At 45.9% G+C, this 57671-nt stretch carries 63 protein-coding genes (2 of these 63 cut by a window edge); 46 read left to right on the plus strand and 17 right to left on the minus strand.

The window, feature by feature from the left end; translation table 11 throughout:
* From BM159_RS02535 to BM159_RS02550, 4 genes are all read left to right on the plus strand, one after another.
* Positions 1–574: the 3' portion of an SEL1-like repeat protein gene (locus BM159_RS02535; protein ID WP_177205865.1), read on the plus strand. It extends 440 nt beyond the left edge of the window; 574 of the gene's 1014 nt are visible here — the last part of the coding sequence; the start codon falls outside the window, past its left edge; the stop codon is at positions 572–574.
* A 69-nt stretch (positions 575–643) separates the two neighbouring features.
* A complete protein-coding gene (locus BM159_RS02540; RefSeq protein ID WP_093912697.1) occupies positions 644–1552 on the plus strand; it encodes a WG repeat-containing protein in 909 nt (302 codons plus the stop codon).
* A gap of 1417 nt (positions 1553–2969) precedes the next feature.
* A complete protein-coding gene (locus BM159_RS02545; protein ID WP_093912698.1) occupies positions 2970–3230 on the plus strand; it encodes a hypothetical protein in 261 nt (86 codons plus the stop codon).
* Between the two features lie 604 nt (positions 3231–3834).
* Positions 3835–5481, plus strand: a complete 1647-nt coding sequence (locus BM159_RS02550) for a sigma-70 family RNA polymerase sigma factor (RefSeq protein ID WP_093912699.1) — start codon at positions 3835–3837, stop codon at positions 5479–5481.
* 288 nt (positions 5482–5769) lie between these two features.
* Here the strand turns inward: BM159_RS02550 and BM159_RS02555 are convergent, their stop codons facing one another.
* The gene (locus BM159_RS02555; protein WP_093912700.1) at positions 5770–6132 is read right to left on the minus strand and encodes a helix-turn-helix domain-containing protein; all 363 of its coding nucleotides are present in this window, start codon (positions 6130–6132) and stop codon (positions 5770–5772) included.
* Positions 6133–6266: 134 nt separating this feature from the next.
* On the opposite strand from BM159_RS02555, the gene BM159_RS02560 reads away from it, so the two are divergent.
* The 6 genes from BM159_RS02560 (at position 6267) to BM159_RS02585 (ending at position 11488) form a co-directional block, all read left to right on the plus strand.
* Positions 6267–6608: a helix-turn-helix domain-containing protein gene (locus BM159_RS02560; RefSeq protein WP_093912701.1), complete on the plus strand. Its 342-nt coding sequence runs from the start codon at positions 6267–6269 to the stop codon at positions 6606–6608.
* 116 nt (positions 6609–6724) lie between these two features.
* On the plus strand, positions 6725–8614 hold the full coding sequence (locus BM159_RS02565; RefSeq protein ID WP_093912702.1) for a recombinase family protein: 1890 nt from the start codon (positions 6725–6727) through the stop codon (positions 8612–8614).
* Positions 8601–9326 carry a hypothetical protein gene (locus BM159_RS02570; RefSeq protein WP_218149482.1) on the plus strand — a complete coding sequence of 242 codons (726 nt, stop codon included), beginning with the start codon at positions 8601–8603 and terminating at the stop codon, positions 9324–9326. The genes BM159_RS02565 and BM159_RS02570 overlap by 14 nt, the downstream gene beginning before the upstream one ends.
* Positions 9319–9681, plus strand: coding sequence for a hypothetical protein (locus BM159_RS02575; RefSeq protein ID WP_093912703.1), 363 nt, complete (start codon positions 9319–9321; stop codon positions 9679–9681). The genes BM159_RS02570 and BM159_RS02575 overlap by 8 nt, the downstream gene beginning before the upstream one ends.
* A gap of 12 nt (positions 9682–9693) precedes the next feature.
* The gene (locus BM159_RS02580) at positions 9694–10623 is read left to right on the plus strand and encodes a hypothetical protein (protein WP_093912704.1); all 930 of its coding nucleotides are present in this window, start codon (positions 9694–9696) and stop codon (positions 10621–10623) included.
* Positions 10610–11488, plus strand: a complete 879-nt coding sequence (locus BM159_RS02585; RefSeq protein ID WP_177205866.1) for a DUF6551 family protein — start codon at positions 10610–10612, stop codon at positions 11486–11488. The genes BM159_RS02580 and BM159_RS02585 overlap by 14 nt, the downstream gene beginning before the upstream one ends.
* 40 nt (positions 11489–11528) lie before the next feature.
* Here the strand turns inward: BM159_RS02585 and greA are convergent, their stop codons facing one another.
* Positions 11529–12011: a transcription elongation factor GreA gene (gene greA / locus BM159_RS02590; protein ID WP_093912705.1), complete on the minus strand. Its 483-nt coding sequence runs from the start codon at positions 12009–12011 to the stop codon at positions 11529–11531.
* 141 nt (positions 12012–12152) lie between these two features.
* Here greA and BM159_RS02595 point away from each other — a divergent pair, with 141 nt between their 5' ends.
* From BM159_RS02595 to BM159_RS02730, 30 genes are all read left to right on the plus strand, one after another.
* The gene (locus BM159_RS02595; RefSeq protein WP_093912706.1) at positions 12153–12419 is read left to right on the plus strand and encodes a hypothetical protein; all 267 of its coding nucleotides are present in this window, start codon (positions 12153–12155) and stop codon (positions 12417–12419) included.
* 29 nt (positions 12420–12448) lie between these two features.
* Positions 12449–12901, plus strand: a complete 453-nt coding sequence (locus BM159_RS02600) for a PaaI family thioesterase (protein ID WP_093912707.1) — start codon at positions 12449–12451, stop codon at positions 12899–12901.
* A gap of 82 nt (positions 12902–12983) precedes the next feature.
* Positions 12984–13496, plus strand: coding sequence for a nitroreductase family protein (locus BM159_RS02605; protein ID WP_093912708.1), 513 nt, complete (start codon positions 12984–12986; stop codon positions 13494–13496).
* 11 nt (positions 13497–13507) lie between these two features.
* Positions 13508–14314, plus strand: a complete 807-nt coding sequence (locus tag BM159_RS02610) for a peptidoglycan-binding domain-containing protein (RefSeq protein WP_093912709.1) — start codon at positions 13508–13510, stop codon at positions 14312–14314.
* Between the two features lie 122 nt (positions 14315–14436).
* Positions 14437–15882, plus strand: a complete 1446-nt coding sequence (locus tag BM159_RS02615; protein WP_093912710.1) for an NADase-type glycan-binding domain-containing protein — start codon at positions 14437–14439, stop codon at positions 15880–15882.
* 559 nt (positions 15883–16441) lie between these two features.
* Positions 16442–16669: a hypothetical protein gene (locus tag BM159_RS11800; RefSeq protein WP_143089380.1), complete on the plus strand. Its 228-nt coding sequence runs from the start codon at positions 16442–16444 to the stop codon at positions 16667–16669.
* Between the two features lie 128 nt (positions 16670–16797).
* The gene (locus tag BM159_RS02625; protein ID WP_093912712.1) at positions 16798–17631 is read left to right on the plus strand and encodes a GIY-YIG nuclease family protein; all 834 of its coding nucleotides are present in this window, start codon (positions 16798–16800) and stop codon (positions 17629–17631) included.
* A 218-nt stretch (positions 17632–17849) separates the two neighbouring features.
* Positions 17850–18140 (plus strand): hypothetical protein, encoded by a 291-nt coding sequence (locus BM159_RS02630; RefSeq protein ID WP_093912713.1) that lies wholly within the window; start codon positions 17850–17852, stop codon positions 18138–18140.
* Positions 18141–18189: 49 nt separating this feature from the next.
* A complete protein-coding gene (locus BM159_RS02635; RefSeq protein ID WP_177205867.1) occupies positions 18190–18891 on the plus strand; it encodes a metallophosphoesterase family protein in 702 nt (233 codons plus the stop codon).
* 40 nt (positions 18892–18931) lie between these two features.
* Complete coding sequence (locus BM159_RS02640; protein ID WP_093912715.1) at positions 18932–20413, plus strand: DUF2779 domain-containing protein; 1482 nt, start codon at positions 18932–18934, stop codon at positions 20411–20413.
* Positions 20414–20464: 51 nt separating this feature from the next.
* A complete protein-coding gene (locus tag BM159_RS02645) occupies positions 20465–21193 on the plus strand; it encodes a hypothetical protein (RefSeq protein ID WP_093912716.1) in 729 nt (242 codons plus the stop codon).
* 146 nt (positions 21194–21339) lie between these two features.
* Complete coding sequence (locus BM159_RS02650; RefSeq protein WP_093912717.1) at positions 21340–21528, plus strand: hypothetical protein; 189 nt, start codon at positions 21340–21342, stop codon at positions 21526–21528.
* 1446 nt (positions 21529–22974) lie between these two features.
* Positions 22975–23253, plus strand: coding sequence for a hypothetical protein (locus BM159_RS02655; RefSeq protein ID WP_093912718.1), 279 nt, complete (start codon positions 22975–22977; stop codon positions 23251–23253).
* 4 nt (positions 23254–23257) lie between these two features.
* Positions 23258–23407, plus strand: a complete 150-nt coding sequence (locus BM159_RS11900) for a hypothetical protein (RefSeq protein ID WP_177205868.1) — start codon at positions 23258–23260, stop codon at positions 23405–23407.
* A gap of 43 nt (positions 23408–23450) precedes the next feature.
* Positions 23451–24719 carry an ATP-dependent Clp protease ATP-binding subunit ClpX gene (clpX, locus tag BM159_RS02660; protein ID WP_093912719.1) on the plus strand — a complete coding sequence of 423 codons (1269 nt, stop codon included), beginning with the start codon at positions 23451–23453 and terminating at the stop codon, positions 24717–24719.
* Positions 24720–24740: 21 nt separating this feature from the next.
* Positions 24741–24953 (plus strand): hypothetical protein, encoded by a 213-nt coding sequence (locus BM159_RS11905; protein ID WP_177205869.1) that lies wholly within the window; start codon positions 24741–24743, stop codon positions 24951–24953.
* A gap of 151 nt (positions 24954–25104) precedes the next feature.
* Complete coding sequence (locus BM159_RS02670; protein ID WP_093912721.1) at positions 25105–25938, plus strand: tetratricopeptide repeat protein; 834 nt, start codon at positions 25105–25107, stop codon at positions 25936–25938.
* 31 nt (positions 25939–25969) lie between these two features.
* Positions 25970–26233, plus strand: a complete 264-nt coding sequence (locus BM159_RS02675; protein ID WP_093912722.1) for a hypothetical protein — start codon at positions 25970–25972, stop codon at positions 26231–26233.
* A 64-nt stretch (positions 26234–26297) separates the two neighbouring features.
* The gene (gene clpX / locus BM159_RS02680; protein ID WP_093912723.1) at positions 26298–27578 is read left to right on the plus strand and encodes an ATP-dependent Clp protease ATP-binding subunit ClpX; all 1281 of its coding nucleotides are present in this window, start codon (positions 26298–26300) and stop codon (positions 27576–27578) included.
* Positions 27579–27613: 35 nt separating this feature from the next.
* Complete coding sequence (locus BM159_RS02685) at positions 27614–28450, plus strand: RNase H family protein (protein ID WP_093912724.1); 837 nt, start codon at positions 27614–27616, stop codon at positions 28448–28450.
* Positions 28443–28805 carry a DUF2442 domain-containing protein gene (locus tag BM159_RS02690; RefSeq protein WP_093912725.1) on the plus strand — a complete coding sequence of 121 codons (363 nt, stop codon included), beginning with the start codon at positions 28443–28445 and terminating at the stop codon, positions 28803–28805. The genes BM159_RS02685 and BM159_RS02690 overlap by 8 nt, the downstream gene beginning before the upstream one ends.
* Before the next feature lie 15 nt (positions 28806–28820).
* Positions 28821–28982: a hypothetical protein gene (locus BM159_RS11910; protein WP_177205870.1), complete on the plus strand. Its 162-nt coding sequence runs from the start codon at positions 28821–28823 to the stop codon at positions 28980–28982.
* Positions 28983–29028: 46 nt separating this feature from the next.
* Positions 29029–29406 carry a hypothetical protein gene (locus tag BM159_RS02695; RefSeq protein ID WP_093912726.1) on the plus strand — a complete coding sequence of 126 codons (378 nt, stop codon included), beginning with the start codon at positions 29029–29031 and terminating at the stop codon, positions 29404–29406.
* Positions 29407–29440: 34 nt separating this feature from the next.
* Positions 29441–29800: a hypothetical protein gene (locus BM159_RS02700; RefSeq protein ID WP_093912727.1), complete on the plus strand. Its 360-nt coding sequence runs from the start codon at positions 29441–29443 to the stop codon at positions 29798–29800.
* Positions 29801–29912: 112 nt separating this feature from the next.
* A complete protein-coding gene (locus BM159_RS02705) occupies positions 29913–30320 on the plus strand; it encodes a hypothetical protein (protein WP_177205871.1) in 408 nt (135 codons plus the stop codon).
* A gap of 84 nt (positions 30321–30404) precedes the next feature.
* On the plus strand, positions 30405–30986 hold the full coding sequence (gene clpP, locus BM159_RS02710; protein WP_177205872.1) for an ATP-dependent Clp endopeptidase proteolytic subunit ClpP: 582 nt from the start codon (positions 30405–30407) through the stop codon (positions 30984–30986).
* A gap of 164 nt (positions 30987–31150) precedes the next feature.
* Positions 31151–32578, plus strand: coding sequence for a hypothetical protein (locus BM159_RS02715; protein WP_093912730.1), 1428 nt, complete (start codon positions 31151–31153; stop codon positions 32576–32578).
* Positions 32579–32692: 114 nt separating this feature from the next.
* Entirely contained in the window at positions 32693–33520 is an 828-nt protein-coding gene (locus BM159_RS02720; RefSeq protein WP_177205873.1) for a tetratricopeptide repeat protein, read from the plus strand.
* A 109-nt stretch (positions 33521–33629) separates the two neighbouring features.
* Positions 33630–35240, plus strand: coding sequence for a tetratricopeptide repeat protein (locus tag BM159_RS02725; RefSeq protein WP_093912732.1), 1611 nt, complete (start codon positions 33630–33632; stop codon positions 35238–35240).
* A gap of 28 nt (positions 35241–35268) precedes the next feature.
* A complete protein-coding gene (locus BM159_RS02730; protein ID WP_093912733.1) occupies positions 35269–35976 on the plus strand; it encodes a hypothetical protein in 708 nt (235 codons plus the stop codon).
* A gap of 398 nt (positions 35977–36374) precedes the next feature.
* On the opposite strand, the gene BM159_RS02735 is transcribed toward BM159_RS02730, so the two are convergent.
* From BM159_RS02735 to BM159_RS02780, 10 genes are all read right to left on the minus strand, one after another.
* Positions 36375–36803: a hypothetical protein gene (locus BM159_RS02735; protein WP_093912734.1), complete on the minus strand. Its 429-nt coding sequence runs from the start codon at positions 36801–36803 to the stop codon at positions 36375–36377.
* Positions 36800–37132 carry a hypothetical protein gene (locus tag BM159_RS02740; protein ID WP_093912735.1) on the minus strand — a complete coding sequence of 111 codons (333 nt, stop codon included), beginning with the start codon at positions 37130–37132 and terminating at the stop codon, positions 36800–36802. The genes BM159_RS02735 and BM159_RS02740 overlap by 4 nt, the downstream gene beginning before the upstream one ends.
* Positions 37122–37433, minus strand: a complete 312-nt coding sequence (locus tag BM159_RS02745) for a hypothetical protein (RefSeq protein ID WP_143089381.1) — start codon at positions 37431–37433, stop codon at positions 37122–37124. The genes BM159_RS02740 and BM159_RS02745 overlap by 11 nt, the downstream gene beginning before the upstream one ends.
* Before the next feature lie 35 nt (positions 37434–37468).
* Positions 37469–38200 (minus strand): Bax inhibitor-1/YccA family protein, encoded by a 732-nt coding sequence (locus BM159_RS02750; RefSeq protein ID WP_093912737.1) that lies wholly within the window; start codon positions 38198–38200, stop codon positions 37469–37471.
* A gap of 103 nt (positions 38201–38303) precedes the next feature.
* Positions 38304–38558 (minus strand): hypothetical protein, encoded by a 255-nt coding sequence (locus tag BM159_RS02755; protein ID WP_093912738.1) that lies wholly within the window; start codon positions 38556–38558, stop codon positions 38304–38306.
* A 246-nt stretch (positions 38559–38804) separates the two neighbouring features.
* Positions 38805–39161 carry a tetratricopeptide repeat protein gene (locus BM159_RS02760; RefSeq protein ID WP_093912739.1) on the minus strand — a complete coding sequence of 119 codons (357 nt, stop codon included), beginning with the start codon at positions 39159–39161 and terminating at the stop codon, positions 38805–38807.
* Between the two features lie 23 nt (positions 39162–39184).
* Positions 39185–40093, minus strand: a complete 909-nt coding sequence (locus tag BM159_RS02765) for a tetratricopeptide repeat protein (protein ID WP_093912740.1) — start codon at positions 40091–40093, stop codon at positions 39185–39187.
* Positions 40094–40314: 221 nt separating this feature from the next.
* Positions 40315–40908 carry a tetratricopeptide repeat protein gene (locus BM159_RS02770; RefSeq protein ID WP_093912741.1) on the minus strand — a complete coding sequence of 198 codons (594 nt, stop codon included), beginning with the start codon at positions 40906–40908 and terminating at the stop codon, positions 40315–40317.
* 117 nt (positions 40909–41025) lie between these two features.
* Positions 41026–41586 (minus strand): tetratricopeptide repeat protein, encoded by a 561-nt coding sequence (locus tag BM159_RS02775; protein WP_093912742.1) that lies wholly within the window; start codon positions 41584–41586, stop codon positions 41026–41028.
* Positions 41587–42127: 541 nt separating this feature from the next.
* On the minus strand, positions 42128–42628 hold the full coding sequence (locus tag BM159_RS02780; protein ID WP_177205874.1) for a lecithin retinol acyltransferase family protein: 501 nt from the start codon (positions 42626–42628) through the stop codon (positions 42128–42130).
* 293 nt (positions 42629–42921) lie between these two features.
* Between BM159_RS02780 and BM159_RS11915 the strand changes: the two genes are divergently transcribed.
* Positions 42922–43119, plus strand: a complete 198-nt coding sequence (locus BM159_RS11915; RefSeq protein ID WP_177205875.1) for a helix-turn-helix domain-containing protein — start codon at positions 42922–42924, stop codon at positions 43117–43119.
* 117 nt (positions 43120–43236) lie between these two features.
* Positions 43237–43419 (plus strand): helix-turn-helix domain-containing protein, encoded by a 183-nt coding sequence (locus BM159_RS02790; RefSeq protein ID WP_093912745.1) that lies wholly within the window; start codon positions 43237–43239, stop codon positions 43417–43419.
* 333 nt (positions 43420–43752) lie between these two features.
* Here the strand turns inward: BM159_RS02790 and BM159_RS02795 are convergent, their stop codons facing one another.
* The 5 genes from BM159_RS02795 to BM159_RS11920 all read right to left on the minus strand — a co-directional run bounded on the left by BM159_RS02795 (position 43753) and on the right by BM159_RS11920 (position 46322).
* Positions 43753–44190: a hypothetical protein gene (locus BM159_RS02795; RefSeq protein WP_093912746.1), complete on the minus strand. Its 438-nt coding sequence runs from the start codon at positions 44188–44190 to the stop codon at positions 43753–43755.
* 220 nt (positions 44191–44410) lie between these two features.
* The gene (locus BM159_RS02800; protein ID WP_093912747.1) at positions 44411–44815 is read right to left on the minus strand and encodes a hypothetical protein; all 405 of its coding nucleotides are present in this window, start codon (positions 44813–44815) and stop codon (positions 44411–44413) included.
* A 227-nt stretch (positions 44816–45042) separates the two neighbouring features.
* On the minus strand, positions 45043–45456 hold the full coding sequence (locus BM159_RS02805; protein ID WP_093912748.1) for a hypothetical protein: 414 nt from the start codon (positions 45454–45456) through the stop codon (positions 45043–45045).
* A gap of 208 nt (positions 45457–45664) precedes the next feature.
* Complete coding sequence (locus BM159_RS02810) at positions 45665–46057, minus strand: hypothetical protein (protein WP_093912749.1); 393 nt, start codon at positions 46055–46057, stop codon at positions 45665–45667.
* Positions 46058–46073: 16 nt separating this feature from the next.
* Positions 46074–46322 (minus strand): hypothetical protein, encoded by a 249-nt coding sequence (locus BM159_RS11920; protein WP_177205876.1) that lies wholly within the window; start codon positions 46320–46322, stop codon positions 46074–46076.
* A 523-nt stretch (positions 46323–46845) separates the two neighbouring features.
* On the opposite strand from BM159_RS11920, the gene BM159_RS11805 reads away from it, so the two are divergent.
* The 4 genes from BM159_RS11805 to BM159_RS02825 all read left to right on the plus strand — a co-directional run.
* Positions 46846–47109 (plus strand): hypothetical protein, encoded by a 264-nt coding sequence (locus tag BM159_RS11805; RefSeq protein ID WP_143089382.1) that lies wholly within the window; start codon positions 46846–46848, stop codon positions 47107–47109.
* Positions 47106–55325 carry an ESPR-type extended signal peptide-containing protein gene (locus BM159_RS02815; RefSeq protein ID WP_093912750.1) on the plus strand — a complete coding sequence of 2740 codons (8220 nt, stop codon included), beginning with the start codon at positions 47106–47108 and terminating at the stop codon, positions 55323–55325. The genes BM159_RS11805 and BM159_RS02815 overlap by 4 nt, the downstream gene beginning before the upstream one ends.
* Before the next feature lie 660 nt (positions 55326–55985).
* On the plus strand, positions 55986–56687 hold the full coding sequence (locus BM159_RS02820) for a hypothetical protein (protein WP_093912751.1): 702 nt from the start codon (positions 55986–55988) through the stop codon (positions 56685–56687).
* 114 nt (positions 56688–56801) lie between these two features.
* On the plus strand, positions 56802–57671 hold the 5' portion of the coding sequence (locus BM159_RS02825) for a peptide chain release factor 3 (RefSeq protein ID WP_093912752.1). Its footprint extends 741 nt past the window's final position; 870 of the gene's 1611 nt are visible here — the first part of the coding sequence; it begins with the start codon at positions 56802–56804; the stop codon falls past the right edge of the window.

Raw genomic sequence — 57671 nt, forward strand, 5'->3', positions numbered from 1 at the left:
AAACGGGTGTACGGCTGCCCAGCTTAATTTGGGGCATATATATGAGATTGGCAAAGAAACCGGACAGGATTATGCCAAAGCGGCAGAGTGGTACAGGATAGTTGCCGAAAAGGGGATTCCGGCCGGCGCGGCGAATCTTGCAGAGTTATATGATAAAGGCAACGGCGTCCCGCAGAATTATGCTGAAGCAGCGAAATGGTACAAAATTGCTGCCGAACACGATATAAAATGCGCCCAAACCAGATTAGGGGAAATGTATGAAAAAGGTTTGGGCGTTCCGCAGGATTCAGAAAAAGCAGCATATTGGACAAAGAAAGGGGTATATTTGAGATCCTGGATTTTTAATATGAAAACCCTGTTCGAAAGGAGTAACCGGTATAATAGGCTGAACAAAGTGATTGAGAAAGTAACCGACCCGAAGCTAAAAAGCAGTCTTATCAAAACACGGGATGAGTATTGGGCCAGGATACAGCAGCTGAATAAACCAAATTTTACGGATGAAGATTACCATCAGATAAAGCAGGAACATGAGCGTATGGATGACCTTATCAGTAAGATGGAAAAACTGATATAATGAAAGAACGACAGGAATTACCTATGTGATTTGAAATGTAGAAGAGGGCTACATGAAAGGGGATTTTCCATGAGAAATTATCTGCCGAAGGATTATGATTTATCTGATGAGGAATGGGATGAAAAGTACCTCAGAGGCTGTAAGGAAATAAGAGGATCCATTGATCAAAAGCCACATTTCATTACGAGAAGTGGGAAAGAAGTGGTAGTTGATACTACGGAAAGATTTGAATTATGCTTTGGCGGTATTGGACTTTGCCCATATAACGCCAAGTGGTTAAGTCCCCCTTGGCCAGATACCGGCCTGTATGAGTCATATGCCATAGATGCCGGTACGTGGGGCTTTATAGACACCGAAGGGAATGTGGTAATTGAGCCGCAATATGTGTACGTAATAGGCCCTTGTGGTTATTATTGCAAAGAAGATTATTATGTGGTGGCAAAAATGATTGACGGGAAAGCCCGTTGGGGCGTGCTGGATCATACTGGCACAGAAGTAATTCCCTGTCAATACACAGCTATTCAGGATACTAAGTATGACGTAGTGATCTTTCAGGAAGAAGAAAAAGGCTTATACGGCCTGATGTACATTGATGGGACTATCATAGCTAAACCAAAGTTTGCGCACATTGATACTTGGGATGTTGATATGCACAAAAAGGTACTGGCAGCAGGAACTGATATATATTTTGACGGTGTGTATTCGTTAGAAAAAGACTGTTTTATTGTGCCGTGCAGGTTTGCCCATATTTGGTTTATGGATGAATATATAGAAGCAGATTATCCCATACAATCCGATTATGAAGATTTTGCTGACGATATTGATTATACAGAGTATCTTGTTATCCTTAGAAAAAATAATATTGAATTTGGAGGGACAGAATACTTTGATTATGCAGGCAACCTCTTGGATAAAATGGAAGTCAGGAGAAGGGAATACCATAAACAGATTGGTATAAGTAAAGAACCGCGTAAATAAACCGTTATGCGGTATGAGGGGTGTAAATATCCGGTCAGGCCCTCCCAATACAGTATTTGACATTCTATTTAATATCTGATAGTCTAGTTGTGGAAGCCTTACCGGCTGCCAATGACAGGGCATTTTTGCTGTGTCCAAGGCGCTGGCAAGGCCTCTTCTAAAAACCTCTCATGGTTACACCTTCGGGATATTGGTTCCCGACGCGCTGGATTCATGCAGAGGTTTAATAAAAGATCTGCCTGAGCCTAGGGTCGACGTCCATCTGGATAGTGCCGTTAGGCGTGCCAGTACCCTTAGTGATGCTGGTTAGATTATGATCAACATTTGTTGTATCAGCAACCCGGCCAGTGCTTTTTCAAGAAGCGAAGCCTCGCATATGTGTAGTATCTTTCGATATTGTGCCTGTGATATGGGTCGTTTCTTTTTAATTTGACAAATTATTTTAAGATTGGTATAGTTTTAATAGGGTGACCAACCGAAACTGGATCAGTACTTGTTACTGGTGAAAGCCTTTTGGCGCCCTGTATAAAAGGTGCTTGATCCTTTACGCCCGGGTCAATAACCCGGAAACGACCGGGAGAAGTACCTAAAAAAGCCCTTCACGCCTCCCCCTAATTGCCAATTAGGTACGGACCGCTGTGAAGGGCTTTTATTTTTTTGATTATACGATACGGCGAAAATGGAGAATCGTATAACTCTGCGAATTTGTATTGCTATTAATATCTTTTTGTGATAATATTTGATTGCCGGAAGGGTTGAGCTTGGCATTGAGCGTTGATACCCAATTTTCGGACGAGGGGCGCGAATGCCTGGACTGTCCCTCCCAAATATTTAGAAAAACTTCTCTTGGTGATCCCCCCAGCGATTGCTGCTGGGTTGGCTTGATCCATGCAGAAGTTTTTTTGTTTGTAAAAGCGGACGGTGAAAAATGGAGTTTCGTATAACCGAAAAATTCACGTTTATCTCACTAAACAAATAATCGGAATCGCTAAAACGCGTTCTGGCAATCAGTTTTGTCAGAATGTTTTTTTTGACAAATTTTAAAGGATCGTTTTATACTGTCTATAGAGCGACCAACCGAAACTGGGTCAGCACTTGTTGCTGGCGAAAGCCTTTTGGCGCTCCTTTCGTTATTGACACCAATTTATCCATTATCTTATAATATCTGTAGAAGTTGGCGTACCCTGTGCGGATCTTATTTATCTGGGGTCTGAAGGGCGGTCGCTTCTAAGAATCGGTAGAGGCCGAGGACCGTTTTACGGCAGACCTTGGTAAGATACCTGCCGGTTTTTGTTTAGAACTTCTCTTGGTGATTCCCTTCAGCGATTGCTGCTGGACTGGCTTGACCCATGCAGAAGTTTTAAATAGAGCGTTCCCTCATGAATCCGTCAGACGTTCTGCGTTAGGTGGTCATGATATGGGACTACTCTTAAATAGCATTATCTTTGCGAACGAGCGAATCTCCTCTGGTTCCGGCTTCAATGCCAGTGGGAGTGAAAAACGCACCGTCGCCGGAGGCGGGGGTTGGGGTTCCGTTCCCACCAAAGGATATTGCTATAACATCACCATCGGCAGGCAGGCTGTTATCGCCGTTGGTGATGTAAAACTCTTCACGGCAGTACCTGATTTGGGTTCAGGCCCACGAGCCGTGAAGAGTTTTTATTATATTGGAACTTAAGCCGTCGATGAGAAAAATGGTATTTTATCGCCGATTTTGTCATAATAGAAAAAACGGTTTAGAGTATCGTATAACATTGACAGGTTGCAAGATCATAATTATAATTGATTTAGCAAGAGCTGACCTTCGCGGATTGCTGTTAGGTGTTTCATCTGTTCGGCCCCGCGTCTTGAAAGAGGACAGCTCTTTTTTGTGTGTGGATGACTTATTCCGTGTAACTATCATGCAGATGCCTTTTGGTATGCGATAAGGAGAAAATGGAAGTGTACAACCACATAATTCAATTCCTACACAAAACCTGCATGAACTCTTATGTGGCGCAGAATTTGCTTGACAGTCAAAGTTGTCAAAAATTAGCAATTTTTTATTTTGTAAAACCGGCGATGGTATTTCATCTGCTTTAAAACAAGGTTAATGTGTACAAGTACTTGCATTTGACAGAATTAGTGCTATAATTAGCACTGTTGCAAAGGAAGTTGTCGGCAGATTTCAGAATCAACGTCAAGAAGCATGGCCCGGGGAACTGCGTTGCCCGGGCTGTTTTTTGCTGTTCTGCCGATCAACGCAAGCACAATATAGCAGGAGAGTTGTTTTTTACAAGGGTATGAAACGGGATAACAGGGCGACAGCATTAAAAAAGCTGGAGAATATCGCCAAAAAAGAAAAAGATCTGTGGTATCGGCGGATCTGTGATTACGCACTGGCGTACCGTCTGACTGTCGACGACAGGATCTGGCTCTACAATAAACTGAAAGCAAAAGGCGTCACAATCCTGGGAATGGATCCCACAGCAGAACCGGAGCCCAGACGGAAGTCATGGTATGATGAAGATGGCACGGAATACTTTGATTTCGCCCATAAAGACTATGAGGCTGTATACGATGAGATAATAAAGAACTGTAATGCACTCAGGCCGTTGGTGGATAAAGTCAGAACCATAAAACCGCCGCAACGGTATGAACTGGAACATCTCAGCAAAAAGATCATCAAAGGGGATGACGGTGCGCGTGAACGGCTGACAGAAATGTACCTGCGCACAGCCCTGGCTTTCGGCCTCAGATGGTCGAAGCTGCTGGATGTGAACCTGCAGGAAGCAGTAGGGGATGCGCTTGAAGGTCTTGTAAGGGCTGTCAACAGTTATTCACCGGAAAACGGGAACATGTTTTCCATGTATCTTTTTGGCTGGATGCGTCATACAACGGCGAAAGGACAAACGACACATGACCCGCAGGTCTCGATCAGGAAAGACAGAAGATTCCACTTTGTCAGTGCCTATTGCGTATTGAAGAAGTGGGGCTGTACGGGGTGCGACAGGCTGCCGGATTGCAATGAGGCAGTACAAAAGGTTGCAGAAAGGCTGAACTGGGAGCCGGAAGACGCCCGGGCAGCAATACGGGCCTCACTGGAACCGCTGTCGCTGGAAGCCTTCCTTGAAACCGCGGAACACACGGCTAGCGAAGGCTTTTCTGAAGAAATCCAGGAAGAAGAGGATGACGCCCCGGATTACGAGGAGGAACTGTCAGGCTATTGCACCGATACGGCAGAAGAAGCGGAAACAGGCCTGACCGACTGGCTGCTGCAGAAAAAACTGCAGGAGCAGATGGACCGGCTGACCCCCAGGGAAAAGAAAGTACTGGAGTATCGCAACGGGATCGGATGCGGTCGGCCTTACACGCTGGAAGAGATCGGATGTATGTATGGCGTATCAAGAACGAGAATACAACAGGTCGAAACCATGGCGAAGGAGAAGCTGCGGGCCAGAAGCAAAGTTCTGAAAGACTACCTTCCGGACAAACAGTCAGGCCAGGATAAACAAATGATGCAGAAGAGACCGCAGGCCAGTGGAACAAAGCCGAAAACGAAACCATCAAATAAAAAGGTAAGGAGAACTGTCATGAAGCTGTCAGAATTACTTGTATGCTACAGAAAGGAACATAATCTGGACAGGAGGGAGATGGCGGAACTGTGCGAGATATCGGAAGCCACACTTTCACACCTTGAGGAACCGGGCAACGTGAAATGTCCCGCTTCCAGGATACTGTTAAAACTCTTCAGAAACATGGAAATAACCGAGGATGTTTTTATGGACGTCATAAAGCACGACAGCCTGTTCCACGGACTGGACATCGCCTGGATGTGGGAGGACAGAAACGAGGAAAGGCTGCTGAAGTATTATCATCAGATGAACAAGCAGGGAAAGGAACTCGCACTGGCTCAGGTACAGGTACTTGCCGAATCAAGGAATTTCTAGACAAAACATCTGATCCGTGTTTCTGGGGCAGTAAATATTATTTTTAAAAATTACTGAACAATATAGTAAAGAAACAGCATTCCTCCCAATATTTGTTGTTTTTCTTTATTGTTTTTCAAGTTTCAGACTCCTTAATTTTTCCAGTTTTCTTCATTTTTTCATTGAAATGCCCGGATACCGTACGGTATCCGGGTACCTTTTTTCAGAAACAAGGCGCCAGCCGTTGTCCTTCCTACCGGCAGCGCTATTGGTATACCACCGGTACATTGCAGGAAAGACAGTAACAGGTTACTCTTTATCTGCCAATACCATCCAGCCGTTTTCCTCGAGGATACTTCGCAGTGCCTTCGCAGAATCAAGAATGACCCGTCTTTCATAATTGGAGCAGCCGGACAGCAGCCGCGACAGTTCTGCATCACCGGGATAACTGCTACCCGTAAGGCTTTCCGACAGCAGCTGGTCCACAGATATCTCAAGCGCATTGGCAATCCGGACTATAAGGCCGAGGCTTGCTTTCTTCCGGGCATTTTCTATATGGCTTATATACTGCGGGGATGAATCTGTCATCTCTGCCAGCCTTGCCTGTGAGACCCCGGCCCGTATCCGTTCCTCCCGGATACGCCGTCCCAGATGCTTGTAGTTAAGTTTCATAATCTCACCTTCTATCGTGTATATTTACCGATTATTATATACACTATCGTGTAAGTTGTCTACTATCGGCTGTTCTAAATACAGCCTTTTCAAGATAGTATTGACCATAGAAGAGATTTTGAAAGGAGAACCCTATGGATGACTGCCTGAAAGGGATCGGGGAAAGGATCAGGGAAGCGAGGAAAGAACGCAGCCTGACCCAGTCCGCGCTGGCGGAAAAACTGGACATTTCCGTCTCCCATATGAGTGACATAGAGACAGGCCGTACAAACTTCGGCATAGATATCTTTATGCGGATAACAGAGATCCTCCAGGTATCGGCCGATTCGCTTTTGCGCACCAATGTACCGGAAGTGGATGCCGTCTATTCAGCCGAGCTCAAAGGGCTTATGGAGGGCTGTTCCTCATCCGAGAAGGAAGCGATGTTAAAGACTCTCCGCAGCATGAAAACGGTTTTCCTGAACAACCGCAAATAATTTTATAAAATTTTTGCCGAAACTATAACCACAGGTATAGATATAGCCCTGTGGTTATTTCTATTTTTCCGGACTTTTTTTTATAATTGCGGTGATGACATACGTGGAGGGAGGATATGAAGGAGACCCCGTTGTCCAAACAACAGAAAAAAGCAAGGATCAGGGAACGTTACAAGGGCGTCGACCCTGATATACTGGAAGTCATTCCTGCAAGGAAAAAGGCCGATTTCTATGACGATACCGCCCGGAGGGTAGCCGTATACGTTCGTGTGTCCACAGACGACCCGCGCCAGACCTCTTCATATGAGCTGCAGAAGAATTACTATGAAGATATGGTACGTCGCCACGAAAACTGGACACTTACCGAGATCTACGCGGACGAGGGAATCTCCGGGACCTCGCTTCGTCACAGGGATGCGTTCAACCGCATGATACAGGACTGCAAGGCGGGAAAGATCGACATGATCATCACCAAGAGTGTATCCCGGTTTGCAAGGAACATCGTTGACTGTATCAGCATCACCCGTGAACTTGGGGCTTTAAAGCCTGCTGTAGGGGTGTTCTTTGAGACGGAACACCTTTTCACGCTGAAAGATGACGCGGAAATGGGGCTTTCGTTCCAGGCTACCTTTGCGCAGGAGGAAAGCCACGTAAAGAGCAATATCATGAATGCTTCCATAGAGATGCGCTTTTCCCACGGTATTGTTCTCACACCAGTCCTTCTGGGGTATGACCATGACGAAAACGGCGAACTTGTCGTCAATGAGGAAGAAGCTAAGACGGTACGGCTGATTTTCTTCATGTATCTGTACGGATACACCTGCCAGCAGATCGCTGATACCCTGACGGCACTGGAATGCGAGACCAAGAAAGGAAATACCACATGGACACCCGCCTCAATCCTGCAGCAGCTCAGGAACGAGCGCCACTGCGGTGATGTCCTGACCCGCAAGACTTACACGCCCAGCTACCTGAACCACAAGACAAAGAAGAATACCGGTGACCGGACACAGTACCGCTGGAGAAACCACCACGAGGCCATCATCTCCATGGATGATTTCATTGCGGTACAGCACCTGATCGAAAACGCAAAGTACGGGAACAAGGGAATACTGCCGGAACTGCAGGTGATACATGACGGGGCCCTGAAAGGGTTTGTATCCGTCAATCCCCGTTGGGCCGGTTTCCGTGACACCGATTATGTGGCTGCGTCCGGAAGCGTATACGGTGACGGGGAATGCAGCCTTCCGGAATTAAGGCCTGTAGAGGCCAACTCAGGGGATTTTGACCTGCGGGGGTTTGAGATTGCAAGATCGCAGTTCTTCGACAGCATTGAAAAGACAAGCGTCACGTTCTCCATGAAATCCGTCAAGTTCAGCAAGACCTGTATCAGGAAGCTTGAGAACACGCAGTATGTCGAAATGCTGGTGCATCCCGCCGAGCACCTTGTTGCTATCAGGGGAACAACAAAAGAGAACCGCAACGCAATACACTGGGCAAGATCCGGCAAAAAAGGGGAGTGCGAACCAAGGATCATTACGGGAAGCGCCTTTCTCCGCACGATCTATACACTGTTCGGATGGGAAACGGAATACCGTTACCGCGTACAGGGTGTGCGCAGGCACAGGAACACGGAAAGCGTGATCCTGTTCGACATGAGGGAAACGGAAGTCTTTCTGCCCCGTGAAATACTGACAGATGTTTCCGGTGACAGAAACAACAATCTTCCAGACAACAGCGTAAAGCCTGTTGCTCCAAGTACCCGCAGTTCCATCACGGCGTATCCTTCCGCATGGGCCCACGGTTTCGGAAGCAGTTATTACAGTCATTCACAGGCACGGGAACTGTCCACCATTGATATTGAAGGGGCATGGCAGATAACGGAAAAAGCGCAGCCTTTTGCAGGTCAGGGACTGAACGTTACGCCTCCGGACAAGCTGATCCAGGGGATACGGAGCATCATCGAGGAGAAGAAGCTGGGGAGGAAGACGGATGGAGCATGCTGAGAAGAAAACAGGGAGCAGAAAACTGCCTGCCAGCGAAATGCCGGACGAAGCCGTAAAAGACAGGAAGGACTATGCGGAGAATGAAATCGTACAGGATGATTCCTTCAGCTATAACGGCTATCAGGTGGTACGGGGGGAATTCTTCGCGCATCTGTATGAGCCGTCCATCTGTTTCAACCAGAGCAAGATATACGTCAATACAGGCTGCCTGAAACGGATGCAGGATGTGGACTATGTCCAGATACTGGTGAACGCGGAGGAAAAAAAGCTGGTCATCAGGCCTGCAGATGAGGACGAAAAGGACGCCTTTTTATGGTGCAGCATAAAGAACAACGGCAGAAAGCCGAAACAGATTACCTGCAGGGTCTTCTTTGCCAAAATAGCAAACCTCATGTCCTGGAATACCGATTACAGGTACAAACTGCTGGGGAAAATAATCCGGAGCGGGGAGGAGAAACTGATCGTCTTTGACCTTACCGCTACCGAAATCTACCTGAGAACGCCCAAAAACGGGGAAAAGCCCAGGACATCCCGGAAACCGGTATTTCCTGCCGAATGGGAAAACCAGTTCGGCCTTCCTGTGGAGGAACACAGAAAACAGCTTCAGGTCAATATATTCAACGGTTACACGGTATTCGGAATCCGGGAAAACAAAAAACCGGCAGATATAACCTCCGAAACCGGCAGCATAAGGGGATCAAACAATGACTAAGGCATCTGTATTTAAACCTTCAATACTGATCGACATGCGCAAGAACAGGATCCGTATCCATCAAAAGACCCTCAGGGCCCTGGGGGACCCTGACTTCGTTGTTCTTATCATCAACCCGGGAGAATACAGCATAGGGATAAAATGCAGTGTGTTGGACGACAAGCTGGCCCACCGTATCCATAAAGACACCCTGAAAAATGACTGCGAGCTGTACAGCAAGGCTTTTATGACAGCACTCCATGAACTTTGCCCGGAATGGAACGTCAGGGAAAAATACCGGATTGAGGGTGAGATCATCGCGGAAGAGAATATGGCTGTTTTTTCCTTGCGGGAGTACGCTTTGCTTGAACATTAAGGAGGACTGTTCATGGAACTGCAGTTGTACCGGCTGGAGACGGATCCCGTACTGAGACGGCTCGTGGCTCCGATGAATTCCGTCGAACTGCATGAGATGGAAGAAGATATAAGGCTGAACGGGGGTAACAGAGGTGTCAGGGTATGGGGAAGAATCATACTTGCGGATCATGAATATTATGAATACTGCCACAGGCAGAATATTCCGTTCTGCCTTGTCGATGTGCCCTTGACAAACCGTACGGAAGCCATCGCATGGGTTTGCAGGAACCAGCTGTCCCGGAAATCCCTGGTTGGGGAAATGAGGAAATACCTGATCGGAAAACAAAGCATCGCGGAACGGTCGGCCGCATCATATCTTTTGAAGTCCCCAGTACACCGGGAAGGCGGCCTGACATTGGGAAGTATTGAAAAAACTTACCGTGAAAACACCCTGACACGTTTAAGAGCGAGAATCGGCACCCAGTATGCCATAAATCATATTACTGTCAGAAAATACGAGGCGTACGCAAGATCAATAGACAGGATTTACCAGTCGTCACAGGATTTTGTCAATGCCCATCTTTCAGGGAGACTGAAACTGTCATTTGAAAAAGTGGAAAGTCTGGCATCCCTTGACCCGGACATAATTGCCTGCAAATGCCAGAGATGGCTGACAGGTACGCATGAGAAAGGCACCCTGAACCACGAAGATGATAATATGACAGTTCCCGTTGTCTCCATCAAAACAATGCCCGCATATGATCCTGACGGGGAGATAACAAGCCTCTCCCTTACGATTCCTTCCTGGATAAGCAGCATCATGCGGGTAAGGAATGTCACAAGGATGGAGGAAACCTCGGAAAGCGCCCGGTTCCGGCTGCACAGAGCGCTTCTCAGGCTCAAATCCACAACGGACAAGATGATTTTTGTATTAAGAAAGGAAACCGATGGCAGACTATAGAGAATTCGTTCCTGATGTGCATTTTGAACTGATCCCGATCAAAAGGCTTGTTTCCAATCAGGACTATCAGAGGAATCTGTCCCTGCAGCACATCAAGAAGACCGCGGAAAACTTTGACCTTTACCAGATCAACCCTGTCAAGGTCAGCCGCCGCAACGGAGTAAACTACGTGTTCAACGGCCAGCACACGATAGAAATCGTCGCAATGGTCTCCGGTTCCCGCGATACCCCGGTATGGTGCATGGTTTACGACGATATGGATTACAGGATTGAGGCGGATGTATTTGCGAACCAGCAGAAATATGTCAAGACCCTTGCACCGTACGAAATCTTTATGGCCAACATTGAAGCCGAGAATGATTTTCAGGTGGCGATCAAAACCCTCGTGGAATCCTATGACCTTACCATATCAAAAGTAAGGGCTCCCGGCATGATCTGCGCGGTTTCTTCACTGGAACTCATTTATGAAAAATACGGCTTCCACGTGCTTGACAGAACAATACGCCTCTGCGTAGGGACATGGGAAGGCGAGGCCGGTTCCCTGTCTTCCGGGATACTGAAAGGGATCGCGATACTGGTGGCAGTTTTCGGCGATTCCCTGAGGGACGACATCTTCAAGGAAAAAGTAGGGGTTTACTCCTCCCGGGATATTACCCGTCTTGCAAAGGAACGCAAGGCCGGTTCAATGGGTTATGCGGAAGCAATGCTTATCGCATATAACCGGAAATCCAAAAAGGGCTTGAGCTGGGCAAAACTGTACTCCGGACGTAAGAAGCAGACAGACGAAGCAGGATTTGAAGAATATGCCGAAGAAGAAGAGACAAACGATCAGGAAGCTTTGGAACAGGCTGATGACGGAGAATAAAAAGAACCCCGCTGCTACAGGGCAGCGGGGCTTTAAAATTTTAAGCGGCAATTATTTTTATACGGTAGGTTAAATAGCCGTCCGGGGCGAGTACAACCACGGTTTCGCCGGACTTTTTCCCCATGACAGCCTTGCCGACAGGGCTGACATTTGAGAGTTTTCCCGCCAGCGGATCAGCCTCTGCAGTACCAACAATAACGAAACTGCCTTTAAAACTTTCCGTGCATCCTTCGCCAACATCCTCAAGCTCAACGTTTGAACCGAGCGTTACAACGTCGCCGTTTCCCTCATCGTTTATGATCTTGGCGATACTGACCATGCGTTCCAGTTCCGCTATTCGACCGGCAATGCGCGCCTGTTCATCCTTGGCAGCGTCGTACTCCGCGTTTTCCGCAATATCACCCTGTGATATTGCCTCCTGCAGCCGTTCAACGTTATCATTGCGTTTGACATAGAGCGCATCCAGTTCCGCCGTTGCCTTTGCAAGGCCTTCTGCCGTTAAATATGTGTTTTCTGATGCCATAAAAAATCCTCCCTTTCAAATGTTTTGGCATTTATAATACTAAACGGGCAGATCATAGCTTTTCCGACGGTGGAGGATATTTGAGAATCTTTATAATAAACGGGTTTTTTGATATAATGATTCGTGAATAGGAGGCATATCATGTTCCGGGTTTTACGTTACTGCTACATATGCCTGACAGCCGGCCTGATCGGCATGCTGACGGGTATGGCAGGGCAGGTGTATATTTTCGAGTTCTCTGACAAAAGCACTGCACTGATGCAGGCGGCCGGCATGTTTAAGGAACTGGACGGACTCTCGTTCCTTGTGGCATTTGTTTCAGTCATCGTATTCCTGTATTTCTGCATCGTGCTGGAATACCGGCGGTGGAGCAGGAACAAAAAATGCCGGCAAAAGTACGAAGGTTAAGGAAATGAACGGAAAGATGGGCAACCGGTATGAATGATAACAAAAGAATCCGCAAGCTGATCGAGGATACAATCCACAGGCTGTATGACAACAGTCCTTTCATCCGTATCTGCGGGATAGAACTCGTGGATTTCGGATGCGGTGAAATAACCATGCGCATGAAGATATCCGGGGATATCCACGTCAATACGCACGGTGTTGCCCATGCAGGGGCATTCGTTACACTGGCGGATACTGCCTTCGGGGCTGTATGCATCACCAAAGGCAGACGGTCTGTGACAACGGGTCTCAGTTTTAACGTGATCGGAAACGTAAAACCGGGGGGAACGGCAACAGCGGTTGTCAAAGCGGGGCATCTTGGACGTACTGTAGGCTCTGCAACGGTAGATATAACTGACGACAAGGGGAGGCTGCTTTGTCAAGGGATCGGCAATCTCCATATGACAGAGATTCTGGAGGATATACCGGCCGAATGGGATTAAGGGCAAGAACTGATTATGAGGCCGGATATAACGGCAGACAACACATAAAGACCAAACCGATAAAAGAACAGGAGCGAAAACAATGGAGTTCAAGGAAGTAGTGAAGAACCGTTATTCCTGCAAAAAGTTCAGTGACAGGCAGGTGGAGAGCGAAAAACTGAATGCCGTCCTGGAGGCAGGAAGACTGGCTCCTACTGCAAAGAACCTGCAGGAGCAGCGCATTTACGTGGTACAGGCGGAACAGATGCTTGCCAAAATTGATGCGGTTACCCCGTGCCGTTACGGTGCGCCTACGGTTCTGGTCGTCGCCTATGATACAAACAATGTCTTCACCTATCCGGGCGGCAAACGTAATTCCGGGGCGGAGGATGCAACAATAGTAGCAACGCATATGATTCTCGCAGCCGCTGATGAAGGGGTGGACAGCTGCTGGATAAACTTCTTTGATCCTGACAAGATGGCAAGAGCCCTTGAACTGCCGGAAAACGAAGAAGTTCTGATGCTGATGGACCTGGGATATGCAGCAGAAGGAACATGTGCACTTCCTAACCATACGAACAGAAAACGGCTGGAACAGACTGTAAGTTTTATGTAAGGCGGGTTAGTATGAAAAAGATTATAGCTGTATTGCTATTGTTGCTGTCGCTTGCCTCAACGGCTTTCCCGGCAGAAAAACTTTCGCCGGAAGCAGAGGCGTATTTAAACGAACTGGGCGTTGCGTTCTCTGAATGCAAACTGAAACCTCCAAGATGGATGTTTGTAACCTCTTTAGATGAAAAAGTCAATACAGTTGTTTTTTATGACAGACAGTCTGTTGCTTCCCCATATTATGATGAAAAAGACGTCTGGGTAGGTATTTTTTATCGTGGCAAAAACCCGTGCGAATACCCGGTTTGTAAAGAAAAGAACATTCAGTCTACAAAGCATTATCACTTAAGCCGCTGGAGACTGAATGCCCGGTTGATGCAGTATAAAATATTATCAGTAACCGCAAGAGATGAAAACTACAACCTGGTTGATTCCTTCGATATTCCAAGTTATCTGCAAGAAGCAAAAACGATTGAGCCTGATACAGTTGGAGAGCAGGTTTTAAATGAAATAAAGGACGACAGGAAGGAAACAAGGACTGAAAAGGTGAGTGGGGTTGATATACAGAAAACAACCCCGCCTTCAACTAATAAACTTGTATATCGGGTCGGAGACAAGGGCTGGAAAGTCAAGCAGGCCCAGCAGTATCTGTCAAAGCTTGGCTTTGATCCTGGTGAGACGGATGGAAGGTTTACAAAGTCAACCCGTACAGCCCTTCGCAATTTTCAGTATAAATATCATTTGAAAGAAACCGGTGATCTCGATAATGCCACTTATGAAGAATTAAAGTGGCAGGCTGAGGCAAAAGACTACAGGAAGAAGTAATTTTATCAAGTTTGGAATGAAAGCGCAAAACAGCATTGTTGGGTTGCTGAATAACGAGATACATACGTCATACTGATTTTTAATGCAGCGTAATACTGATAATTCAGAAGGAGGTCGTAAAAATGAAGAATAAAGCAAAATGGTTGGTGTTATTCTTATTGTCTGTGATTTGTTTAGTGTTTTTATGTGCATGTGGTGGAGGTAGTAAAACTGTTGGTGATGTTTCCAAAGGATTGCAACCACCGCTCACTAACCCCTTTAGAAAACATGCAGAGTTTGTATCCACCTTATCCCATGAGAGAAAGGAAAAGCTCAAAGAGTTAGTATATCTCTTGAAAGAACGTGGAACCAAACGTGATTATGATGAGATTGGAAGTTACGACTGGGGTGCAGCGGGTACACCTAACAGAACTTTTGCCATTAATGAGGAAGACTATAAACAGGTATCCTTTTGGAGAAACGACGAAGGGGGAAGAAATGTAACTCCATTAGGGAACTTCAAATTTTACAAAATAGTTCCAGGTTCAGGTTACAGCCTGCCAAAAAATCCCGATGATGTTAAAGTCGAAGAAATTAAGCCAAAAGCATTTGAACAATTTCCGTTTGAGATGGAAAAAGGGAAAAAAAAGCCAAATGTTCTTAATTATGCTTCTCAAGGTGACTACAGTGCTTTCTATGTCTTTGCAGATAAATTCTATCTCGCTGCTCCGTTTATTGGAAAAGCAGACAAAAACAACGAAGTCCCTATTACTGTTTTTGTTATGGAGCCGGTTGAATTTATTAAGCTTAGTGATAAGAACAAGGACCTGGAAAAACCTTATGCTTCATCAATATATTATAAACAGTTGACAGAAGATTTGGCCTACCTGGAATTTATGTTGAATACCTGCTTTGGTAACTATCCGGGCAACGAAAGACTTTGGGACGAATATCGTTCTTGGGCCGCTAAAGAACTTGAAAAGGAACTAACCGGGAAAAACAGTAACAACAACAGCAACACTACCAGCAAGGCCGAAGAAACGGAAAAACTCGCACAGGCTTTCGGTCCAGGCAATGGCCAACAATCCTATGTGGTGAATTCAGCGCCCCAGGTCAAAAAACAGAAGATGTTTAATCCGGTAGACACGCCGCAGTCTGTTGCCATAATGAAAGGTGTTTCCGGCACTTCTTCCTCGTCGGCGCTTAAAGAAGGAGACAAAGTTTATTCAGCATCCAATATTATAGATTCGAATGGACATACCTGTTGGGCAGATGGTGTTGAAGGGCTTGGAATTGGGGAAAGCATAACCATAAACTTTAATCAGAAATATAACATCAGCGGTTTCAGAATCTTTAACGGCCATCAAAAGAGCCAGGATCTTTATAACAAGAATTCACGGCCGACAGTTTTGAGAGTTATTGGTTCTGACGGCTCCAATGTGGTTTATAATATTGAGGATTCGATTTATGAACAGGATATCTATTTTGATAAAATGATCAGTGTCGACAATATTAAACTCGTAATAGAAAAAGTCGCGCGCGGAAGCAAGTATGAAGATACCTGCATATCGGAGTTAATATTCTTCTGACTTTTGACTAAGACAATTCGCGTTTATCTCATTAAAGCCCTGTCATAAAGACCGGGCTTTATTCTTTTTACTTGCTGCAATATTTTAATATGAAATCTCAAACCCCGCATAAACATTGGTATACAGCGTTTCTGGAAGTACATATTTATGGACGCTTTTTGGTTTATAATATAGATAGTGGAACACCTCCCTCGCGTAGATGAGTATTGACGGTCCTGTTAAGAAAGATAAGGAGGACATGATGAAAGTTTCAAAAACAAATGGCGTAGACAGTGCTGGACAAACCGGATGAAATCTATGACGAGGAAGATTTTCATACGGCTATTCTGACTGCATTAAAAACCGATTATGAGTGTGAACACCTCTTGAGAGTGATCGATAAGTACACATACAGACTCCAGACATTGTTTTGATCAGCATGATAATTATCAATGAAGTGTGTCAGAGGGCGGAACGGAAAGGCGATTGCCTGAAAGATATAGATTATTGTATTAAGAAAGTTTTATCGTGATGGGAAACAATCTGTTTCCTGCAAGTTGAACGTATATTAGGAAGAGACATGAACGCGTTAAGAATTGAGTTCGATCCAAACACCAGTGTATTTCCGGAACCTTTAACTGATGAATTTGAAGGCAGTATAGACGCTATCAGTTGTTTGCATTATGCTGCAATATATGAAAAATGGGCAGAAAGAGCAAAAAGTTCAGGACGCAATGATCTGGCAACGGAATATGAAGCAGCAACTGCTTACTGGAAATCATACTATGAGAGTTGGGAGCCAAGATGATATAATAAAACAAATAATATCTGTAGAAAGTGAATTATCCAGCCATGACTACTTAGCGCTTTATACGATATTATTAAAAAGTCTCACAAAAATGAATAAAACAGCTAAGGAGGATTAAAAAGGTTGCCATGAAAAAAATACTGTTGAACGATTTGTTAAGATTTAACGAAGAAGAACTGTGGAATATCCGGGTAAAGATGAATGTTCACGATGGAACAACAAATCCGCTGGATGATTATAAAACTAATCCGGATTACATAAATACCGGATGGTTTTTATTTCATAAGAAACGCAGATACTTTAGAATAGGACAAATTGCTATTTGCCTGTTAAAAATAGATTATGACAGGTGGTTGTTAACGACAATTAAGCGAATTACGAAATATTTGGATGTTGAAAACGGTGTGGGATATGAAGCAGAAGAACTTGAAGAATACACACAATTATACGGGCGTGTTGTAATTAAGTATCATAATACCGCTATGCGCATGGTGAGAAAATTTGAATACGTAATGAATGATTATGAAGTCATTGAAATCCTTCCGGTAGCCTATGACGGTGATGATTTTCCTGGCTATGATAATGTCAGACTTTCATATTATCAGTTGGAAACAATTATCAAACGTCAACGCTCAACCTGGATTGCGGCGTTACAAAATCAGAAAGCGGTTTATCTTATTACCGATAAAGCTACGGGTAAACTGTATGTGGGTTCTGCTACAGCCCAGGACAAAATGTTGCTGCAAAGATGGTCCGACTACGTTGCAAATGGTCATGGTGGGAATACGGAATTAAAATCGATTGTAAAAGAAAAAGGTTTTGATTATGTAAAGAAGAATTTTCAATATTCTATTCTTGAAAATTATAATGCCAGAATGGACGACGACTATATCAAAAAGAGAGAAAGATGGTGGAAATATACACTGTGTACGAAACAATGGGGATATAACGATAACTACTAAATACCGGATACCCAAAAACCTTTGAAGACAAACAAAAAATGGAACAGATGGCAATGGATAATGAGGTCCTATAAAAACAATTCCACAGATACCTTATGCTGGGTAGATAACCCTGACAACGACGGTGGTTAAAACTGAAGTTTTGTGCAAAGAGCGTGCCGAAACGCAGTCGATGCTCGGCAGGTGCTCATTGCTGTGTACCATCGCGGAGGATGAAGATGAACAATGAAGGCAGTTACCCTCGTGAAATACAGGCTCTTATTCACGAAATGAAGGCTTATGTGATTGCAGAAGAGGACAAATGGTATGAGAGTCTTGGCGGAACTTATTGGGTCGTAAAAGGTGCTTCAGAAAACTTTATGTATAAAGGCTCGTTTTATGTCATTTATCCTGAAGATGTGGGTTGCAAAACACACGCATTTTTTGAACATATGATGATTCACAAATTCGAGGATAAACTTAAATCACTTGGCGCAACCCGTGTAACTTGTACGGGAATGATAGATTGAGAAGCCATAGAAATTGTTATGAACATGACAGATGTGTCAAGAACTGCTTATGAAAAATTTATTCGGTTATTCCCGTGTACTCGCTGTTGGCGACATCCACGGTATGCATGAAAAGTTAATAATGCTGATGGACAAAATCCGGTTCGCCCCGGAGGAAGACCTCCTGGTTTTCCTTGGGGACTATATCGACCGCGGCCCGGATTCTGTCAAATGCCTGCAGTACGTGCATGACCTGCAGCTGCAGTCCCCGGACTCCGTGGTCTGCCTTATGGGAAACCACGAGGTGATGATGTCGTCCTATCTCATGGAAAAGCGCGTCAGCTACAACACCCTGATCGGCGATTATTCCGAGTCCTGGCTGGAGAACGGCGGATTCCGTACACTTCAGCAGCTGAACGAACTGGACATGGATAAAAAAGAAGGGCTGCTTTCATGGGTCACAGACCTTCCGGTAAAATTCCGGTATCAGGAGTTTTTCTTCTGCCATGCAGGAATAGATCCCGATGTTCCGTTGCCTGCCCAGTCAGAGTTTGACATGCTTTGGCGCCGCCGGCAGTGGTGGGAACAGTACAGCGGCGAGGAGATTATCGTAGTGGGGCATACGCCGGTACAGAAGGTGAGGAAAAAGACAAGGAGCGCAAAACCCCTGTTTTTACCAAACCGGGTCATGATGTGCGATACGGGCGCATACATGGCCGGCGGACGGCTGAGCTGCGTGGATGTATTAAGCAGGAAGGTATGGCAGGCCTGACCCAGTTTATGGGAATAACGTTTATTAGGGAGGCAGCGATATGGGCATAGGGCTGAGCAAATCAAAATACTGCAGGGGAGTGCAGTGCCCCAAAATGCTTTGGATGGACAGGCACAAACCGGAAGAGGCGGAGGATGTCCTGTCCGAATCACTTATGGTAAACGGCAACAGGGTTGGGGATGTTGCCAGGGGATACTTCGGAAAATATAATCTCGTGGAATATGATTCCGACAAAACCGTCATGGCGGAAAAGACCGTAAAGTTCATGAAAGCAGGATCCGGGAATATTGCAGAGGCCAGTTTCCTGACCGACGGGCTTTACTGTGCCGTGGACATCCTGCACAAAAACGGAAAAGGCTACGACATCATTGAAGTAAAAAGTTCCACCGAGGTCAAGGATGTTTATATCGATGACATGGCTTTCCAGTATTATGTCCTGAAACAGTGCGGGATTGACGTGAGGAAAGTATTCCTCATGCATCTTAACAGCGACTATGTAAGGCATGGCGAGCTTGATCTGAAGGAACTGTTTGTCCTGGAAGAATTTACCACTGCCGTAAAGGGCAAATACAGCGAGGTCAAATCCAATATCCGGGCAATCCGCGATTATGTGGATACGGACGATGAGCCGGAACGTGATATAGATACTTACTGTGAAGCGCCCTATGCCTGCGCGTATCACGGATACTGCGCCAGACACATCCCGGAGCAGTCTGTGTTTAATGTACGCAGGCTGAAAACCGAGAAAAAGTATGAATACTATCATCAAGGGATTGTCACGTTTGAGGATATCGTCAAGCAGCAGCCGAAACTGAGCGACAAGCAGTGGAAACAGGTAGAAACCGCTTACTACGGCAGGGCGGATGAGGTTGACACCGCCGCCATAAAAGAGTTCCTGAGTGAACTGACATACCCCCTGTACCATCTTGATTTCGAGACCTTTCAGCAGGCGATACCGGAATATGACGGGCTCAGCCCGTACTCGCAGATCCCGTTCCAGTATTCCCTGCACATCGAGCATGCGGACGGGACGCTGGAACACAGGGAATTCCTGGCAAAAGAGGGGACAGACCCGAGAAGAGCCGTTGCCGAGAGCCTGTGCAAAGACATTCCCGGACATGTCTGCGTCCTTGCCTACAACAGGTCGTTCGAGCAAAGGGTGATCCAGAGCCTTGCCGATTGTTTCCCGGACCTGTCAAAACGGTTGCTGGGGATTAGGAACAACATACACGACCTGATGGTTCCTTTTCAAAAACAGTATTATTACAGCAGGGCAATGCAGGGATCCTATTCAATCAAATACGTTCTTCCTGCGCTGTGCCCTGATGACCCTGGGCTTGATTACCAAGCCCTTGAGGGTGTCCACAACGGCAGCGAGGCTTCCGAAACTTTTGCGGACATGCCAAACCATACACCGGAGGAAATCAGGGTTATGAGAAACAACCTCCTGAGATACTGCCGCCTTGATACCCTGGCAATGGTGAAGGTACTGGAAAAACTGAGGGAGTCTGTCAAAGGTTGATCCTAAGGTTCTGTAAGAAAGACATATGTAATTCAAGGAGGTGTGCTGCCCATGGTCTCAGACATCATAAAAAGAGATTTTGACTGTTTTGATAAAGGTAAATTCTCGTGGCGGGCATGGTCAGCCCCGGTTCTGTTCTCACCGGCCGAAATACGGAAACGGCTGGATGTACTAAGGCTGGAAGGACGGAAGATTACAGATCTCAAGCTGGTCGGTTTGAATTACTGTCTGTCGTATTATCATCTTGAATCACTGCTTTTGAAAGAACCTGACGAAAGTGGAAACAACGTTCAGTCAGTAGACCTTGAAACCCCCATAGGCATATGTGCAGAGATTGATGAACCCATGCTGATCCGCTTTGAAGACGGGGATGTACTGGAAATAATGGAAGAAACTGACGGAGAGCACCGGATCAGTATGAACCGTATCCCCTGGGACATCAAAGCAGGGACAAACTTGCCCAACATAGATGCTTCGATATTCTTCAAGGACTGTATAGGGCGAACCATAAAAACAGTAGAATTGCATACATCAGACCTCAGCGAAAGGGAAGACTATTTTCAGCCATGGAATCCGGAGGCAAAACAGAGCAGCTTTGTGAAATATATTGTTTTGCGGCTCGATGACGGCTATGGACTAAGGTTCTCAGGATGGCTGGACTTTTGCATTGTTGATTACATAGATTGCAGCAACAACTATGTGAAGAAGACATTTAAAGAAGTTGCACCTGCGTTCTACGATCTTGATGAACTGATCGAGGATCTGCTAAGCAACGAATGAATACAGACAGAAATATGCGTACAGGAATGCGCAGTACCTTATGGTGTTACGGTTACGGGCTGCAAACAGATATGCGGGTAAAACATAAGCCTGAAGAAAAGATCAAATAACACGTAGAAAACCCGGTGAGTTAATGGAGGATTGCAATGAACCTGGCTGACCTGAAAAAAGAAAAGGATGCAGTAAACAACGAAATAGCTGATTTTCGTGAAAAATCCCGGACCGGCAAGGTACCAGCCGACATTAAGGCCTGGATTGCCGAGGAGAAACGGCTGCTTGCCAAAAGAGACGCAATTAATAAACGAATTTACGATTACTGTTGCAAGAAAAATTGATAAACCTTGAGTACGAAGAAAAAAGCACTTCCAACGTAGATTGGTAGTGCTTCTTGTTTTGTTTTCAGTATAAGAAACTCGTAGAATGTCTGGTCAAAGAAAAGCCTTTGTACGATTGATCCTGGAATATGATTACAAGTATCAATTCATCACCTTTGACATCAGATTCGAACTCGATATTACGTTCTGCCAGTTTATTTGCGGGAAGTAATATACTAGTTCTTATGAGAAGAGGAGATGATTGTCATAAAGCGTTTTGTTGCAATGCATATATTTTGCCGGATTGTGAAATTTTATTAGTATTAAGTGGAGAAAAATCAAGAAAATGAACAAGAAATAAGAAAAATCAAATAAAAAATAAAAAAACAAAAAATAGTTATTGACAAACAAAAACCAATTTGATAAAATAGCCATGCTTGATCATTGAAAAACAACGTGAGTGTCTGACAAGAAAGGATACGAACCAAAAAAAGACTTCGGATATAAAGCATCGACAGGTGTTAACACAGGTACCCAATCCTGCTTCTGGCGGGATACGTGTGCCTGTACGGCCCTGGGATGTTTTGGATCCGAAGTCTTTTTCGTTTCAGGGCCGTCCTGAACCTTGAGAACCGGATATTGCCGGTCTCTCCCTTGGGCCTGAATAAGGCGCAGGGGACGTAAAACCTTCCGGCGGGAGTGTCAATCTATGATAGCGAGCGCGCTGAAACTGACGAGACGGTGCGCGAGGACCTTACAGCATGCACCGCAGGGAGAGACCGGGGCAAACATTTGAAAAAGCATATATTTCATGCCATTAAAGATGTAGAAATGCGCAAAACTTTTGCTAAATGCAAAATAAAACGAATAAAAAATATAAATTTCGAAATAAGCTATTGACAAAACTTTGCGGCTGCTGTATACTGACTATGCCGGCACCGGGGTTCGGCTGCCGGCAGGGATAACTGAATAGACGAGGAACCATTCATACAAGTTGCAACAAGTAAGACAACCCGGCCATTTCATTGAAACATCAACCGCAAAACAAAGACTTCGGACGTAATGATATTGTTTGTTGAGGGTCGCGGCAGCGATCATGGAGGAAGGCAGGACATCAGCCGGACTGCAGGACTCCCTAACGTTAAGAGAAAGACTGAATCAACCAGACACTGACTGCGATATCATTACGCCTGAGGTCTTTTTTCTTCCAAATCAGGAAACGCAATCTGAACCTTGACAACCGAATACCGGGTGTCTTGTGTGGGGAACATGTCACGGAAGCGAGCGCCGACGCCAAGGTGCGACGACCTTCATATGGCAGAGAGCATGGTGAAACTGACGAGACGGTGTGCGAAGACCTGCCAGCATGAAACCGCATAAGAGACCGGACCAAAGAAAGATTCATTTATAACTGACGACAGCTGAAGGATAACTGTCTGTTACCGTGTATGGCAAAGGAGGTGCACCATGGCGGTAATTTATCTGAACCGTCGCAGAAAGCTGACGGAAGAACAGAAACGGGTGGCGACATCGTTATTGCACAACGAAGTCAATGAAGTGATGGCTGACCTGGAAATTATTGAGGATTCACTGGACAGAACATTCCTGTTTGGGGAACTGAACTTGAGGGAGCTGGCGGAAGGCTATATTGAAGAACGGCTTAAAACGAACCCTGACGGGAGTTATGATGAGGAACTCCTGAAGCGTGTATACAACCATTACTTCGGTGAGCAGAAAGGGGAGTGACAGTTTGCTCAGGTTTGGGATCCTGCATTGCTACGTGCTGGCCATTTTAATTTTCCTGTTGCGCCGGTGCCCGGAACTTGTAACCGGTTTCGGGTTCGGCTTCATGTACATGGTCATCCTGGGTATTTTCTACCATATGATGGACAGGCAGTAATGCTGCCGGAGCGAAAGGAAAGGGAAAAGAAAGGAGTGATAGCATGACGGAACACAAATGCAGTTTCTGCGGTGCCAGGGAGGACGAGGAGAATGTCCTGGTAGGCGACTCCGAGAAGAAGGTTTTCATCTGCCAGTCCTGCTGGAAAACAGTGGGGATGATGCTGGACGAGCCGGAAGCGGAACGCGCGGATGCGGAATTTCATGAACCAAAGAACGAGGTTGACTGGTCGGCCATAAGCCCGGAAATAATCAAGGAATATTTGGACAGGCACATCATCGGTCAGGACCGGGCGAAAAAGATCCTGTCCGTAGCCGTTTACAATCACTACAAGATGCTGGATCATACAAAAAAGCACGCGGATGAAAAAAACGGCGTCAAACTGGAAAAGAGCAATATCCTGATGCTGGGTCCTACGGGCGTTGGCAAGACAGCGCTTATCAAGGCACTGGCAGACGTGCTGAAAGTGCCCTTTGCCATCAGCGATGCCACGACGATGACGGAAAACGGGTATGTGGGAGCGGATCCTGAAAGCTGTATCCAGCGCCTTCTGCAGGCTGCCGGCGGGGATGTCATGAAAGCCGAGACAGGCATCGTATATATCGACGAGATAGACAAACTTGCATGCAAAGGGGAAAACATGTCCATCACGAGGGACGTCAGCGGGGAAGGGGTACAGCAGGCACTCCTGAAAATAATAGAAGGGACGCAGGTAGATGTCGTGGAATCAGGGGGGCGCCGTCATCCGATGGCACAAACCACATCCGTGGATACCAGCCGCATCCTTTTCATCGTAGGAGGTGCGTTTGTGGGCATAGACAGCCTGATCCGCAGCAGGACCGAAAAATCCTCCGGTAACACGCTGGGTTTCTGCGTGGAAAAGAAGCCGGCGGAGCAGGAAGCATCGCATTCCTTTAATGATCTGATAGACCGGGTAACACCGGAAGATATCCGCAAGTACGGTGTCATCCCCGAGCTTTTGGGAAGGCTGCCAGTCATCGCCCCGCTGCACGAGCTGAAAGCTGATGACTTGTGCAGGATCCTGACTGAGCCACAGAATGCGCTGGTCAAGCAGTACAAGGAGATCTTCCGGTATGACAATGTGGAACTGCGGTTCAGCGAAGGCGCCCTACAGGCTGTTGCAGACAGGGCTATACGCAACGGGACAGGGGCCAGGGGACTGCGCGCCATTTTGGAATCGGTGCTCCTGGAACGTATGTACACAATCAGGAGAAACGCAAAAGGCGGGGTGCTGGTCATCACCAAGCGCGACATTGACAAAGCGTTTGCCAACGGCATACAGGCAGCATAAGCAACACCCGTGCTGAAAAGCATGCCAACAAAACAGGAAGCGGGAAATATTTTCCTGCTTCCTACCCAAGGGTCAACGGAAGGAGAATACAAGATGTTTTGTAGCGAAGAAAACCGCAACAGCCGCCGCGACAAGAAACGCCATGCCGCCCGGTATAAACCGGTACGGCACAGCGGCGTGAAGGGATTCAGCAGATATGAATGGTTCAGGCGCGAAAAGAGACAGGAGGGCTGACCTCATGACAAAACGGACAAAAATTGTGTTGGCCATGCTGCTGTTGTTAGTCATTTTAAACACGCTGACAGCCTGCGGTGGCGGATTTACGGGCAATCCCGCTATTTTCCACTAGGCTTGCAATGCTTACATAAAGGCAGGTGATGCAGATATGCGAGGCAACTGGCGGAAAGAGCCTGTCCTGGGCTTTGAATTCAGCACCATGGAAGGCGGTCTTAAAGAACGCGGAAGTAACGGCCAAAAAAGCCGGTGGATACATTACTGCAAGACCGTCAGTTTTTCTGAAGACAATATGTCCTCCTACTGGAAAGACGCACTGTTCTGGTATAGAAAAGCAGCCCTGCAGGGCGATTCCCTGGCTTTGAAAATGCTTCAGCAGGCTACGGACTGCTCCGGCATCAGGAGAAGGGCGATGAAAGGCGACGCACAAGCCCAGTACCTGCTGGCTGTGTATTACTATCATGCGTACGGCACGTACCGGGATGTATATATGGGCAACTGCTGGATAAAGGAAGCAGCCAGAAACGGCAGCAAATCCGCACTCATATCCGTAAAAAGACACAGCCCCTATTCTGAAATCAAGCAGGCGCTGGAAGACCCGGATTACTTTGCACTGCCGGTTTATCTCCCTGAAGAGGTGCTGGGTTCCGATATGGCAAAGCGCCATGGGAAACTGAGAAGACAGCTGATCCAGGAGACGGAAATGGGAACCGTATGGGAAAAATATTCCGGGCTTGATTTTGACGCAACGTATCATGAGGCCATAGCAGGGATTGCTGAAAAACAGTATGCTCTTGCATGGCTGTACGACTGGGGGCATGGCGTCAAACAGGATATCAGGGAAGCATTCAAATGGTTTACGGAAGCGGCTTTCAACCGGTATGCCCCTGCACAGGCAGAACTGGGGATCCTGTACCAGTTCGGAATTTCGGCGAGAACGACAGATCTGGAAATGTTTGACGGGAAAGAGCGGTTGTATGGATGAACTGACGGATAATCACAGGAGGTGATGCATCATGGCAGTCATATATATGGAAGATGAATGGTATATGTCTGAAGAACAGAAGCAGGCAGCGGAAGTAATGGCTGAAGGAGAGTTTTATAGAGCGGAAATGAAAATCGAGGAACTGCAGGAGAAGCTGCACGAGAACCCGCTCTTTGAAAAGCTGGATTTAGTGGAAGCATTCAAGGGATTTTTATCCGGTTGCAGGAAAGAGGAAGACGGCAGTCTTAAAGAGGAAATTTTAAAGCAGGTATATTGCCAAAAATTCATGTCGTGACCAGTCCGTGAGCAATAAGGCCGGTAATTATAGAGACAAACAGTTTAAATCCGGGGGTGGGAAAATGAAGGAGCGGTGCAGCTTTTGCGGAACGGAAGAAAGCGACGCAGTCCTTTTGATCGGCAAGCGGAACCGGAACGCCTATATATGCGAAACATGCTGGAAAACCGTGGGCATGCTGATGGGAAAAGTTCCCAAACCGACAACGCACAGGGACAATGCTGTAAAAAACGAACCGGGCAGGAACAACAACTGGGGTTCCTTAAGCCCGGTAAAAATAAAGCAGCATCTGGACCAATACATTATAGGGCAGGATTATGCGAAGAAAGTCCTGTCCGTGGCTGTATACAACCACTACAAATCGCTGGATGCGATGAAAGAAGAGACGGATAAAAACGGAAAGACAGAAGTGGAAAAGAGCAATATCCTGATGGTGGGACCGACCGGCGTGGGAAAAACCGCAATCATCAAGGCATTGGCAAAGATGCTTCAGGTACCGTTTGCCATCAGTGACGCAACCACCATGACCTCCAGCGGGTATGTCGGTGACGACCCTGATACCTGTATCCAGCGCCTGCTCCAGGCAGCCGAAGGAGACGTAAAAAAAGCGGAAACAGGCATTGTTTATATAGATGAAATTGACAAGATCGCCAGCAAGGGCGACAGCAGGAGCCATCGTGATGTTGGCGGGGAAGGCGTCCAGCAGGCCCTTCTGAAAATCATTGAAGGAAGCGTGGTGGACGGTGTATGGGATGATAACAATAATGAATACGTAGATATAGATACCAGCCACATCCTGTTCATTGTGGGAGGCGCGTTTGCCGGGATTGACGGTATCATACGTGAAAGAATCACCGAGCCCGAAACCAGGCATCCCGCAGGATTCTGTTCAGAAGACGGGCAGAAACAAGATAAGCAGAATAACCGGGATGTTTCTTTCAACAGCGTAATTGACCGGATAGTGCAGGAAGACCTGCACGAATTCGGGATGATCCCTGAACTTCTGGGGAGGCTTCCGGTGATCGCCCCCCTGCATGAGCTGGAAAGGGAAGATTTTTGCAGGATCCTTACGGAGCCACGGAATGCACTGGTAAAACAGTATCAGGAAATATTCCGGCGCGACAACATCGATCTGGCATTCAGCAGAGACGCGCTGGAAGCGATTGCGGACAAGGCGGTGCAGAGCGGGACAGGGGCAAGGGGGCTGCGGTCGATAATGGAACAGGTACTGCTGGATAAAATGTATAACATCAGGGAAAACACAGCAGGAAGCCGGCTGCTGGTCACCAGAGCCGAGGTCCTGAACACAAGCAGTCATTCAGCAAGACAGCAGAACGTGTGCTGACAATCCGGATCATACTTTAACGAGGTAAAACTATCATGCTTGATTTCTATATCATTACGGACTGCACGGAACGGGGCCTGTACCGTAAAGCAAAGCTGGCAAAACGGATATCGCAGAAATACCCGGAAGCAAGGGTCGTCCGCTTCCAGTCCCCGGAAGATATTCCTGCGGCGCAGGCTTTCTGCAACGAGAGCGGAATCGGCGTAACGGCCCACGAATGGGAAGAACTTCAGACGGCGGGACGCTTGCGTCTGTTTGCTGAAAAAGGGGTACTGCCTCCACCCTCTGAAACAGGAAGCAGGGAAACACAGCAGAAAATTACCGAAAAGAAGGTAAGCCTCCCCCTGGACGCAGCTGCCGTGATTTATACGGACGGAAGCTATATCGAATATGAACGCGAGAAAAAGAAACGCATCAAAAATGCTTTTGGCGGCTGGGCAGCCGTCATCGTGCTGCGTGAGTTCTCGGATGCCCGTATCACGCTTTCCGGTTACAGAAAATGCAGATTCAAGGACCATGATTCGTATTTCATGGAACTTGTGGCTGTGGCAAAGGCACTGAAACGGCTGACGAAGTATGCCGTTAATGGAAAGACAATACTCTATACGGACTGCCAAAGACTGGTAAACGAATACAATACCAAACTGGCAGGATGGGAGGAGTGCGGTTGGCGAACACCTGACGGGGAACGGATCAAGTGCTGGAAACTGTGGCGCAAAATCCAGCGCAGGTCAAGGGAATTTGATCTTCAGGTCCACTGGGTCAAGGGACATGCCAAAAACATCTTAAACAACCAATGCCATTATTCCGCCCAGGCGGAAGTGATGATGCGGAAAAACCACAGGAAACAGGAAGGCGATTCTCATGAGTAAAGAGGGAAAAAAGGAAAAAGACAGCCGGCCGGATTTTCTCCGGAGGCTTAAACAGGGAAGGGAATGCGTATCCGGTACAGACGGGTCAAAGCCCGCCGTATGCGAGGTATTCCCCCTGCGGGATTACTGGCTTCTGCTTTTCTTCAGCAACGGGGAAATCAGGCTGTACGATTGCGCCTGGGTCTTAAAACTATCGTCCATGGAAAGACTGAACAAGAAAGGCTTCTTAAGAAAAGCGCAGGCCGTAAATGGCACGGTCAAGTGGAACAAAAGCATCGCATTGCAGGCAGATGAACTTTACGGGAACAGTACCCCGCTGACGGATAACGAGGGAAATCTGCTGAAACTGTTGTAACACAAAGAAAGGCTTATGGAAATAGAATATGAGAAAGAAATGGAATGCAATGAACTTGAGCTTAAGGGAACGCAGGCACTCAGAGCTTTATCTTTTGCTGAGCGCTGCGATGAAGAGCGCAATAAACGGATTGCGGACCGGCAACGTGAGAAGGGAAACAATTTCTCTGCCGGATGATACGCCTCTGTTAGAAAAACTGGAAGAAGGAAGGGGATGACTTCAAATGGGAAAAATCACTAAAGAACTGATTGACAGCCTGACCCCGCTGGAAAAGGAATCTGCGGAATGGTGCTACCAAGGATTTCAGCGATGGCTGGACAAAAACAAGAAGAACGAGGAGAAAGACGAGAACTGCGTAACAATAGCGCATATGGTATTCATTACGGCGCATCATTTCCAACCGGGAGAACTGGAAGCATTCAAATCGCTTCATGAGAAGGGGATCATCTGGGACATCATTCCGTATGAAGAAATGGATGAAGAAGATGCCAAAGAATGCAGAAACCTTGGCAACGACGTCCACGAAATTGTTTTGGACGATACGATAGTTGCCGTATACAAACTACTGGCAGAAAACATTTCCGTTGAACAGGTACAGTAAAAAGTTATTGGAAATAACGGAGGTTTGAAGATTTATGCAAAAAGCAAAAATAAAACTTAAAATCGAGGTTTCAAGAGAATTTGAAGATTATGTGGAAGAGCAATACATGGAACAGATTCTGATGCGGGTTGCAAACAGGATAGTCAGTGAAGTAAGATGGCAGATCGAGAATCCGGGCCTGCCTGAGGAAGAACGTTTCGACATCGATAAATTTAACGCTACGATAGAATGCGGCTCCGGCAAACGCGGCACCTTTGCCGGTGCAAGTTTCGGATCAAGGACAACCACAACCGCAAGTTCTTCAAAGACGACTGACAGCGTTTCTATCACACATAGTTCCACAAAACGGATTTCTGGCAGCAGGATGATCCCGGGCAACCGTAATAAGAAATAATCCCTTGTCTTTCCCGATAATAGTCCAACAGGAAACAGGAAAAAAGCGGTCGCAGGCAACAAAACCACGGCCGCTTTCTTTTGGGTAAAGGAAAGGAAAACAGATGAAATTCTTGCTTGAAACCCTATTCGGCTTAGTATTTTTTGCGATTTTCATATGGGCACTGCCTGCCATCATCGGCATTTTTGCTCTGGGTTTGATCCTGTATTTTGTTTTCTCGCTGGCAACCGGTTCTTCCGGTGATTCTGCCGGCAAAAGGCATGACAAAACTTACAGGAACTACAGGACTGATGATGGCAGAGATGAAAATACCGGCAGAACGGATGCACAGTATGAAGCTAAAACCAGAACTGCCGAACAGGCAACACATTACACTAACACCGGCTGCTCAGGTTACCGTCATTATGGCGGCGATAATTATGAAAGCCGTTACAGCAGTTATTACGATGACTGGGACAACGATGATACGCCGCCCGAAGACGATATCCATTTCCGCGGAACAGGAGCTCCTTTCTTATGAACGATAACGGATTCGTGCGAAATGGTTTGCGGTAGCAATGCAAAGTAAAAGATATAAATTAAGAAACGAAAGGAGAAGATAGTAATGAGTTATGTGCCTTTTGTTATTGAACAGGATAGAAACAGTGAGCGTTCCTACGACATTTTCTCGCGGCTTCTGAAAGACAGGATCATTTTCCTGACAGGCCCCATCGTTGACGCGACGGCCAACGTGGTCATCGCACAGATGCTGTTTTTGGAATCGGACAACCCGGACAAGGATATCTTTCTGTATATCAACAGCCCGGGCGGCAGCGTGACGGCAGGCATGGCGATCTATGATACCATGCAGTACATCAAGCCGGATGTCTCCACAATCTGCATCGGGTCTGCAGCCAGCATGGCATCCATCCTGCTGATGGCAGGAGCCAAGGGGAAACGCTTCGCGCTGCCCCATTCCGAGGTGATGCTGCACCAGCCCCTTGGCGGATGCAGCGGCCAGGCTTCGGACATTGCAATCCATGCGAAGAACATCCTGCGCATCCGGGAGGAGATGTATGACGTGATCGTATCCCATACCGGCCAGGAGCGGGAAAAGGTGATCGCGGACACGGACCGTGACAATTACCTGACGGCATGTGAGGCGCTGGAATACGGCATTATCGACACCGTTGTGTCCGAGCGGTAAGAATCATAAGAAGAAAAGGAAAAGGCTCTTTGCGTGCATGGTTCCTGAAGACAAAAGCCATGCACGCATTACATATGTACTGTTTTTACAAATCAAAACAGAACCCTAATCTTCAGTAACTGTTTTCTTTATGATAGGAAAAGCGTTGGCGGGCAGGTGATTCAATGAGATTAACCCTAAAAGACAAATTGGCAAAGGATGCCCTTAATCAGGAAAGATACCGTTATGGCACTGACTTTTTGCAAAATCTTATATTTTGCAATGGCTTTCCCGTGATAGTGAAGGGAAAGTTCGACATTGCAAGCAGAGAGGAAAACAGACTGGTCTTTATGACCATACGGCCTTATAACGAATCAGTAAAAACAATGCCTAAAATATGCAGTGAACTTGTTTTCCCAATAGATTCCTTATGGAAGGCAAGGATTCTGAAAACGGCTGACTATAAAGAACCGTTCTATATCATTGGGCGCATTAAAGTTGTTTACAAAGACGGAAGACCGAAAGGAACAATCGTTCTTGCAGAAGATGTCTTCCAACGTTCAATCCTGACAGAAAGCCAGTTTGCAGACAATTATTCCAAGTTTTGCAGCCGGTGCTATAAATGGCCTGTGCAAGGGGAAGTAAGGCACATCATGCCTCCCGTAGTGAAAAGAATGCATGGCTTTGAAAGCAGGGATAAACGTAAGAAAGAACGGACCTGGAACCGGAAATCGGCTCCATGCTGCAGAAAAAAAACAGAAACGGAAACCCAGGAATTTGTCAACCCGGTTGCCAACCCCATAACGAATAATAGACCTTCAGAACAAGGCATAACCCATGTTGCGAGCATCTTACCGGATAACCGGCTGGAAAGCAAACAAGGGCAATCAACCAAAAAAGCGGCGGAGCCAGGTCGTTCAGAACCTAAGCCTGAAACACAAGAAAAGGCAGCCAATACTCCGGATGTGCGCCAACTGATGAAAGCGCAAGCTGAAGAGCATCATACCCAAACCAATGAAAAGGCCGGTTACAGTAAATTTTTTACGCCGTTGGGTAAAAAGTGGCTTCTGGAATTTGAAACCACTGAAACTACAGTTGAATATGCGGGGTGCACATGCAGCTATCTGGACGGCATTATCTATATAGACAGCCATGCTGAAGAGTGGCAGTTACGGTATTCCACGCTTTTCGAAAGAACTGTGCTGTATCATAAAAATAAAAGAAATTATGCAGTCAATAAAGACAGAGAACCGGTTGATGGCTATCATGTACAATACATTCAGTCGATGCTTAATTTGAACGCGGATGATTTGCATGAATTTCGGAAACCGCAGGACCATGAATTCAGCCTGATCCAGAATATTAAAGGACAGCCTGCGATTAAGGATTATATAGGCTATATATGCCAGCACAGGCAACTGGCAGAAAAACGGCAGGAAATGTTTGGGAAAAAAATTGAATCCATAAATGCATTATTGGCGGACAAAAATGTCAGTTACGCAATCAAACAAAAGAAGAAAAAGGAACTGAGGAAAATATTGAACCATGCAAGTTCTATAGATGTTTTGGAACTGCTGAAACGGTTGGAATCTGTGAAGAAAGATGAAGATTAGCAAAGGAACTGCCAGTTTGCAAGGGATATCTTTTAGCCCAGCCCTCGCAATCAGTTGTTCTCAGTAATCCAATATAATTAAATAAAACTTACATTGATGGAAAGGATGTGCTTCATGCTTATCAGGACTGACTGGAAGAAGGAGCCTGTATTGCAGTTCGGCTTTATGACGATGCAGGCAATGATATCTGAGATAGATAAAGAAACCGGGGGAAAAATGGAACCGACGTATTCCGAATCGGTGTTCTTTGATTATGATGCAGACCCGCAGCTGTATTGGCCGTATGCATTGAAATGGTATAAAAGGGCAGCGTTGCAGAAAGAGCCGCTGGCTGTCGAGATCCTGCGACAAATAGAATGCTTTAAAAGCACGGAACAAAAAGCAACAGAAGGTGATGCGGAAGCGCAGTATTTGCTGTCCGTATATTACCATGACAGTTATGGGACTTACCAAGATTTTGAAAAATGCACGGAATGGCTAAAAAAGGCGGCCATCAACGGGAATGAGGATGCAGTCCGGTCAATAGCGGAATGGAACCGGCTGACAGGCTGCAAGCAAAAATTAAGCGATCCGGATTTCAGTGCGGAACCTGATTTTTATCCGGATGAAGATAACATTTTTCTCGGAGGCCGACACGGATGGGTTGACGAGGAGAACCGTGAATTAGCCCATGTCGATATAATTTGGGAAAAGTTTTACAATCTGGACTTTGACGATACGCTGAGGGCTGCGGAAGCCGGCGATGCGGAAAAACAGTACCAGCTTGCATGGCTGTACGACTGGGGCAAAGGAACGGAGCAGGATACCAAAAAGGCAATCGAATGGTTTGTAAGGTCTGCCTATAACGGCTACGCCCCGGCGCAGACGGAGGTGGGAATACTTTACCATGCCGGGATCATGGTCACAAAATCAAAGCTGGAGGTTTTTTCCGGAAAAGGTTAAGAGCAGGATTTTTATGTACTAAGTACCGAAAATGAAGTATAATACTACCAAGTAACAAATCACGCGTGTAACTAAATGACATAGCTACAGAACTTTTCGGGGTATTGTAATGAAACGGAACTCTTACCAATTATCAAATTCACAAAAACAGGAAAACACAGTAAAATCAAAAATCGGATTCAGTGAACCCAAACTTTACGGAAATCATCCGGATACGATTAATAATCTGCAGGATCGGGTCAATAAGATTATTTCCTGCAGCAAGAACGCCATTTCGTTGTCAAATGCCGGAATGCAGGATAATGCACTGCGATTACAACGAATGGTTTTGGTACGACAAAAAGAGATTTTCGACGAGTATCATCCAAATACAATCATCGCAATGAATAATCTGGCAGTTATATTGTTAAAATCAGGGCAGTACGAAAAGGCTTTGGACTGGCAGCAAAGAGTTTTTAAAAACAGAAGAATTATTCTGGGAGAGAATCATCCGAATACAATTAATGCAAAGAAAAAAATGGCAAACACGATTGTAAGGATGAATCAGAAAGCTATCGAATTATCAAATGCCGAAATGTTTAAAGATGCATTGAAATTACAACAGTCGGTTTATGATAAACAAATTGAACTCTTCGATGAGAATCATCCAAATACGATCATCGCAATGAGTAACCTAGCAGAAATTTTGTTGAAATTAAGACAATATGAAAAGGCCTTAGCGTTGCAGCAAAAGGTTTTTAACAACAGAAAAGCTGTTCTGGGAGAAAAACATCCTCGTACAGTTTTATCTGAAAAAAACATAAAGAATACTTTTGCAACAATGAACTTAGAGGTTACCAAGCTGTCAAATGAGGCAAAGTACGATGAAGCATTAATGTTACAACTTACAATTTTAAATAACGCAAAAAAAATATTTGGGGAAGAACATCCTGAAACGATTTTTGCCAAGTATAACGAAATACTTTTATTAACTCAATTGAAAAAACGTTATAACGAAGCGTTAAAATTATACGAAAGCGACTTAATAAAAGCAGATCCTGCCATAAAATTCCCGCCTTGCCCATTGGTTGATTCAATTAATATTTTTGACTTTTTTTCCGAATGTAAGCAATCGGATATTATAACGGCCTCACCTCGGAAGAGCTTTTTTGTAGACGCAGGACCCGGGACAGGAAAAACTTATACTTTAATCCAAAAGTTAAATTATATGGTTACCCAGGAAGGCGTAGAAGCCGACGGCATACTTGTTTTATGTTTTACTAATGCGGCGGTTGACGAAATAAGATTTCGTCTTAAGCAGTTTGTTGCCAACGGTGCCGACAGAAGCCTTGTTCTTGTTGATGTAAGAACCTTTCATTCATTTGCATGGTGGCTGATCAATGAGGCAAATTCCGAATTGATTGATTCGGGCTGGGATCCTGTTAATATGGCAAGTTTGTATTTTGAAAAGTCTTTGGTATACGCCAAAAAGATATTCGAGTCATTTGGTCAAGAAGTAGTAGCAAGATGGGAATATTTCATTGTTGATGAAATTCAGGACTTGACAAATACCCTGGGTAATTTTGTATTGGAAATTATTAATGCGTGTCTGTCAGTCGGTTGCGGTGTGTCGGTTTTAGGAGATGCATGCCAGGCAATATACGATTATCAGGAGTCACAGTCAAATTCGCTAAAATCAGGCGAATTTTATAAAACATTGTTCCCATCCCATTACAGGTGAGAGAAAGATTGATCACATTGAAATTAATTTGGATTCCATTGCATTATTTGCACGCATTTCTCATTATGGTGATGAACAGGAAGAGCAGGTTAAAGGATTTATTATACATGTAGTGCTGCATGAATTGGCTCATTTGGACCAGGAGGTTGATTTTGGGCAGGACAATAAGACAAAAAACGAGTATCAAAAACGAATGGAAAACGCTAATGAGACATATACCTATAACTGGATTATGAAGCATATGAACGAGCTGGTCAGAAGGTTTGGGCCGTTTCGTCTGGAATTAGCAGCAAATTCCGGCACCTACCGCTATGACAATCGATATGTCTACAAACGTATTAATTCCGTAGCTGATGTGCTGAAATCATTACTTTATTTTTTAAGCAATGTGGATATAGAAAAACTGATTGATAAATTTAATTCTGTATTTATTATGATGATACTGAAACTCAGAAACGGTGCACATTTCAGATGTTTAATACTGGGTAAAAATGATTCACCGGTAAAAATTCGTAAGATACGTGATCTTCTCACATTCTTGGATCAGAATATAATACAGAAAAACCGTGTGTTTACGTCAAAATCTTGGTTGGAATATGATGAAAGTATCGTTCTTAAGTCAGATAATAAGCCTGGTTCCAGAACCTTTCATATCCCATTTCTTGTAATAACTCTGGAAGAAAGTGATGAAGAAGCAAAAACATTTACTATCGAATACAAAAAAGAAAAGGCCTGATTATACTAATGTCATTAAATTAAGCTAAATTGCTGTTTGTTTTAGTGACGGGGATAACAGAGTATTGTTAAAGCAGGTACTTATTGGTATAATATTTATGAGCCTTGATGGTGTGCCGTTAATAGCGGTTGTGAACACACCGTCAGGGTTTCATTTAAAGATAGGACTTGTGCGTGCGTACGCCCCCGGTTTTCCGGTGCGCGTGCGGTACATGGCAGGTTCTATTTTTATTTGCGTTTCACTAGTATTCTGTTATAATGAATGAGGAATATTTCTTTAGCAAGCACGATCGCAGAACCAGTTCCACCTTTGATACTGGTATCTGTCGAAAGCAGACCGCAGGTGGTAACGGTCGATGGGCGGGCGGAGCCATCGTAAAGAATATTCCAAATAATGCTTTAGCATATACGTTCTTTCATCAGAACCAGCAGATTATCACGCGTCAATTTTGTATCAGCCACTAAAAAACCGGCAACTTGTTTATGTGTGCAGAGCGTATAAGCATAGTCTTCTGCATCAGTACCTTTTTCTTTCAGTTCTGCAATATGGACCAGACCATGGCTGAATCTGCCCCATAAAGAGCCTTCTGGCACTTCATAAACGTATAAAACCGATAATTCTTCAGATGGTTCTACAGTAGTACTGCGCATATATTCGATATACTTTATGATTCTGTCCCTGAACATATTCCAAATTTCTTTTCCAGTAACAGTTTCTTTCTTTTTCATTACTTCTATCATTTCATCACGAATGAATGGTATGGCAAGATACGCATTCAGCAATTCTTCCATATCAAATTCCCGTAAACATTCCTGTACTGTTTTCACAATATCCCTTCTTCCGTAAGTTTTTCTTTCAATATTTTCTGGTCTTTCTCTGTAAGAATATCCTTTTTTAGCAGTTCATCCATATATTTTCCTGTAAGGGAGACGATTTCCGGATCTTCTTCGATAATAAGGCTTTGGAGCAGGTATGCTGCAAAGAAGAACACAAAGAAACCGATCGTACCAAATATGACTGTCCATGCTGTACTGTGCTCCATTTCAGGCATGATCCGGCAGAAGATCAGACTCCCGATCAGCGTAGCCCAAAGCACAAACTGAAGCTTTTTCAAAAATACGATATATGCCATTTCCTTCAGATTTTCAGAAGTCATGACATAACCATCCTTTTTGTATTGTTCTACAGCAGGCCTTTTTTTTCATATATACCATACCTGTTGCAGAAAAGAGCAGGCATGCCATGAAAAGAACCATATTGCATTCGAACATTTCAGGATTGGTGCTCACTTTCCATGGGAACGTACCCATGTAAATTATAACAGATATGGTCATAAGCAAAGCCATAACCGCAGTCGCAAACGCATATAAATTGTAACCGATTTTAAACGGGAGATTATCTATATCCCCACGAAATAAAATCAGATATATTGCCATCACTGTTGCAAATTTTTCCATACGTAAATTATCCTCCTTCAATATAGCCTTAACCGTCATCGTTTGATTTTCCGCAACAGATTCAGCACTTCCAGATACATCCAGATTAGGGAAACCATAAACGAAAAGGCAAAATACCACTCAAAGTAAGAAGGGAATCCTTTTGCTGTTAATGAGTCGATATCTGCAAAATCACAGGCAAGATTGGATGCAGCAATGACAATGACTATCAAGGAAATACTAATACCTTTCCATCCCATGTCATGCAGCATGGGTATTTCCATACCAAATCCCATAATCAGTACCAAATCAACAACATATAACAGAGCAATTGCACCTGTAGCCCTAACTACATTATTTCGAAACGCTTCATTTACATTGATCCATTTCCTGCAGTAAGAAAGTGCTGTCAAAAAAGCGAGAATAAAAGTCACAAGTACAGACTGAAGGACAATACCATCGCAGGATGTTTCTTCATGAACAGAGACCTGACCCAGTACAATACCTTCCAATACTGCATATACAGGTGATAGACACATGGAACTTTTTGGGTTCCAGCATATATACAGCCCAGTAATAAATGCTCCAATAATCATCAACAGTATGGATCTGTTGGAAAATGCATATAAACAGGAAATTACTGAAGATACTATCACCAAAGCCAGCAATAATAGGCTTTTCAGGGAGGCTCGTTCTGTTGTTGCAACTTTCTGGTATGATTCTGTAATATTCTTGTTTTTGATCCGTTTCAGTACCGGATTACGTGTTTTATTCGTTTCATTGTCCATTGATAAATTACCTCCATAAATACAAAAAAGATCCCTCTGCCAATAGTAGCAGAGGGTTTGTAGAAATATCAGCTTTCAACATTTTAATAACTTTATTCTTTTTTCAACCTTTTACAGCGCTGCTGTCAGACCTGCCGCCAGACCGCCGCCGGTCAAGGCGCTTTTTTCTTTCTTTTGTACCGTAGCCGTACCGGCAGCAACGGCACACAAATGCCTGCACTTCAGGACAATCCAAGCCAGCTGTTTTGCGAAGCAGGGCAACAGCTTTCGGGTCGTTTTCTTCTTTTGCGTATTTGTATACATAACGCACCAAACCGGAGAGCTTCTCCCGCTGTTCCTCTGTCTGTTCCAATTCCATTCTTGCACCTCCTGTTCCGCACCGGCCGTGCGGCCGGCTTATTTTTTCAATGTTTGCGGTGTTCCCGCACCATTAACAGTATAGACCATCAAGAACAACTTTTTCCCCGGGTGGAGGTTATTTCAAGAATCTGCAGTTCGTGATTTTGCGGAAGCGGGGCATGCTTCCGGTTATCAATCAGAATAAGCCCCTGCCATTAAAGGCAAGGGCTTTCCTTATCGCTTCCTGTCTGACGGGTGCCGCAGGCTATATATAATATCTCGGTCTTTCGCCCTGGCAGACGAGGCCCTTCTTTTCAGCTTCCCTCATCCATTTCTCATAATCGGGAAAGCTTCTTTTTACACCGTCACCCATGTAATAACAGACAGCCAGTGCGAACTGGGCCGGGCCGTTTCCGAGTTCGGCAGCACCGAGGTAGCATTTCACTGCCTCCGTTCTGTCTTTTTCGATCCCATTGCCAACATAATAGCAGTTGCCGAGAGAATAAAGAGCGTCAGCATTGCCTTTTTCGGCAGCATCCTTTATGGTATTGAAAGCTTCCGCATCATTATTCTCACAGACCTTTTTATATAAGTCTTCAAAATTTACATCATTTCCTGCCATAGTAATTTTTCCTCCCTGGTGAATTAATGTTGATTTTTAGGGGTTTTATTCCAGAAATCCGAGATAAAGGCAAGATCATTAGCGGCATCAGGATCGCCAGCCTCAGCAGCTTTGCGAAGCAGCCTCATTCCTTCCATCTCATCGAATTCCACACCGTTGCCGGACATGTAACATCTGCCCAGCCGTCCAATAGCGAACGGCAAGCCTTGTGCGGCAGCTTCACGGTACAGTTCCGCTGCTTTTGTGAAATCCTGTTCCACAACATCGCCATTAAAATAAAAATCACCCAGCAAAGACTTGGCATGCGGTTCTCCCTGTTCTGCAGCTTTTGAGAGCCATTGTAACGCTTTATCTTTATTTTCAACCGTTCCCGTACCTGTAAGGTAACATCTGCCCAGTTCACATTGGGCAAATGCGTCTCCCCGTTCGGCAGCAGTTTCAAACAGTTCAAAAGCCTTTTTCTCGTTTTTTTCAACGCCTATGCCATCCAGATGACAGTCGCCTAAAATACCCATGGCAAAGGTATCGTCGTTATCGGCGGCCTTCTGAATCCATTTTGCCGCTTCTTTTGCATCAGCTTTTACGCCAAAGCCATGATAATAGCACAGACCCAGACAAACCACACACCCAGGTTCTCCCTGTTCTGCAGCTTTACGCATCCATTCGGCGGCTTTTACGAGATCTTTTTTTGCGCCCCTGCCAAAAAAGTAAGCATGACTTAAATCACGCATGGACTCAAGTTTTCCCTGTTCAGCAGATTTCTGAAGCCATTTTAATGCTTCTTTTTCGTCAATCTCAACGCCGTTGCCATAATGGTAACACCTGGCCAGCGACCACTGGGCGTTTTCGTCACCGGCTTCTGCCTTTCTTAAAAGTTCATCAATTTCTTCCTTGCCCAGCAGTCTTTCCATTCTTTCAATCCTGTTATTCACTACAAATACCTCCCTCGGTAATTTAATATAATCAGACCGTTTCTTTACAGGCCATCACAGCAGGACCCGTTGTAAGGAAACAGCCGGAGATTCGGATAACAGCCTTGGAAACCTTTGGAGATTCCAAGGCCGTTTTATTCCGGACGCCGTTTTATCCGCCAAAAGCTGAAAGGAGAGCAGGGTAGAGCGGGAACACGGCGCGAAGTTACTTTTGCAGAACCTTATACTTCAATACCGAAATAGCTGAAGAGGGTAGTCTTTGCCGCATCAATACCGTTATCCGCGGCTTTGTACAGCCATTTCGTCGCCTCAGCCTTGTTTTCTTTTGCGCCGTGCCCGAACAGGTAGCACTTGGCCAGTTCGAACTGGGCCAGCCCGACTTCCTGCTCAGCAGCCTTGCGGAACCATCTGATTGCTTCCCGGATATCCCTTTCAACACCGCACCCGCTCAGAAAGCACATGCCGTAATTATACTGTCCGAAGCCGTCACCCTGTTCCGCAGCCTTACGGAACCATTTCATGGCTTCCGTATTATTTTGGTTCATGTGCTCACCGTTCAGATAGCAGCCTCCCAGTATGTTTTGGGAACTGGCATATCCTTGTTCTGCGGCCTTAAGAAGCCAAGTTACACCTTCAGCTTCATCCTGTTCGGAACCGCGCGCCAAAATACAGAACATCCTTTGCTGCGCTTCGTGATTGCCGTTTTCAGCAGCAGTTTTTATAAAATCAAAGGCTTTCTGGTCCTTATTCAGCAGAAACCTTGCCTGTGCATCAGTGATTTCTTCGACAGTTATACTGCCGGAAGTATTATCCATTATTGTTTCCTCCTCTTAAATAAGAAAAGCATGTTCCCTGTCACCGGCAGGTTGTACAGATCTGCCGGACCGGAAGCAAACCCCCTGACGGACAGGTCCAGGGGGTTCAGTACATAGTTACTCAGGCTGGATATTGAAACGTTTCAGGGTACTTATAAGTATCTCGCAGTCATCGCAATGCTGGGATTTTGCTTTCTCCAGCCATTGCATCGCTTCATCCTTGCTGCCCTGTGCCCGGCCCAGACGGCAAAGATCATTGAAGACCAAATATGCGGCAGGACAGCCGGTTTCGCATGCCGCCCTGACCCATTTGATGGCTTTCTTTTCATTTTCTTTGGGATTTTCTTCATAAAGATCATAAGAATAGCACTGGGCAAGATAAAGCATGGCTTCGGGATTTTCCTGCGCCGCAGCTTTTTCAAACCAGCTTACAGCCTTACCCATATCCTTATCCGCATCTACGCCAAGATAATAGAATTTCCCCAAAGCAAACTGGGCCATCCCAAAATTTTGTTCTGCAGCCTTATTGACCCACTTGAGTCCTTCTTCCACGTCTTTTTTCACGCCGAGACCTTCAAGGTACGAAATGCCCACAGAAAACTGTGCCTCTGCGTCACCCTGTTTCGCCTTTTCGCAGAGGGTAAAAACCGGGTCTTCTACATCCAGTATTTTTTTCATGGCAACATTCTCCTTTGACTCTTATTTAATACAACACACTCATGAACTCAAACGTGATCTTGCAGTAACGGGATCTTCGCCCGTCTCGTCACAATAATATACAGAAGTATCTTTGTCACTGCTTTCGCCTCCTTCCTGCGCAGGACTGACGGATCCGGTCACGAAGCCATACGGGGCATGCATATTGCGGTCCGTCATCTGTTTATATGATAAGCCGTCAAAAATGTAATCTTCCTTCCGTGGTGGTTTTTAAAAAAAGAAGTCCCGGTTATTTCTGTCAATCCCGGGACAGCTGCGATTTTGTGTTTATTTTTCAATTAAATTATTGCCATATCTCAGGCTTGGTTTTGCCATATCAGAACATGTAAATATATTTTTATTGGGAATGTTGCACTGTTTATTAAATTCAATTTAATTTCCCGGCTTTTATCGCGTTCCCGGACGTTATTACGGTTTATAACAAAACCGGTACTGACAGGATTCTTCACATACAGGACATGGTGCGTAAAAGGGCAGGGCCGGTCTGAAGGAATAAGTATGGTCACACATCCTGTATCAAGGAAAGGAGCCCGTTCTCCAGCTTTTTGACCTGACTTGACTCGCTGATGTTAGTCCTGCACCAGAGGGCGAAATGCTCACAGTTGTTGCCCACAAGGTCATACTGCCGTTCCCCCAGCCGCTGATAGGCTCGTTCCACGGTCTCCTTTTTGGTAAACAGGTGATACCCCCTGATCCTGCAATGTTTGGGGAATTTGCAGATAAAATACTGCCCGGCCCCGTCCAAAAACTGTTCCATGGACGTTTTATGAATCGAAATATCATCACCGAAATCCCCGTCCCGGTTAGAGTAGTGGATGACTTCGCCGTTCCCGGCATAAACACCGTAATGCCGGTACAGGTTAAAGTTCCTTTCCACAAAAATCACATCTCCGGGACGGATCTGTTTCTCCGGTTCCGTTTCCTGCGGTATGGTTTCCTCCGTATCATCATCCAAAAATAATGCCGCAGCCAGTAAAATCAAAAGCTTTAAAATTATAATCACCCTCCTTAATGAAAGTAATAAGCCCCGGCCTTTACGGCCGGAACTTTCTAAGTTCCTATGTTCCTTTATACAAGGGGCCAGCAATTGTCTGGGCCATAACTATAATATCTTTTTAAAAAAGCGGAATTATACAACAGGTCTGCCCTGAACAGCTTTCCTGAACTTCAGGATCACTGTTGCCGGACCGGAAAACCGCAGATCAGCTTTTTTCAGGTTACGGGAAACAACATAAAAATAAAGGTATGTACAGGACATACCCTGAACCAAAAAGAACAATTAGGGAGGAATGTGTTATGAGCCGGACTATAGACAAACTGTTAATTACCGTAGTGGAGGCGGCATACTATCTGCACTACAGCACGCAGTACGTTTACAATCTGCTGAAAGAAGGAAAACTTCGTTACAAAAAGAAGGGGAGGGATTACCTGATCTTTTCCGAAGACGTTGAAAATTATGCGAAGTCTACGCTTCTCAGGAAAAGACCGGGATAACTGTCTGCTCCCCGCAGGCATTTTTGCGGAATTTATGATAATGCCGGAAGGTCCGTTTTAATAATTGTTTTATGATGCAACATATTTAGTAAAAACCCGGAAGGAGGTAAGATAATCATGTTTAGTGAATACGGGGATATTTTAAGTGTCGAAGACGTGATGGAGATATTGAACATTGGGAAAAATGCTGCCTACAGACTATTCCGGGACAAAGCAATACGGTGTTTCCGTATCAACGGCAGATGGAAGATCCCAAAGCAGTCCCTTATGGAATATGTGGAAGAACAGCGCAGAGCCTGAACAAACTATCCAAACCTACAGGGCAGGAAGTGTCCTGCTTTAAAACCATTGCGGTCAATCTCTCGACGAGGCTTTGCCTTATGGGGCACGCCTTCGTCCGCCCGAAACCGACCGCAATGGTTTATGCATCCGGCAGGTCTGTCAGGCACCCGGGCCAACGGACCCGAACGAAAACGGCCTATATCAAATCAACGCGAGAATAATATAAAGATAAAGCAGGATACCGGGTTGTCTTACAGGTATCGTAATACCGGCCGGGAACCGATCAAAAAACTACGCATCAACAAAACTAAAAAAGGCCAGCCCGGTAAAGGGCTGGCCGGCATTGTCCTGTTATGAATTCCGCATGTATTCTTCGATAAGCTCCATCTGGTAACGGTCACTGTAAATCTGCAGTCCCGCCTTGTAAAGCAAAAGCGATGCGTTTTTGCTGACAGGAAAGCTGTTTTCGCCGTACTCAAAGCAGTAGGCAAGTTCCGATGCGAAGTCAGCGGCGCCGCTTCCTGATGAGACTGCGGAATAATTTCCTGCGTAATAAAACCAGACGGTGTTGAACAGCAGTTCCGTTTCGGAATTGTCTTTCCCGTATGTCGCTTCCGCCAGCGAAGAGTAAATATCGGCATCCTTGCCCCTGATCGCATTGTTGATCTCCCTGATTACCCACGCGGCAGGATGGCCGAGGTTTGCAAGGTGCGAGATGCGCCTGTCGGACGGCCTGAAGGGGTTAAAGCGAAGTCCCATGAAATCTTTGTCAATCATTCCGGTGTACATACATTTTCCTCCTTTGTCGGATCCTACGTATTACAAGCCATACGGCTTTAAACAAAGCGTCCTTCTGCCGTATGACAGCTTTGTATCCATAGTATCAGATGTAAGACACGGAATTCGCCGCGAGGATGTTTTTTCCAAAAGTGCAATACTACAGAGTATTACAAAATAATAAGCCGGCATCATTGATGCCGGCCGGATTTTAAATTTTACATTTCATGTGTTACATAAAGTACTTAGTATAAATCATCGCATCGTGAGCCAGCTTGTTGGAAACCTTGATGCTTTTTGGGAAGTTGTCTTCACCGGTCGCAAACGCATTTGCCAGCATCATCAGGAAATCCCCAATGTCGTCCCACTGTGAAAACGTTCTTTCCCTGCCTGAGAAGTTATACCAAATTTCTTTAAAAAACTCTTCATTTCCATATTCATCGCCGAAATCCTTTTCGGCCTTGATTATAACGGCAAGGATGTTGACCTGGTTCCCGTTCATGGCCTGATAAATTGCGTCCACAACGCAGGAAACGGGATCGCCCATAGCAGCAAGGCAATTGACCACGCTGATATATTCATGGGAGGAATTGCGTTGCGTTTTATCCAGCAGCTCTTCTTTTGTTTTCTTGTTCATAGTAAAAACTCCTTTATAAAATATTTGCCGGTGCCGGCATCTGCATAAATTGTAATACATTCGTATCACACAATTCTTTTTAGGGAGTTTTTTGAAAGAACAAAATCAAAAAAGTAATACAGTAATTAAAATTCATTGCGCAGAAGCATACAGAACCTGACCCACTGTAATACAGCGGGAAAACAACAAAAAAAGCCAGTGCGTTTCAGCACTGGCCTAGACTGCAACTACGCGATAATACCGCTCCAACTGACAGAACGTCTTACGTCTTTCATAATTACGCAGGACAGTTCTTTGTGTACCGGAAAACCGTTGGACCCTTCAAACAGGGATTTTGCCAGTTTGTAAAGGAATTCACTTACAAAAGTAAAATCGGTAAATTCATTGTCCTGCCCTGTAAAGTAAAACCAAACCTGATTATACAGCGTCCCGTCACCGTATACGTTATCCACATCATCAAGTGCCTTGAACACCGCATTCATAATGTCTGTGTTGTTACCATTCATTGCATCAATGATCGCTTTGATTACTTTCGCCGCGGGATGTCCCGCACCTGCAAGGGTCTCGATCACTTCATCGGTCTGACCGGTGTGGCTCCGGTCTGTTTTTACAAAAATTTCCTCATACATCAGGTCTTCCATAAAAATCCCTCCCATAAACACTGTTATTACGCAGTAACCTGCGTTGAAGTAATATTATCATCACCACAGTCCCATGTTCGGCATAAGGAGTTTTTTTGAAAAAGCCACCAAAAAACGCAAAAAGAAAGTGCCGGCACATCCGGCACACCCCGCACAGTCAAACACAAAAAAGAAGGCCGGCGCACAATGCGCCGGCCCGGCATAATAACTAAAACAGCTTTCCCGCCGACTGGTAAAGCAGCTTCGCGGTTCTTTTGTTGACCGGGAAATCATCCGATCCGCTGTCAAATGCTTCGGCCAGACTTCCAAGAAAAACCCAGGGATCATGGCCCAACAGGAAAACCGCTTCCTTTCCGGAGTAATACCGCCAGATATCCTGAAAAAGTACTGATTCATCACCGGCGTAATCTGCATCGCGTAACACAGAGACTAACGAACAGAGAATGTCTTTATAACCGCCCCGCAAAACTGCGTTAAGATCGGTTATCACCTTGGCCGCCGGGTATCCTGATCTTGCCAGTTGCTCGATGACAGCATCCGGATACTTTACCGGGTCATACTTCGCTTGTCTGAACATTTCCTTCATTTCCAACTGATTCATTTTTTCCTCCTTCGGATCAAACCTGCTGTTTTCCAGCTGATACTAGACTATCAGCATCACGGACGGGTTTTCCTTTGACGGAGGTTTTTTTAAAGCACAGCAAATATGACAAAATACAGTACCCGGCACATTTGACACAGCCAGCACAAATGGTATAATAACCATAAACAATTAATAAATATACAACAGCCAAAAGAGCAGATTCCGGCAAAAAAATGAATATGGCAGTAAAACCGTCGTACCGGAACCGGTACTTTTTTTTCATAAAAATCAGCCGGATTTATACCTGTGTGTTTGAATTTAGAATTAATTACATATCTGCAGGAAGCCGCGTTTTAACTAGGTTTAAACACGTTTTTAAGGGCAAAAAAAACTGCCCGGGATAGCTTGGGGTGGAAGAGGTCGCTAGTTCAAATCTAGTCGCTCCGACCAATTAAAAAAAGACGGGAATCCGCACAGTGAGCGGGTTCCCGAATTTTTTATATTTAACTGCAATTTACACAATTCTCTTTGATTATATCTAATAGATATAACTCGTCCCAAAATCGTCCCAATTTGGTAAAAATAATGCTTTATAATTTCGTCTAACTGCAAGGAATTTTAAACAGTTAAAAATTTCTAATTAGTCTATGCGGAATAGCTCGTTCAAAATTATTAATTAACATTTATTTAGGGCAGGTTGTCTTGATAATTTACTGATTAATGATAAAATAATACTACAGATTATTGATAAAATAATAACGATAATAATTAAGTTGATGTGTCGTAAAAGATTGGGGTGAAAAGGAATGGTTGTTTTGCATTTTTCAAAACAAAGCAGAACAGAAGCTAACTATACCCTCTTGCCCCTGTGCGGCGGCAGTCGCTTTCGTGTTGCCGCGCCTGCTGAAACCATACACACGATGTACCTGTCGGGTAAAGGGACAACGATGTCCTTTCGCCTGACTTTTTATTTTGGATTAATTGGTGCTGTTGTGTTTCATCGAAGGTTGTGCAACAGCAGAGCAAAAGATAAAATAAAAAATGAAATAGATTCTGGAGGCGCAACATGAACCGAATTTACAAAGTAATCTGGAGTAAAACGAAACATTGTTACGTGGTAGTGAGCGAACTGGCGAAACGGCACGCCAAGGGCGGAAACGCGGGCGGTTGCCGCATGATGACGGTCCGAGTTCTGAGCACGCTGCTGTTGGGCGCGTACCTGGTGGGCGGCTACAGCTTGCCCTCGGCGTGGGCGGACGGTGAGTCGCAAGACGTAGGCACACGGACTGAGGGAATTACACGCACATCAACAGATGCAACGAATCCGGTAATTTACACCACAAAAATAGAAAATAGCCTTACCGTAACAAGTGATGGTAAAGTGCAATGGGGTAACGGTACGCAAGCACTGGGCGATTATTCCACGGCGTTTGGTAATAATACAACAACGGCAGCGGTGACGTCGTTAAAATATAGGGATCCTTATAATAATGACTGGACGGAAGCGAAGATTATCACTAAAAATTCTGACACAGGTCTTAAATATGTAATTGTTGAGGCTGCCGATCCTAACAAAGAACTATATTTTTCCTATTTCGACACCGAAGAAGCGGCAATGAATGAGATTGCGCGTGAAGGCAAGATCACTGGCGGGTATGGCGCGACTGCTTTCGGTCTGCAGTCGGAAGCGAAAGGCTCACATTCTACCGCCTTTGGCGTTCAAACGGTAGCCGAAGGGACCGGCGCTACCGCGTGGGGTCGCTATGCGAAAGCTACAGGCGATTATTCCACTGCCTGGGGATTCAACACAGAAGCAATTAATGATAAATCCACAGCTTTTGGTGATAACACTATAGCCGGCGGCAAAATCGCTACCGCCTGGGGTAATAAAACAGCAGCCGGAGGCAGGACTTCCACCGCTTTCGGTAGTGAGACAGTAGCGCTGACAGAAGGTGCTACCGCCTGGGGCAACAATACGAAAGCCGGCAAGTGGACATATGCAGGTCACGATGTTTTTATTAAAAAAGAAGGAGATGGACGTTACCACATTATAGATGAATACGGTAATTCGGGTAGTAATGGGTTACCTGGTCAAACTTTTGTAAGCTATGATGCAGCTTATGAGTATATATCATCGCAGGGAACGGTGAAGGGCGTCTATGCAACCGCCTGGGGTAACGGCACGAAAGCCGAAGGCGATTATTCCACTGCCTTTGGTAATTATACAAAAACGGCGGCGGTGACATCGATTGAATATAACGGGATTGTTAAAAAAGTAAATGAAGAAAAATATGCAATTGTTGATGCTAACAATCCTGACGTAATACTATCTAATGGGTATTTCGATACCGAAGAAGAGGCAACGAAAGAGCTTAGGCTTAACGCCACGATCACCGGCGGGTATGGTGCGACGGCTTTCGGTCTGTACTCGGAGGCAAATGGCGCACATTCCACCGCTTTTGGCGTTGGAACAACAGCCAGAGGAACCGGCGCGACGGCTTTTGGTTTCAAAACCATTGCCAACGGCGATAACTCCACGGCGTTCGGTTCTGGTACTAGAGCCAGCGGCGCTAACTCCACGGCGTTCGGTTCTGGTACTACAGCCAGTGACATGAATGCCACGGCTTTTGGTTCCAGGACCATTGCCAGCAGCGATAACTCCACGGCCTTTGGTGCTGGTACTACAGCCAAAGGTGAAAGCTCCACGGCGTTTGGTTCTGGTACTACAGCCAGCGGTGTATACTCGACGGCGTTCGGTGAAGGTACTTTAGCCGACGGCTCCCACTCCACGGCATGGGGAGATTATACCCAAGCACTTAGTCATAAATCCACAGCTTTCGGTGATCATACTACAGCCGGCCACGATAATGCTACCGCCTGGGGTTACGAAACAACAGCCGGAGACAGGACTACCACGGCCTTCGGCGATAATACAGCAGCGCTGATGGAAGGCGCTACCGCCTGGGGCCACAATACGAAAGCCGGCAAGTGGACGGTTAAAGATGATACGGGTAAAGTCCACGATCTGATTATTGAAACATATACTGATCATAATCCTACTGGAGATTCCATAAGGTACGCGGTTAAATATGCTGAAAATAAAGGTACAGATGACGTGTTCATTGGAGGACAGAATAGTTATACTGATGCTTATGAGGCGTTAAAAGGGCGTGCGTCAACAGACCCGTACGTAACGATGCAGGGTAACTATGCCACCGCCTGGGGCAACGGAACAGAAGCCGAAGGCGATTATTCCACCGCTTTTGGTAATTATACAAAAACAGCGGCGGTGACGTCGTTTAAATATTACGGGACGGAAGCGAAGGTCGTTTCTGAAGTAGTTGTGGTTAAGGACGCAAACGGCAATCCGGTAATGATAACAGATCCGGGCAATCCGGAATCTGGTGAAACGATACCTGCAACTGAATTAAAATATACAATTGTTAACGCTGATAATCCAGAAATAAAGCTATCAGGCACTTATTTCGATTCCGAAGATGCGGCAATGAACGAGATTGTGCAAAACGGCACGATCACCGGCGGGTATGGGGCGACGGCTTTCGGTTTGCTCTCGGAAGCGAAGGGCGCGCACTCCACCGCTTTTGGCGTTGGAACGACAGCTGAAGGAATCGGTGCTACTGCGTGGGGCAACGGAGCGCAAGCCACAGGCGATTATTCTACGGCGTTCGGTAACGGTTCTGTTGCGAATGCATCCAATTCCCTGGCAGCGTTGGGCGGTACGACAGCAGAAGATGCGGTGAACTCGCTGGCGGTGGGGTTAGGCGCACAGACAACACTGCCTGACTCAATTGCTTTAGGCAGTGGTGCTGTCGCAGACCGGGCGAAGTATGATGGGACGGACAATAAATATACGGCATATTTGGGCGATGAGACAGGCGAAACAAAAACTGGTTCTGCATGGAGAGCTACCGCAAACGCCATTGCAATCGGTGATATTGACACCACTGACGATACAAAATCAGTCACCCGCCAGATCATCGGCGTGGCTGCAGGTACCGAAGACACCGACGCAGTGAACGTGGCGCAGTTGAAAGCAGCTACGTTTGACATGCAGGGGATTACGCGAACCGAAACGGGTATACCCGGCGAGGCTGGCTATGTAGCTACCACAACTATTGAAAACAACCTTTCTGTTTCCAGTGACGGAAAAGTAAAATGGGGCAACGGAACAAAAGCCGAAGGCGATTACTCCACAGCTGGGGGTTACAATACAAAGGCAATGGGCAAAAACGCTACAGCGTTTGGCAATTATACACAGGCCAACGGTTATAATTCCACAGCGTTTGGGAACGCTGCAAAGGCCAACGGTCAGTATACCACAGCGTTTGGCAGCACTACACAGGCCAACGGTCAGTATGCTACAGCGTTTGGCAATTATACAGAGGCCAACGGTTATAATTCCACAGCGTTTGGCAATTATACACAGGCCAACGGTCAGGATGCTACGGCGTTTGGATACCGTTCGATTGCTGCTGGTGATCATTCTACGGCGTTCGGCAGCTACACACAGGCAGGTAAGCTGACGTATAAAAAAGAAAATGGCAGTGAAACTGAAGCGAAAATTGTAGAGTATACTACTGCCGCGGGAGATAGAAAATACAAGATTGTTTCTAAGGATGGAAATGATGATTTATCAGATAATGGTGGAGCAGGTTTCTACTATTACGATGTTCTTCGCGATAGCAACCTGACTAAGCAAGGGGATTATTCTACCGCATTTGGCAGCAGCACAGAGGCGCTCGGTGATTTTTCCACGGCGTTTGGCAGCAACACACAGGCTCTTGGCGATTATTCTACGGCGTTTGGCAGCAGCACAGAGGCCAACGGTCAGTTTGCTACAGCGTTTGGCAGCAGCACAGAGGCAAGCGGTCCGTCTAGCACGGCGTTTGGCAGCACTACACAGGCCAACGGTCTGTATTCTACGGCGTTTGGCAGCACTACACAGGCCAACGGTCACTATGCTACGGCGTTCGGCAGCCACACACAGGCAGGTAAGCTGACGTATAAAAAAGATGGCAGTGAAACTGAAGCGAAAATTGTAGAGTATACTACTGATGCAGGAAATAGAAGATACAAGATTGTTGACCTGTGGAATGAAAATGATGTTTTATCAGATAATAATGGAGCAGGTTTCAACATGTATGAATCTGCTTTTCTTGATAATAACCTGACTAGGCAGGGGGATTATTCTACCGCATTCGGCAGCAGCACGATAGCACTCGGCGATTACTCCACAGCTTGGGGGTTTAGCGCACAAGCAAATGGCAATTATTCAACGGCGTTCGGTAACGGTTCCGTTGCAAATGCATACAATTCCCTGGCAGCGTTGGGCGGCACGACGGGTGAAAAGGCAACAAATTCAGTAGCAATTGGCACAGGTGCAACGGTAGGCGGAGCATATGTTTCCGGAAATACAGAAACAGAAGGCACTAACGCGTTTGCATTTGGAAATGGCGCACAGGCAACTCTTTCTGATTCAGTCGCTTTGGGCAGCGGAGCAGTTGCAAACCGGGCAAAATATAATGCGTCGAACAATGCGTATAAGGCATATTTGAATGAGGATGATAATAATCAAAAAACTGATCCTGCATGGCGTGCAACGCATAACGCCATTGCGGTAGGCGCGTCTGCAACTGACAGCGACACAGCAACTGTTACCCGTCAAATCACCGGTGTGGCAGCAGGCACATATGATACCGACGCTGTGAACGTGGCGCAGTTGAAAGCGGCAACGTTTAATATGCAGGGAATTACGCGCACTCGCAGCGGGAATGATAATGATGGTTATACCTATACCACGACAATAGAAGACAAGCTTTCTGTTTCAAGCAACGGTGCGTTCAGTATTTCCGGCGATAAATTTACCGTAGATTCGGATGGCGCCATCAGTGCAGCAGGTGGAATCAGTGCAGCAAAAGGTGCTGGTGGTTATAATTTCACTGTGGATTCTAGTGACGGATCAATCAGGACAAACGGTAATATTTCTGCGGTAGGCGCCATCAGTGCTGACAATATCACAGTAGCTGAAGGTACGTATAGTTACATCAGTGCAGGTACCGATGTAGCAGGGAGCCTGGTATCGTTAGATAATGCGGTGAAAGCGAATGCAGGTACGATTCAAGGAATTACACGTAGTGGAGATGCAACAGACGGATATACCACAACAATAGAAGGTAAACTTTCTGTTTCAAGCAATGGGGCGTTTAGTATTTCCGGTGATAAATTCACCGTAGATTCTGACGGCGCCATCAGCGCAGCCGGCGGTAAATTCGTTGTTGGCGCAGAGGGTACATTAAGTGCAGGTGCGACAACGGTTAGCGGCTTGACGGTAGGAACAAAGGAAAGAACTACAGAACTGACTACAGAAGGGGTAGTTGCAGACGGAGATGCAGGTGCAGGCTATGTAACCGGCAGTACGGTAGCTACAGCATTAGCAGGTAAGGCAGACGTTGCAACCACGTTGGCAGGTTACGGCATCACGGATGCTGCCAAGATTGACGGCTCTAATGTAACGACACCTGCAACTTGGGGAACAAAGCTGGGAACGGGTGCTATTGACCTTAATAATGGTGAGCTGGTAACCGGCGGCACGGTGCATGCGGTGACAAGTGCACTGGATACGAGAATAACGGCAAATACAACTGCACTTGAAAACAAAGCAGGCGTAGATCTTGCCAATATTTCTGATGCTGGCAAAACGGCAGTACGGAGTCTGATTCAACTGGAGCAGGGTGATAATGTTACCGTTGCTAAAACAACATCAGAGTCAGGCGTTGATACCTATAGAATCAGTGCAGTGGCAGGAAGCGGCAGCGGGTTATATAACTCTGGTGAAGGCATCAGTATTACCGGTACAGAAATCAATGTAAATGCAGGCGAAGACTTTACCTTTGATTCAAATAAACTGCAATTGAAAAAGGATGGAGTTATAGCTGACGGTAACACAGGCGTTATAACCGGCGGCAAAGTGTACAGTGCGTTAAGTGCATACGCTAAGAGCGACGGAGCAACACTGACCAACACGACGATTAGTTCCGGTAATATCGCGGACGAGGTTAAGCTTGTTGGGACAGATTCCACGATTACCGTTGGAACTTTGAAAGCGAGCGTAACTGCTAACACAAGTGATATCAGTACATTGAAATCTACAGTCAGCGGGCATACGGATTCGATTAGTGCATTGGATGAAACGGTAAACAAACCCGAAACAGGGTTGGTCGCGAGGGTAGATAAAAATACGAGTGCGATTGGCGACGCTAGCAGCGGTTTGACAAAAGCTGTTGCAGACAATGCAACTGCGATTGCAGGCAAAGCAGATAAGGCAACCACGTTAACAGGCTATGGTATTACAGACGCCTACACGATTATGGCGGCAGATGAAAAGTTTGCTCAGAAGGCAACGACACTTACCGGTTACGGCATTACCGATGCTTATACAAAGACGGCTGCAGATGAAAAATTCGCTCAAAAAGCGACGACTCTGTCCGGTTATGGCATTACGGATGCATATACGAAGACCGCCGCAGACAATAAGTTTGCGCAGAAAGCGGCGACACTGTCCGGATACGGCATTACGGATGCAGCTATGGTGGACGCTTCCAACATTGACGCGGCAGTCTGGGGGACGAAGTTAGGCACGGGTGCGGTAGCGAGCGGTAATGCGGGTCTTGTGACCGGCGGAACGGTATACACGGAAGTACGTCCCGCCAACGGCACGTATGTAAAGAAAGCGAATACGACAGCCGCGAACCTGTCTGCGCTGGACACTCAGGTAAAAGCAAACGCGGATGCAATAGCGGATAAGGCAGATGCAAGTGTGGTTTCTGAATTGACTGACATGGTCGGTGCCAATGAAAAGGCGATTGAGAAGAATGCAACAAATATTGCCGCCAACAAGACGGCGATTGACAAGAACGCCAATGATATTTCTTCGTTGGGAACAAGGGTAACGGCTAATGAAACCGCGCTGGCAAAGAAGGCGGACAAGGCAAACACGTTGAAGGGTTACGGCATTGAAGACGCCTATACGAAGGAGGATACGGACACGCTGTTGAACAAAAAGGCGGACAAGACGGAACTGGCAGAGGTAAAAGCGACTGCGGACAGTAACAAGGCTGCGTTGGATGCGCTGGGTGATGTGCAGGAACTGGCAAAAGACGCTGAAGCAGTCAGGAAAATTGCAGATGATGTGGAAACGGTCGTGAAAGAGCAGGACGGCGTGGTCGCTGAGGAAGGACAGAAGAATGCGGACGAACTGGTGAAAGGTTCCACCGTGTATGATTACCTGAACAAAGGCAAAGACGGTGACGGAAAGCTTGTTCTTGGTACAGATAGCAAGAGCATAAGCATTGGCAAGGACAGCGAAGCTACAGAGGATAATTCCATTGCTATCGGTACGGGTATTAAAGTTCATGGCAAACGCAGTGGCGCGATAGGCGATCCGGGCGATGTGTTCGGCGATGACAGCTATGTAATTGGCAATAATCCCAACGTAAACGGAAATGGTACCTTTGTAGTTGGCAATAATGCGAATGTAACCGGTGATACTAATTTTGTGCTGGGGCATAATGCCAATGTTACTGGCAAGAACAACATTGTATTAGGAAATGACGTAACCGTTGAAAATGTGGATGACGCGATTGTGATAGGCAATGGTTCCACTGCGGAAGCAGGTGCTGTTTCCGTGGGTTCCAAAGATGGTGAGCGGCAGATCAAACATGTGGCCCCCGGCGAGGATGATACCGATGCAGCAACTGTCGGTCAGGTACGGGAAGTTAACCAGGCTGCTTACAACAATGCTGTCAACCTGAGTAACAGCATTAACAAACTGGACAGCCGTATCAGCAAGGTGGGCGCCGGTGCGGCAGCGCTGGCAGCATTGCATCCCATTGATACGGACGACAAGTTCACCATGGGTCTGGGCTACGGCAATTACCGGAGCGCTAACGCCATGGCGATGGGAATGTTCTACCGCCCGACTGAAAAGATGATGATCAGCGTCGGCGGTGCCTTTGGCAATGGCGAGAATATGGTCAATGCAGGCATATCCATTGCATTGGATAAGAACAAAGGTTTTGGCACAAGTAAGGCAGTCATGGCGAAGAATATCAAGGCGCTGTCGGCAGAAAACGCGGCCATCAAGGAAGAGAATGCGGACATGCGGAAGCAACTGAACGCTCAGGATGCTAAGTTGACAACCCAGGAAGCGGAAATCCAGGCATTGAAAGCGGCATTAGCCCGTCTGGAAGCGAAGATTGGAAAATGACGCCGGTCAGTTTATTTGAAATTCTACCGTGATAAAATTTCACTTGGGGTGGAAGATGTCGCCAGTTCAGATCTAGTCACTCCGACCAATTAAAATAGTATCGGGAATCCGCACAGTGAACGGGTTCCCGATTTTTTTATTTTTAACGGCAATTTGCACAGTTTGGCTCAGTTACATCTATAAGATATAGCGCGCCCCAAATTTGGAAAATTGGTGCTTTTTTAATTTGTCTGATAGCGAGAAGTTTTGAACAGTTAAAAATTCGTATTTAACGGACAAAACGTTATGACCCCGCCTGCCATACAGTTTTAATTTGCTGCATGGCAATGATTTGCAGACAGACATAATCACTGTCTATCATATATTAATGAGTGCGTAGGGCGTAACATCAGTAACTGTGCGGCCTCATGAAAAAAATCCGGGTGTTTTTTCCCCCGGATCAGGTTGCCCGGCGCCAGTCAAACCTTCACCGGGTGTAAATCCGGTCTCTTCTTTTCTTTTGGAAATTATTAAACAAAGCCCATGCCTATCGCTAAAACAGAATTCTTTGTGATGGAAAGGGGTTATTTTATCTTTTTATTTTTGTGGCTAACTCTGGCGTGTTGTGGTATAATATTATGTATTTTATTTTACAGCATTTTATAATTGAAGGAGTTTGCTATGATTCGTACATTGCCTCTCACCTGTTCCCGCTGCGGCAAAGTATTCACTGCTCAGGATCATCTGTATTATCAGGACGATTTTACCGCACAGAGTTTTAAAGATATTAAACTGGTCTGTGATGACTGTATCCGTGAATGGAAAGAAAAATGGCAGATTGACCATGCGGAATTTCACGAAGAAAACTATGTTCTCACCGTAACCATTACTCTGAAAGACGGAACAGTTTACAAAAACATGGACTGCACTCCAATGGAAGACACGGAATCGGTCGTTACCGGAGAAGATATTCCGCCGGAAGCCCAGCATACCCTGTACGAATATTATGTTACTTTTGCGCAGAAACGCGAATCGCAGCAGATTAAAGACTGCTTCTTTACCAAAGAAGCAGAAGGGAAGATGTCCGCCGATATTACCACAGTAGGCGGCGAACGGTATGACAAGCTTGTGTTTTATGTGGAAGACGGCTACCTGAAAACGGAGCAGGATGTACCGGACTATGTTATGGACGGTCTGGTCATCGCGTACAAATCCTATCTGGCCCAGGAGGAGATGCTTTCCACCGCTTCCCAGCCGGCACCCCGTATGCCCCAGCGAAAACCGATGCCGGAAAGCCAGTGGAATACGGGTGAAGGCTACGGCAGCGGAAACACGACCGGTGGTTTCGGACGCCATAACAGGAATCCTTTCGGGGGATTTTAAGCTAGTACTGATTTGACCGGTTTACTGTTTAAGCCCGGTAAAAGTAAAATTTTGCCTGCCTGATACCGTGTTTTCAGGAGGCGGGGACATACTGAAATATATTCGGGAGATACCATGAGCGAATTAAAAGAAAAAATAGAAAAACGGCGTACCTTTGCCATCATTTCACATCCGGACGCCGGCAAAACGACCTTAACCGAGAAATTGCTGCTGTACGGCGGCGCTATTCACCTGGCAGGCAGTGTAAAAGCCAGAAAAGCAAATAAGCATGCCGTTTCCGACTGGATGGAAATTGAAAAGCAGCGCGGTATTTCTGTTACGTCTTCGGTGCTGCAGTTCGATTACCAGGGCTATCGCGTCAATATTTTGGATACACCCGGCCATCAGGACTTTTCGGAAGACACGTACCGCACTCTGATGGCGGCTGACAGCGCTGTCATGCTGATTGACGCAGCCAAAGGCGTGGAACCCCAGACCAAAAAGCTGTTCTGGGTCTGCCACCGCCGTCACCTGCCGATTTTTACCTTTATTAACAAGCTGGACCGTTTCGGCCGGGAACCTCTTGACCTGATGGAAGAAGTGGAAAAGATTCTGCAGATCAAGGTGTATCCCATAACCTGGCCGGTGGGCCTGGACGGAAAATATAAAGGCGTGTATAACCGCCTGACCAGAGAGGTTTCGTTATTTAAAACGGATGCCAGCCATGGCAGTAAGCAACTGGAAGAATTTTCCGCGGACATCGATGATCCCCGCATTAAGGAAATGATCGGAGATGAACTGTTCGAAGCACTGCTGGGCGATATCGAGTTACTGGACATGGCAGGGGAAGAGTTCCATATCGAGGACGTATTAAAAGGGGAACTTACACCCATGTTCTTCGGCAGCGCCATGACCAACTTTGGTGTGCAGGAGTTTCTGGAAAAGTTTCTGGAAATGTCTCCGGCGCCCCAGCCCCGCACACTGTTAAATGGTGATGTACTGGAA

This window comes from Succiniclasticum ruminis DSM 9236 (assembly GCF_900112895.1).
Taxonomy (GTDB): domain Bacteria; phylum Bacillota; class Negativicutes; order Acidaminococcales; family Acidaminococcaceae; genus Succiniclasticum; species Succiniclasticum ruminis.

Bases quoted from the DNA above. Each gene is read 5' to 3' on its own strand.
- BM159_RS02700 (WP_093912727.1), top strand. From the start codon at position 29,441: ATGCAAAAAGCAAAAATAAAACTTAAAATCGAGGTTTCAAGAGAATTT.
- BM159_RS02650 (WP_093912717.1), top strand. From the start codon at position 21,340: ATGAACCTGGCTGACCTGAAAAAAGAAAAGGATGCAGTAAACAACGAA.
- BM159_RS02740 (WP_093912735.1), bottom strand. From the start codon at position 37,132: ATGACTTCTGAAAATCTGAAGGAAATGGCATATATCGTATTTTTGAAA.
- greA (WP_093912705.1), bottom strand. From the start codon at position 12,011: ATGGCATCAGAAAACACATATTTAACGGCAGAAGGCCTTGCAAAGGCA.
- BM159_RS02625 (WP_093912712.1), top strand. From the start codon at position 16,798: ATGAAAAAAATACTGTTGAACGATTTGTTAAGATTTAACGAAGAAGAA.
- BM159_RS02815 (WP_093912750.1), top strand. From the start codon at position 47,106: ATGAACCGAATTTACAAAGTAATCTGGAGTAAAACGAAACATTGTTAC.
- BM159_RS02595 (WP_093912706.1), top strand. From the start codon at position 12,153: ATGTTCCGGGTTTTACGTTACTGCTACATATGCCTGACAGCCGGCCTG.
- BM159_RS02810 (WP_093912749.1), bottom strand. From the start codon at position 46,057: ATGAATCAGTTGGAAATGAAGGAAATGTTCAGACAAGCGAAGTATGAC.
- BM159_RS02795 (WP_093912746.1), bottom strand. From the start codon at position 44,190: ATGTACACCGGAATGATTGACAAAGATTTCATGGGACTTCGCTTTAAC.
- BM159_RS02555 (WP_093912700.1), bottom strand. From the start codon at position 6,132: ATGAAACTTAACTACAAGCATCTGGGACGGCGTATCCGGGAGGAACGG.
- BM159_RS11905 (WP_177205869.1), top strand. From the start codon at position 24,741: ATGCCAACAAAACAGGAAGCGGGAAATATTTTCCTGCTTCCTACCCAA.
- BM159_RS02745 (WP_143089381.1), bottom strand. From the start codon at position 37,433: ATGGAAAAATTTGCAACAGTGATGGCAATATATCTGATTTTATTTCGT.
- BM159_RS02675 (WP_093912722.1), top strand. From the start codon at position 25,970: ATGGCAGTCATATATATGGAAGATGAATGGTATATGTCTGAAGAACAG.
- BM159_RS02585 (WP_177205866.1), top strand. From the start codon at position 10,610: ATGGCAGACTATAGAGAATTCGTTCCTGATGTGCATTTTGAACTGATC.
- BM159_RS02560 (WP_093912701.1), top strand. From the start codon at position 6,267: ATGGATGACTGCCTGAAAGGGATCGGGGAAAGGATCAGGGAAGCGAGG.
- BM159_RS11800 (WP_143089380.1), top strand. From the start codon at position 16,442: ATGAACGCGTTAAGAATTGAGTTCGATCCAAACACCAGTGTATTTCCG.
- BM159_RS02545 (WP_093912698.1), top strand. From the start codon at position 2,970: ATGGGACTACTCTTAAATAGCATTATCTTTGCGAACGAGCGAATCTCC.
- BM159_RS02770 (WP_093912741.1), bottom strand. From the start codon at position 40,908: ATGGATAATACTTCCGGCAGTATAACTGTCGAAGAAATCACTGATGCA.
- BM159_RS02670 (WP_093912721.1), top strand. From the start codon at position 25,105: ATGCGAGGCAACTGGCGGAAAGAGCCTGTCCTGGGCTTTGAATTCAGC.
- BM159_RS02805 (WP_093912748.1), bottom strand. From the start codon at position 45,456: ATGGAAGACCTGATGTATGAGGAAATTTTTGTAAAAACAGACCGGAGC.
- BM159_RS02690 (WP_093912725.1), top strand. From the start codon at position 28,443: ATGAGTAAAGAGGGAAAAAAGGAAAAAGACAGCCGGCCGGATTTTCTC.
- BM159_RS02640 (WP_093912715.1), top strand. From the start codon at position 18,932: ATGGGCATAGGGCTGAGCAAATCAAAATACTGCAGGGGAGTGCAGTGC.
- BM159_RS11915 (WP_177205875.1), top strand. From the start codon at position 42,922: ATGAGCCGGACTATAGACAAACTGTTAATTACCGTAGTGGAGGCGGCA.
- BM159_RS02635 (WP_177205867.1), top strand. From the start codon at position 18,190: ATGAAAAATTTATTCGGTTATTCCCGTGTACTCGCTGTTGGCGACATC.
- BM159_RS02750 (WP_093912737.1), bottom strand. From the start codon at position 38,200: ATGGACAATGAAACGAATAAAACACGTAATCCGGTACTGAAACGGATC.
- BM159_RS02725 (WP_093912732.1), top strand. From the start codon at position 33,630: ATGAAACGGAACTCTTACCAATTATCAAATTCACAAAAACAGGAAAAC.
- BM159_RS02755 (WP_093912738.1), bottom strand. From the start codon at position 38,558: ATGGAATTGGAACAGACAGAGGAACAGCGGGAGAAGCTCTCCGGTTTG.
- BM159_RS02600 (WP_093912707.1), top strand. From the start codon at position 12,449: ATGAATGATAACAAAAGAATCCGCAAGCTGATCGAGGATACAATCCAC.
- BM159_RS02575 (WP_093912703.1), top strand. From the start codon at position 9,319: ATGACTAAGGCATCTGTATTTAAACCTTCAATACTGATCGACATGCGC.
- BM159_RS11920 (WP_177205876.1), bottom strand. From the start codon at position 46,322: ATGAAAAAAAAGTACCGGTTCCGGTACGACGGTTTTACTGCCATATTC.
- BM159_RS02570 (WP_218149482.1), top strand. From the start codon at position 8,601: ATGGAGCATGCTGAGAAGAAAACAGGGAGCAGAAAACTGCCTGCCAGC.
- BM159_RS02550 (WP_093912699.1), top strand. From the start codon at position 3,835: ATGAAACGGGATAACAGGGCGACAGCATTAAAAAAGCTGGAGAATATC.
- BM159_RS11805 (WP_143089382.1), top strand. From the start codon at position 46,846: ATGGTTGTTTTGCATTTTTCAAAACAAAGCAGAACAGAAGCTAACTAT.
- BM159_RS02775 (WP_093912742.1), bottom strand. From the start codon at position 41,586: ATGAAAAAAATACTGGATGTAGAAGACCCGGTTTTTACCCTCTGCGAA.
- BM159_RS02715 (WP_093912730.1), top strand. From the start codon at position 31,151: ATGAGATTAACCCTAAAAGACAAATTGGCAAAGGATGCCCTTAATCAG.
- BM159_RS02720 (WP_177205873.1), top strand. From the start codon at position 32,693: ATGCTTATCAGGACTGACTGGAAGAAGGAGCCTGTATTGCAGTTCGGC.
- BM159_RS02790 (WP_093912745.1), top strand. From the start codon at position 43,237: ATGTTTAGTGAATACGGGGATATTTTAAGTGTCGAAGACGTGATGGAG.
- BM159_RS11910 (WP_177205870.1), top strand. From the start codon at position 28,821: ATGGAAATAGAATATGAGAAAGAAATGGAATGCAATGAACTTGAGCTT.
- BM159_RS02645 (WP_093912716.1), top strand. From the start codon at position 20,465: ATGGTCTCAGACATCATAAAAAGAGATTTTGACTGTTTTGATAAAGGT.
- clpX (WP_093912719.1), top strand. From the start codon at position 23,451: ATGACGGAACACAAATGCAGTTTCTGCGGTGCCAGGGAGGACGAGGAG.
- BM159_RS02615 (WP_093912710.1), top strand. From the start codon at position 14,437: ATGAAGAATAAAGCAAAATGGTTGGTGTTATTCTTATTGTCTGTGATT.
- BM159_RS02605 (WP_093912708.1), top strand. From the start codon at position 12,984: ATGGAGTTCAAGGAAGTAGTGAAGAACCGTTATTCCTGCAAAAAGTTC.
- clpX (WP_093912723.1), top strand. From the start codon at position 26,298: ATGAAGGAGCGGTGCAGCTTTTGCGGAACGGAAGAAAGCGACGCAGTC.
- BM159_RS02565 (WP_093912702.1), top strand. From the start codon at position 6,725: ATGAAGGAGACCCCGTTGTCCAAACAACAGAAAAAAGCAAGGATCAGG.
- BM159_RS02820 (WP_093912751.1), top strand. From the start codon at position 55,986: ATGATTCGTACATTGCCTCTCACCTGTTCCCGCTGCGGCAAAGTATTC.
- BM159_RS02655 (WP_093912718.1), top strand. From the start codon at position 22,975: ATGGCGGTAATTTATCTGAACCGTCGCAGAAAGCTGACGGAAGAACAG.
- clpP (WP_177205872.1), top strand. From the start codon at position 30,405: ATGAGTTATGTGCCTTTTGTTATTGAACAGGATAGAAACAGTGAGCGT.
- BM159_RS02580 (WP_093912704.1), top strand. From the start codon at position 9,694: ATGGAACTGCAGTTGTACCGGCTGGAGACGGATCCCGTACTGAGACGG.
- BM159_RS02800 (WP_093912747.1), bottom strand. From the start codon at position 44,815: ATGAACAAGAAAACAAAAGAAGAGCTGCTGGATAAAACGCAACGCAAT.
- BM159_RS02630 (WP_093912713.1), top strand. From the start codon at position 17,850: ATGAACAATGAAGGCAGTTACCCTCGTGAAATACAGGCTCTTATTCAC.
- BM159_RS02760 (WP_093912739.1), bottom strand. From the start codon at position 39,161: ATGGCAGGAAATGATGTAAATTTTGAAGACTTATATAAAAAGGTCTGT.
- BM159_RS02610 (WP_093912709.1), top strand. From the start codon at position 13,508: ATGAAAAAGATTATAGCTGTATTGCTATTGTTGCTGTCGCTTGCCTCA.
- BM159_RS02695 (WP_093912726.1), top strand. From the start codon at position 29,029: ATGGGAAAAATCACTAAAGAACTGATTGACAGCCTGACCCCGCTGGAA.
- BM159_RS02540 (WP_093912697.1), top strand. From the start codon at position 644: ATGAGAAATTATCTGCCGAAGGATTATGATTTATCTGATGAGGAATGG.
- BM159_RS02685 (WP_093912724.1), top strand. From the start codon at position 27,614: ATGCTTGATTTCTATATCATTACGGACTGCACGGAACGGGGCCTGTAC.